Annotated in this window: 37 protein-coding genes; 14 read left to right on the top strand and 23 right to left on the bottom strand. The window is 59.4% G+C overall.

The genetic code is table 11. The features are described from left to right. Window positions 1-94: 94 nt before the first annotated feature. From KGB03_RS21985 to KGB03_RS21930, 12 genes are all read right to left on the bottom strand, one after another. Entirely contained in the window at window positions 95-1,372 is a 1,278-nt protein-coding gene (locus tag KGB03_RS21985; RefSeq protein ID WP_129441557.1) for a flavohemoglobin expression-modulating QEGLA motif protein, read from the bottom strand. 37 nt (window positions 1,373-1,409) lie between these two features. Continuing rightward, on the bottom strand, window positions 1,410-1,964 hold the full coding sequence (locus KGB03_RS21980) for a hypothetical protein (protein ID WP_223528922.1): 555 nt from the start codon (window positions 1,962-1,964) through the stop codon (window positions 1,410-1,412). Between the two features lie 160 nt (window positions 1,965-2,124). Continuing rightward, on the bottom strand, window positions 2,125-2,829 hold the full coding sequence (locus tag KGB03_RS21975) for a TetR/AcrR family transcriptional regulator (protein ID WP_218538019.1): 705 nt from the start codon (window positions 2,827-2,829) through the stop codon (window positions 2,125-2,127). A 114-nt stretch (window positions 2,830-2,943) separates the two neighbouring features. Continuing rightward, window positions 2,944-4,446 (bottom strand): lysine--tRNA ligase, encoded by a 1,503-nt coding sequence (lysS, locus tag KGB03_RS21970; RefSeq protein WP_074879805.1) that lies wholly within the window; start codon window positions 4,444-4,446, stop codon window positions 2,944-2,946. Between the two features lie 112 nt (window positions 4,447-4,558). Next, window positions 4,559-5,654 (bottom strand): peptide chain release factor 2 gene (gene prfB, locus KGB03_RS21965; protein WP_111451403.1). Its coding sequence is split into 2 segments (ribosomal slippage): window positions 4,559-5,581 and window positions 5,583-5,654, totalling 1,095 coding nucleotides; the frame shifts between segments, so codons are not numbered across the junction. Between the two features lie 312 nt (window positions 5,655-5,966). Further along, entirely contained in the window at window positions 5,967-6,968 is a 1,002-nt protein-coding gene (locus KGB03_RS21960; protein ID WP_223528920.1) for a PleD family two-component system response regulator, read from the bottom strand. A 47-nt stretch (window positions 6,969-7,015) separates the two neighbouring features. Continuing rightward, window positions 7,016-8,026 carry a chemotaxis response regulator protein-glutamate methylesterase gene (locus KGB03_RS21955; protein ID WP_223528918.1) on the bottom strand — a complete coding sequence of 337 codons (1,011 nt, stop codon included), beginning with the start codon at window positions 8,024-8,026 and terminating at the stop codon, window positions 7,016-7,018. Then, complete coding sequence (locus KGB03_RS21950) at window positions 8,023-10,308, bottom strand: hybrid sensor histidine kinase/response regulator (RefSeq protein ID WP_223528916.1); 2,286 nt, start codon at window positions 10,306-10,308, stop codon at window positions 8,023-8,025. Before KGB03_RS21950 ends, KGB03_RS21955 begins: the two co-directional genes overlap by 4 nt. After that, window positions 10,305-10,988 (bottom strand): chemotaxis protein CheW, encoded by a 684-nt coding sequence (locus KGB03_RS21945; protein WP_218537919.1) that lies wholly within the window; start codon window positions 10,986-10,988, stop codon window positions 10,305-10,307. The genes KGB03_RS21950 and KGB03_RS21945 overlap by 4 nt, the downstream gene beginning before the upstream one ends. Then, window positions 10,985-12,256: a CheR family methyltransferase gene (locus KGB03_RS21940; RefSeq protein ID WP_223528914.1), complete on the bottom strand. Its 1,272-nt coding sequence runs from the start codon at window positions 12,254-12,256 to the stop codon at window positions 10,985-10,987. Before KGB03_RS21940 ends, KGB03_RS21945 begins: the two co-directional genes overlap by 4 nt. Then, window positions 12,253-12,789 carry a chemotaxis protein CheW gene (locus tag KGB03_RS21935; RefSeq protein ID WP_218537921.1) on the bottom strand — a complete coding sequence of 179 codons (537 nt, stop codon included), beginning with the start codon at window positions 12,787-12,789 and terminating at the stop codon, window positions 12,253-12,255. The genes KGB03_RS21940 and KGB03_RS21935 overlap by 4 nt, the downstream gene beginning before the upstream one ends. Then, window positions 12,789-14,411: a methyl-accepting chemotaxis protein gene (locus KGB03_RS21930; protein ID WP_223528912.1), complete on the bottom strand. Its 1,623-nt coding sequence runs from the start codon at window positions 14,409-14,411 to the stop codon at window positions 12,789-12,791. The genes KGB03_RS21935 and KGB03_RS21930 overlap by 1 nt, the downstream gene beginning before the upstream one ends. Window positions 14,412-14,757: 346 nt before the next feature. Between KGB03_RS21930 and KGB03_RS21925 the strand changes: the two genes are divergently transcribed. Next, a complete protein-coding gene (locus KGB03_RS21925; protein WP_223528910.1) occupies window positions 14,758-15,174 on the top strand; it encodes a hypothetical protein in 417 nt (138 codons plus the stop codon). 117 nt (window positions 15,175-15,291) lie between these two features. Here the strand turns inward: KGB03_RS21925 and KGB03_RS21920 are convergent, their stop codons facing one another. Further along, window positions 15,292-16,023, bottom strand: coding sequence for a tellurite resistance TerB family protein (locus KGB03_RS21920; protein ID WP_223528908.1), 732 nt, complete (start codon window positions 16,021-16,023; stop codon window positions 15,292-15,294). Window positions 16,024-16,209: 186 nt separating this feature from the next. Here KGB03_RS21920 and KGB03_RS21915 point away from each other — a divergent pair, with 186 nt between their 5' ends. The 8 genes from KGB03_RS21915 (at window position 16,210) to KGB03_RS21880 (ending at window position 26,219) form a co-directional block, all read left to right on the top strand. Beyond that, window positions 16,210-17,124, top strand: a complete 915-nt coding sequence (locus KGB03_RS21915; protein WP_008151654.1) for a LysR family transcriptional regulator — start codon at window positions 16,210-16,212, stop codon at window positions 17,122-17,124. A gap of 100 nt (window positions 17,125-17,224) precedes the next feature. After that, entirely contained in the window at window positions 17,225-18,712 is a 1,488-nt protein-coding gene (locus KGB03_RS21910; RefSeq protein ID WP_223528906.1) for a gamma-aminobutyraldehyde dehydrogenase, read from the top strand. A gap of 82 nt (window positions 18,713-18,794) precedes the next feature. After that, entirely contained in the window at window positions 18,795-19,946 is a 1,152-nt protein-coding gene (ydcS, locus tag KGB03_RS21905) for a putative ABC transporter substrate-binding protein YdcS (protein WP_111451392.1), read from the top strand. A 161-nt stretch (window positions 19,947-20,107) separates the two neighbouring features. Continuing rightward, a complete protein-coding gene (locus tag KGB03_RS21900) occupies window positions 20,108-21,145 on the top strand; it encodes an ABC transporter ATP-binding protein (RefSeq protein WP_223528904.1) in 1,038 nt (345 codons plus the stop codon). 1 nt (window position 21,146) lies between these two features. Continuing rightward, entirely contained in the window at window positions 21,147-22,094 is a 948-nt protein-coding gene (locus KGB03_RS21895; RefSeq protein ID WP_134101844.1) for an ABC transporter permease, read from the top strand. Continuing rightward, window positions 22,084-22,926 (top strand): ABC transporter permease, encoded by an 843-nt coding sequence (locus KGB03_RS21890; RefSeq protein ID WP_111451389.1) that lies wholly within the window; start codon window positions 22,084-22,086, stop codon window positions 22,924-22,926. Before KGB03_RS21895 ends, KGB03_RS21890 begins: the two co-directional genes overlap by 11 nt. Window positions 22,927-23,083: 157 nt before the next feature. Beyond that, complete coding sequence (locus tag KGB03_RS21885) at window positions 23,084-24,508, top strand: gamma-aminobutyraldehyde dehydrogenase (RefSeq protein WP_223528902.1); 1,425 nt, start codon at window positions 23,084-23,086, stop codon at window positions 24,506-24,508. Between the two features lie 226 nt (window positions 24,509-24,734). Next, entirely contained in the window at window positions 24,735-26,219 is a 1,485-nt protein-coding gene (locus KGB03_RS21880) for an APC family permease (RefSeq protein WP_223528900.1), read from the top strand. Between the two features lie 77 nt (window positions 26,220-26,296). On the opposite strand, the gene KGB03_RS21875 is transcribed toward KGB03_RS21880, so the two are convergent. Next, window positions 26,297-27,550 carry an AAA family ATPase gene (locus KGB03_RS21875; protein ID WP_223528898.1) on the bottom strand — a complete coding sequence of 418 codons (1,254 nt, stop codon included), beginning with the start codon at window positions 27,548-27,550 and terminating at the stop codon, window positions 26,297-26,299. 439 nt (window positions 27,551-27,989) lie between these two features. On the opposite strand from KGB03_RS21875, the gene KGB03_RS21870 reads away from it, so the two are divergent. Both KGB03_RS21870 and KGB03_RS21865 read left to right on the top strand, forming a co-directional pair. Further along, entirely contained in the window at window positions 27,990-28,496 is a 507-nt protein-coding gene (locus KGB03_RS21870) for a Bro-N domain-containing protein (RefSeq protein ID WP_218537929.1), read from the top strand. A 53-nt stretch (window positions 28,497-28,549) separates the two neighbouring features. Then, window positions 28,550-28,795: a hypothetical protein gene (locus KGB03_RS21865; RefSeq protein ID WP_218537930.1), complete on the top strand. Its 246-nt coding sequence runs from the start codon at window positions 28,550-28,552 to the stop codon at window positions 28,793-28,795. Window positions 28,796-28,805: 10 nt separating this feature from the next. Here KGB03_RS21865 and KGB03_RS21860 read toward each other — a convergent pair whose 3' ends face one another. After that, entirely contained in the window at window positions 28,806-28,991 is a 186-nt protein-coding gene (locus tag KGB03_RS21860) for a hypothetical protein (RefSeq protein ID WP_111451415.1), read from the bottom strand. A gap of 391 nt (window positions 28,992-29,382) precedes the next feature. Between KGB03_RS21860 and KGB03_RS21855 the strand changes: the two genes are divergently transcribed. Then, window positions 29,383-31,008 (top strand): glucan biosynthesis protein D, encoded by a 1,626-nt coding sequence (locus tag KGB03_RS21855; RefSeq protein ID WP_223528896.1) that lies wholly within the window; start codon window positions 29,383-29,385, stop codon window positions 31,006-31,008. Window positions 31,009-31,217: 209 nt separating this feature from the next. Here the strand turns inward: KGB03_RS21855 and KGB03_RS21850 are convergent, their stop codons facing one another. The 3 genes from KGB03_RS21850 to KGB03_RS21840 all read right to left on the bottom strand — a co-directional run bounded on the left by KGB03_RS21850 (window position 31,218) and on the right by KGB03_RS21840 (window position 34,922). After that, a complete protein-coding gene (locus KGB03_RS21850; RefSeq protein WP_218537932.1) occupies window positions 31,218-32,324 on the bottom strand; it encodes an NADH:flavin oxidoreductase/NADH oxidase in 1,107 nt (368 codons plus the stop codon). Window positions 32,325-32,603: 279 nt separating this feature from the next. Next, entirely contained in the window at window positions 32,604-34,313 is a 1,710-nt protein-coding gene (gene recJ, locus KGB03_RS21845; protein ID WP_223528892.1) for a single-stranded-DNA-specific exonuclease RecJ, read from the bottom strand. Between the two features lie 66 nt (window positions 34,314-34,379). Beyond that, window positions 34,380-34,922: a YaeQ family protein gene (locus tag KGB03_RS21840; protein WP_008151638.1), complete on the bottom strand. Its 543-nt coding sequence runs from the start codon at window positions 34,920-34,922 to the stop codon at window positions 34,380-34,382. Window positions 34,923-35,069: 147 nt separating this feature from the next. Here KGB03_RS21840 and KGB03_RS21835 point away from each other — a divergent pair, with 147 nt between their 5' ends. Both KGB03_RS21835 and KGB03_RS21830 read left to right on the top strand, forming a co-directional pair. After that, entirely contained in the window at window positions 35,070-36,269 is a 1,200-nt protein-coding gene (locus tag KGB03_RS21835) for a CaiB/BaiF CoA transferase family protein (protein WP_218537934.1), read from the top strand. Further along, entirely contained in the window at window positions 36,223-37,191 is a 969-nt protein-coding gene (locus tag KGB03_RS21830; protein WP_218537935.1) for a TIGR02285 family protein, read from the top strand. The genes KGB03_RS21835 and KGB03_RS21830 overlap by 47 nt, the downstream gene beginning before the upstream one ends. A gap of 170 nt (window positions 37,192-37,361) precedes the next feature. On the opposite strand, the gene KGB03_RS21825 is transcribed toward KGB03_RS21830, so the two are convergent. The 5 genes from KGB03_RS21825 to dsbC form a co-directional block, all read right to left on the bottom strand. Next, entirely contained in the window at window positions 37,362-37,649 is a 288-nt protein-coding gene (locus KGB03_RS21825) for a DUF3509 domain-containing protein (protein WP_223528890.1), read from the bottom strand. A 162-nt stretch (window positions 37,650-37,811) separates the two neighbouring features. Then, window positions 37,812-39,170 carry a transporter substrate-binding domain-containing protein gene (locus KGB03_RS21820; RefSeq protein ID WP_223528887.1) on the bottom strand — a complete coding sequence of 453 codons (1,359 nt, stop codon included), beginning with the start codon at window positions 39,168-39,170 and terminating at the stop codon, window positions 37,812-37,814. A gap of 121 nt (window positions 39,171-39,291) precedes the next feature. Continuing rightward, complete coding sequence (thrC, locus tag KGB03_RS21815; RefSeq protein WP_076029878.1) at window positions 39,292-40,701, bottom strand: threonine synthase; 1,410 nt, start codon at window positions 40,699-40,701, stop codon at window positions 39,292-39,294. Window positions 40,702-40,767: 66 nt separating this feature from the next. After that, a complete protein-coding gene (locus KGB03_RS21810) occupies window positions 40,768-42,072 on the bottom strand; it encodes a homoserine dehydrogenase (RefSeq protein WP_074880855.1) in 1,305 nt (434 codons plus the stop codon). A 134-nt stretch (window positions 42,073-42,206) separates the two neighbouring features. Next, window positions 42,207-42,938, bottom strand: coding sequence for a bifunctional protein-disulfide isomerase/oxidoreductase DsbC (gene dsbC / locus KGB03_RS21805; protein ID WP_192406304.1), 732 nt, complete (start codon window positions 42,936-42,938; stop codon window positions 42,207-42,209). Window positions 42,939-43,162 lie beyond the last annotated feature (224 nt).

The following is a 43,162-nucleotide window of genomic DNA, read 5'->3' as shown; positions in this document are numbered from 1 at the left end:
GTGTGTCAGACAACAGAAATGTTGAATGTTAGACCGCATTCGCGAGCAAGTCGGATCGCCGCACCGCCGCTCCCACATTTGAACGGCGTACACGTTAGAGGATATTGGAGTAATCCGCTTCGATCCGGTCCAGGCTCAGGTGATTGAGGAAGTTGGAGAAGCACATCCACGCCGACAGCGCGTTCAGGTCACGGAACTGATCCGGCAAATACTTCGGTGGCACCACCAGTCCTTCGTCCACCAACTGACGCAAGGTGCGCATGTCTTCCAGCGTGGTCTTGCCGCAAAACAGCAGCGGTATCTGCTCAAGCTTGCCTTTACGCACGGCCAACTGAATGTAGTTGTAAACCATGATAAAGCCCTTGAGGTAGGACAAGTCTTTGGTAAATGGCAGACCTGTCGGCACCGAGCCACGGAAAACCCGACTGGCGTTGCCGTAGCTTTCGGCCATTTCAAACCCTTGCTCGCGGAAGAACTCGAAGATCTGCAGGAAGTCCGCGCCCTCTTCCACCATGTGAATGGCGCGGGTGCGGTTGGTCAGTTTGCGCAGGCGGCTCGGGTACGAGGCGAAGGTGATGATTTCCATCAGGATCGCCAGGCCTTCCTGAGTCACTGTCGACGACGGCGGGCCTTTGGAGAGGAAGGTGCAGATCGGCTGGTTCAGACCATTGAGCGTGGTCCCCACATGCACCAGCCCTTCGTGGACTTCCAGAGCGCGTACGTCACGGTCGTTGAACATCGCGTCGGCGCGGATCTTGATGTAGTCGGCGCCGGCCGCCGCATCGGCAACGATCCCGTCGGACTCGAATACGCGAATGGTTTCCTCGGCCTCGCCGAACACCTTGTTCAAGCGGGTTTGCAGCAGGTGGACGGCTTCCTTGGCGGTGAGGATTTTCGGTTCGTCCTTCAGGTCGCCACGGCCATCGATGTTGTTCAGGTAATCCGAGAGCATCAGGCCCAGGTCGGAAAGGGTCGGATCGCCGGCGTGGAACGCGTCGGAAGCGGCACCGTAAAGCTCCTGTGAAATCAGCCCGAAATCCTCGGTGCCGCGCGCTTCGAGCATGCGCACCACCATCCGGTATTCCTTGCACATGCGGCGCATGATCTGGCCGACCGGGTTGAACTGACCCAGCTGACGGGTGATGTCGCGCTCGATGTTCTGGAATTCCAGCTTCACCTTGCTGGAGTCGAACGCCAGCGGCCGGTTCAGGTAGTAATCGCGGTCCACCGCCGGCATTTCCTTGCCCTTGGCCTTGAGGAAACCCTTGCGGATGTTGTCGTCCCACTTCACCGCATCCAGGACGCGAATCGGCGTCTGCGCCAGCACAATGCGATCGGACAAAATGCGTATCGACTGCTGGTAATCGTCCACCCGAAACTCCTGTAGAAAAACCGTTTACGTGCTGGGTTTATTTGGCTTTGGCCAGGCGCTGATAGCGCACGGCCTCGACGAACACATCGGAATTGGCCGGGTCATCAAGGTAGGCGAAGACCTGGTCCAGATTGTTGTTGATCAACACGCCGTCACCGTCGTCGGTCTGGAAGCCTTCGCCGTTGAGGATTTTTTGCCTCAGGGCCTGGTTGATCTGCTCGAGGTCGAGGTTATAGACCACCAGTTCATGCTTATCGGTGAGCTCAAAACCCAAAAGCGTGAAATGCCCACCGAATTGCGCCGGCACCTTGGCCGACAGGTACCAGCGACTGCCATGGCGAGTCACCGTGAAGGGACAGGCTTCACGCTCCTTGGGTTTAGCCTTGAAGTAGCTGACGGCCTGATAGTGATTGTCGCCCAGGCGCGTCAGCTCCAGATTGAGCGGCTCGCCCCAGGCGTTGGTGCTGGTCCATTTGCCGAGCAACCCTTTAGGCGCGGGCTCGCTCGAGGGCAGCGGCTCCTTGAAGGTCACCAGACAGCCGCTGAGCAGCAGGAACGACAAGGCGATCACAACGACACGCCAGGCTTTCATTCAACACTCCCTTTGAACACACACGGACCTCAAGTGACCGCCGCCCCTTGTGGGAGCGAGCCTGCTCGCGATAGCGGTGTGTCAGCCAACATCAATGTTGAATGTAAAACCGCTATCGCGAGCAGGCTCACTCCCACAGGAGGTGTGGCGCCCACTGGGGTTATACCGATGCCAATACCAAATGCATGTAGCGAGTCAGGATGCCGAGCATTTCGGCTTCGGCGACAGGCTCGGCGTCGTTGAGCAGGCCCTGATATTCCATCCGTCCGATAATCGCCGTCAACACTTTGGCATCCTGTTGTGGCTCGCGGGAACCCAACACCTCGAAAAAATGGCAGGTGCCTTGCAGAAGAATTTGCTGATGCGAGCGCACCAACACCGCCAGGCGCGGGTTCAACAGGGCTTCCTGACGGAACGCCTGCTCGGCCATCAAGTGTTCGCGACGGTTGTGCAATTGCCGCTGCACATAATCGGCGGTCAGCCGCGCGATATCGTCCGCCAGCTGTGAACGGGACTCGGGGCTGCCATCGCCATAAGCAACCATCTCGCGCAGCAGGCCTTCGTTGCTGGTCCACAACTTGGCCATGAACGCCGCGCTGCGTTCCACGTATTGGGCAAAGGTATCGGTGAGCAGGTCATCGATGTCCTTGAAATAGTAAGTGGTGGCCGACAGCGGCACACCAGCCTCGGCGGCCACCGCGCGGTGACGCACGGCCCGCACGCCATCGCGCACGACAATGCGCATCGCCGCATCGAGAATGTCCTGTCGACGCTGCTCACTGCCCTGTCGGCTAGCCTTGCGACCCTGGTACTGAACACTTTCAGCGACCGCAGTGGCGACGTCCGCTGCACCCTCTTGAGCAATTGCACGGTTCACGACAGGTATTCCTCTCTAACTTCAAAAGTAACCAAATGATACGTTTGTACCAGACAGGCAATAAAAAGCCGCCTGTTTTAGGCGGCTTTTTTATCGAAACACTTACGCTTGCGGCCGCATGTGCGGGAACAGGATCACGTCGCGGATCGACGGGGAGTTGGTCAGCAGCATCACCAGACGGTCGATGCCGATACCTTCACCGGCCGTTGGCGGCATACCGTACTCCAGCGCGCGAACGAAGTCGGCGTCGTAGTGCATGGCCTCGTCGTCGCCGGCGTCCTTGTCAGCCACCTGCGCCATGAAGCGCTCGGCCTGGTCTTCCGCGTCGTTCAACTCGGAGTAGGCGTTGGCGATTTCGCGGCCACCGATGAACAGTTCGAAACGGTCGGTGACGTTCGGGTTGTCGTCGTTACGACGGGCCAGCGGCGACACTTCGAACGGGTATTGCGTGATGAAGTGCGGCTGCTCCAGCTTGTGCTCGACCAGCTCTTCGAAAATCATCACCTGCAATTTGCCCAGACCTTCGAAGCCCAGCACCTTGGCGCCGGCCTTCTTGGCGATGGCGCGGGCCTTCTCGATATCCGTCAGGTCGTCAGCGGTCAGCTCAGGGTTGTACTTGAGGATCGAGTCGAACACCGACAGACGCACGAACGGTTCGCCGAAGTGGAACACTTTGTCGCCGTAAGGCACGTCGGTGCTGCCCAGAACCAGCTGCGCCAGCTCGCGGAACAGTTCCTCGGTCAGGTCCATGTTGTCTTCGTAGTCGGCGTAAGCCTGGTAGAACTCCAACATGGTGAATTCAGGGTTGTGACGAGTCGAAACGCCTTCGTTACGGAAGTTGCGGTTGATCTCGAAGACCTTTTCAAAACCACCGACCACCAGACGCTTGAGGTACAGCTCAGGCGCGATACGCAGGAACATTTCCAGGTCCAGCGCGTTGTGGTGAGTCTCGAACGGCTTGGCTGCCGCGCCACCCGGAATGGTTTGCAGCATCGGGGTTTCCACTTCCAGGAAGTCACGCTGCATCAGGAAGCTGCGGATGTGCGCAATCACTTGCGAACGTACGCGGAAGGTCTGGCGCACCTCTTCGTTGACGATCAGGTCAACGTAACGCTGGCGATAGCGCTGTTCGGTGTCGGTCAGGCCGTGGTGTTTGTCCGGCAGCGGACGCAGGGACTTGGTCAGCAGGCGCACTTCAGTCATTTCGACGTACAGGTCGCCCTTGCCGGAACGCGCCAGGGTGCCAACGGCTGCGATGATGTCGCCCATGTCCCAGGTTTTCACCGAGGCCAGGGTTTCTTCGGACAGGGTTTTACGGTTGACGTAGACCTGAATGCGACCGGTCATGTCCTGGATCACCATGAACGAGCCACGGTTGAGCATGATGCGACCGGCAACCTTGACCGGAATCGCAGCCTCTGCCAGCTCTTCCTTGGTCTTGTCCGCGTACTGTTTCTGCAAGTCTTCGCAGTAGTTGTCGCGGCGGAAGTCGTTCGGGAAGGCATTGCCCTTGGCGCGCTCGGCAGCCAGCTTTTCCTTGCGCAGGGCGATCAGGGAGTTTTCTTCCTGTTGCAGGGCTTGCGGGTCGAGTTCTAGGTCGCTCATGTCTTTAAAAATTCCATCACAGGTTCGTTGCCCCCAGCCTTCGGCTGGGGATCGCGGGCAAGCCATGCTCCTACAGGGTCGCGGTGTATCAGCGACCACTGCAGTGCAGGCCTTACAGCCCTTGCTTCAGGCTGGCCACCAGGTATTCGTCGATGTCGCCGTCGAGCACCTTGTCGCAGTCGCTGCGTTCGATGTTAGTGCGCAAATCCTTGATTCGCGACGCATCGAGTACATACGAGCGGATCTGGTGACCCCAGCCGATGTCGGACTTGGTGTCTTCCAGGGCCTGGGACGCGGCGTTGCGTTTCTGCACTTCCTGCTCGTACAAGCGCGCCCGCAACATTTTCATCGCGGTGTCTTTGTTGGCGTGCTGGGAGCGTTCGTTCTGGCAGCTGACCACGGTGTTGGTCGGTACGTGAGTAATACGCACGGCCGAGTCGGTGGTGTTTACGTGCTGACCACCGGCACCGGAGGAGCGGTAGGTGTCGATGCGCAGGTCCGACGGGTTGATGTCGATTTCGATGTTGTCATCGATTTCCGGCGACACGAACACAGCCGAGAACGAGGTGTGACGACGGTTGCCGGAGTCGAACGGGCTCTTGCGCACCAGACGGTGCACGCCGATTTCGGTCCGCAACCAGCCAAAGGCGTATTCGCCCTTGATGTGCACGGTCGCGCCCTTGATCCCGGCGACTTCACCGGCGGACAGCTCCATGATGGTCGCGTCGAAACCGCGTTTGTCGGCCCAGCGCAGGTACATGCGCAGCAGGATGTTGGCCCAGTCTTGAGCCTCGGTGCCGCCGGAGCCGGCCTGGATGTCCAGGTAGGCATTGTTGGCGTCCATCTCACCGCTGAACATGCGACGGAATTCGAGTTTTTCCAGCGACTCGCGTAGGCGCTCGACTTCGGCAGCGACGTCGTCGACGGCGGCCTGGTCTTCTTCTTCGGCGGACATCAGCAGCAGGTCTTTGGCGTCGGCCAGGCCTGTGTGCATTTCGTCGAGGGTTTCGACGATCTGAGCCAGCAGGGACCGCTCGCGGCCCAGCTCCTGAGCGTACGTCGGGTTGTTCCAGACAGACGGATCTTCAAGCTCGCGATTGACTTCAGTCAGACGCTCATGCTTTTGATCGTAGTCAAAGATACCCCCGAATAGTTTCGGAGCGCTCGGACAGGTCCTTGATACTGTTAAGGATCGGGTTGATTTCCATGGCGGGCAGCACTCGTTGGCGAACTTTTGAAAGCCGGCGAGTATAACGTAAACAGGCTGTCACGGCAGCCCGCCTGGCGGCTTTAGCGGGTTCTTTATCGGGGTTGAGATCGCTCCCCCTCACCCTCACCCTATCCCCAAGGGGCGAGGGGACTGACCTAGGTGTCTTGCGAAATACTGCGACCTGAAAATTCCGAGTCGAACTCAGTTTCTAAAATCCCCCGATCGGCTCCCTTTCCCCCCTCTCCCCCGGGGGGAGAGGGTTGGGGTGAGGGGTGGACTCAAGCTACAACACAGATACCAACCAGCCCTTTCACTCAATCCCGACCTGATTACGCCCATTGTTCTTCGCCAGGTACAGCCCCTTGTCCGCCGCCGAGATCAACTGACGGCAATCGCCGCCCGGTTGCGGGGTCATGGTCGACAGACCGATGCTGATGGTCAGGCTCGAACCTTCGGCCGGGAAAATATGCGGAATCTTTAGCGAAGCCACCGTCTGGCGCAGTTTTTCCGCGACCAGTCGCGCGCCGCCCGGCGAAGTATTGGGCAGCACCAGGGCGAACTCTTCGCCGCCGTAACGGGCCGGCAGGTCCGAAGGTCGGGCGCTGGCATCACGAATCGCCGTGGCCACTTTGCGCAGGGCTTCATCGCCTTCAAGGTGGCCGAAGCTGTCGTTGTAGGACTTGAAGTAGTCGACATCGATCATCAGCAGCGACAGTTGGCTCTGGTCGCGCAGCGAACGGCGCCACTCAAGCTCCAGGTATTCGTCGAAATGCCGGCGGTTCGACAGCCCGGTCAGGCCGTCTGAGTTCATCAAGCGTTGCAGCACCAGGTTGGTGTCGAGCAACTGCTGCTGGCTGACCCGCAGCGCGCGATACGCGGCGTCACGCTGCAGCAACGTCATGTAGGAACGCGAGTGGTAGCGGATGCGCGCCACCAGTTCGATGTTGTCCGGCAACTTGACCAGGTAATCATTGGCCCCGGCCGCAAACGCCGCGCTCTTGATCAGCGGGTCTTCCTTGGTCGACAGGACAATGATCGGGATGTCCTTGGTCGCCGGATGGTTGCGGTACTCGCGCACCAGACTCAAGCCGTCAAGACCGGGCATCACCAGATCCTGGAGGATCACTGTCGGTTTGATGCGGATCGCATGGGCGATGGCCTGATGCGGGTCGGCGCAGAAGTGGAAGTCGATGTTATCTTCGTTCGACAACCCGCGGCGCACCGCCTCGCCGATCATTGCCTGATCGTCTACCAACAACACCATGGCGGCGTTTTCGTCGGTTTTGAAGTCGTCGAGCTGTAATTCAGTCATGGGCAGTCACCTGAGTACTACTTGGGCCAGATTGCTGTGAAAAGTGTTCATTTGGGGAAAATTTCCAGCAACCGTGGCGCTATCTTTTCCAGTGGGCGAATCTCCACAGCGGCGTCGATGGCCGCTGCCGCCTTCGGCATTCCGTACACCGCACTGCTGTTCTGATCCTGAGCGATGGTCAGGTAGCCCTGTTGGCGCATGAGTTTAAGCCCCTGTGCGCCATCGCGTCCCATGCCGGTGAGCAAAACACCCACGGCATCGCCGTTCCAGTAACTGGCCACGCTCTCGAAGAACACATCGATCGAGGGCCGGTAGATTTCGTTGACCGGTTCGGCGGTGTAGGCCAGCGTGCCGTTTTTCAACAAGCGAATATGGTGGTTGGTGCCCGCCAGCAACACCGAGCCGGCCTGCGGAGGCTCACCTTCCTGGGCCAGGCGCACATTCAAGCCGCTGGCGCTGCTGAGCCATTCGGCCATGCCGGCGGCAAACACCTGGTCCACGTGCTGCACCAGAACGATGGCGGCCGAAAAATCTCGCGGCAACCCCTTGAGCAATACTTCCAGCGCGGCCGGCCCACCGGCGGATGAGCCAATGGCGATCAGGCGCTGGCGCGAACCGGAACTGCGCAGCGGGCTCGGGGCGGCACGCTCGCGATTGCCACGCTCACCGATCAGCCAACCGATGTTCATGATCTTGCGCAGTAACGGGGCCGCGGCCTCTTGGGCATTGCCGGCACCGATGGCCGGCGTATCGACCACATCCAGCGCGCCGTGACCCATGGCCTCAAACACCCGATGCACGTTCTGCTGGCGGTCGACCGTAACGATGACAATCGCGCACGGCGTCTCGGCCATGATCCGCCGGGTCGCCTCGATGCCATCCATCACCGGCATGATCAAGTCCATCAGAATCAGATCCGGCGTATTTTCAGCGCAACGCTGCACCGCCTCGGCCCCATTACTGGCGACCCAGACCACCTCGTGCGCCGGCTCGAACGCCAAGGCGCGGCGTAGAGCCTCTACCGCCATGGGCATGTCATTGACGATCGCTATTTTCATACACGCGCTCCTCCAATGAGCTCAACCACCGCGTCAAGCAGGGCGTCGTCATGAAAACTGGCTTTGGCTAGATAATAGTCGGCTCCAGCGTCCAGTCCACGGCGACGGTCCTCTTCACGATCCTTGTAAGACACCACCATCACCGGCAGGGATTGCAGGCGATTGTCCCGACGCAATAAAGACACCAGTTCGATGCCATCCATGCGTGGCATATCGATGTCAGTGATCAGCAGGTCGAAATCCTCCGATCGCAAAGCGTTCCAGCCATCCATCCCGTCCACCGCCACCGCCACGTCGTAGCCGCGATTGAGTAGCAACTTGCGTTGCAGCTCACGTACGGTCAGCGAATCGTCGACCACCAGAATCCGTTTTCGAGCCGCTTCAACCGCCTGGTTGCCTTGGCGGGCAATGCGCTCAAGACGCCCGGTATTGAGCAGTTTGTCCACCGAACGCAGCATGTCCTCGACGTCGACGATCAGCACCACCGAACCATCGTCGAGCAAGGCCCCGGCGGAAATGTCCTGCACCTTGCCCAGACGCTCATCCAGCGGCAAAACGACCAACGTCCGCTCGCCGATAAAACGCTCGACCGCCACGCCGTAAATCGCCTCGCGCTCGCGAATCACCACCACTTTGAGGGTTTGCTGACTGTTCTGGCCCGCCGGACGCTGCAACAGCTGACTGGCCGCGACCAGCCCGACATGCCGGCCTTCGTGCCAGAAATGTTGCCGGCCTTCGACCTGGACAATGTCCGCCTGCTCCAGATCGCACATCCGTTCGATGTGGGCCAGCGGGAAGGCATACGCCTCGTCACCGACTTCCACCACCAGACTGCGCACCACCGACAAGGTCAGCGGCACTTCAAGATGGAAACGACTGCCCTCGCCCGCCGCCTGCTCCAGCACGACCGCGCCACGCAACTGACGAACCATGTGCTGGACCGCATCCAGTCCGACGCCGCGCCCGGAGACTTCGGTGACCGTGTCGCGCAGGCTGAAACCCGGTAGAAACAGGAAGGTCAGCAGCTCTTCTTCACTCAATTGCGCGGCGGTTTCGGCCGGGGACAATTGGCGCTCGATGATGCTGCGGCGGACCTTTTCCAGATCGACGCCATTGCCGTCATCACTCAGTTCCAGCAGCAACAATCCGGCCTGATGGGAAGCGCGCAAACGGATCAGGCCTTCAGCGGGTTTGCCCGCCAATAGCCGTTGCTCCGGGGATTCGATGCCGTGATCCACGGCATTGCGCAGCAGGTGGGTCAGCGGCGCTTCAAGCTTTTCCAACACGTCGCGGTCGACCTGGGTTTTCTCACCCTCGATCTCCAGCCGCACCTGTTTGCCGAGGCTGCGACCGAGGTCGCGGACCATGCGCCCTTGCCCGGCCAACACATCGGCAAACGGCCGCATGCGGCAGGCCAGCGCGGTGTCGTACAACACTTGCGCCCGCTGACTGGCCTGCCAGGCGAACTCATCCAGTTCGGCGTTCTTTTCCACCAGCAATTGCTGAGATTCAGCCAGTAGCCGACGAGCGTCTTCGAGGGCTTCCTGTGCTTCCAGACTCAAGGCATGTTCCTTGAGGTGGACGTTGAGGTTTTCCAGGGCCCGCAGGCCCTTGTTCTGCATACGCTTGAGGCGTTGCATGGTGGCCAGGTGCGGTTTGAGCCGCAGGGTTTCCACCAGGGATTTGCTCGACAGATCAAGCAGGCTGTTCAGGCGTTCGGCCGTGACCCGCAGCACCCGCTCGCCGTTTTCGGTGGTGCGTTTAGTCTTGGGCGTTGGCTCGGCGGGCGCTGCCGGGGGGGCGTCGGTGGCGGCCGGCATGGGCGGTTCAGCCTTGGGCGTCGGCGGTTCCAGCTGAAGTTCTGCCATCGGCGGCGCGATGGGGGTAGCCACCATGTGATCAAGCAGCCGTCCCATCAAGACGACGTAAGCTTCGATATCCGCAGGCGCCGGAGCGTTGTTCGGCGTCGCAATTCGCATCAGCAGATCGGTGCCTTGCAACAGTGCATCAATGTATTCGGGCCGAAGGTACAGGCGCCCTTCCTGGGCGCTGACCAGGTAATCTTCCATCACATGGGCGACGCTGACCCCGGCATCGACGCCGACAATCCGCGCCGCGCCCTTGAGCGAGTGGGCCGCGCGCATGCACGACTCGAGGTAATCGGCCTGGGTCGGATCGCGCTCGAGCGCCAGCAGGCCGGCGCTTAGCACCAAGGTCTGGGCCTCGGCTTCCAGACTGAACAGTTCCAGCAAAGAGGCGTCGCGCATTTGCTCGGGGGTCATGTGAGGCTCCGGGTCACGGCGGACAGCAGCTGTTCTTCATCCAGCCAACGCAGGCTGCGACCTTTGAATTGCAACACGCCACGGGTGTATTTGGCGCTGGCCTGCGTGCCGGAGCGGGACGCCGCCTCGAGGAGGTGTTCGTCGATGGCGTGAATCCCGTCCACTTCATCCACCGGCACCACCACCGGTCCGCCGTGGGCAGCGATGATCAGCATCCTCGGCATGACCCGTGCGCCGGTCGCCACGCTGCTGGCGCCGTCGAGCGCCAGTAATTCCACCAGCGACAGGCACGCCACCAACGCGCCGCGCACATTGGCCACGCCGAGCAAGGCCCGGGAGCGTTGGTGCGGCAGGGAATGAATCGCTTGCAGCGGCGCCACTTCCACCAGACTGCGAGTGGCCAGGGCCAGCCATTCTTCGCCCAGACGGAACATCAGCAGCGAACGGGTTTTCACCTCGCTCTCGACCGCCGTGGAGACTTGCCCGCGGTCTTCCTGTTGTAACGCGTAGCGGTCGAGCAAGCGCGTCGCCGCGGCCGAATACACCGCGCAATTGCGGCAGTGAATGTGATCGCTCAGTAGCGGGCAGGACTTGTCGCCGTGGATACCGATGCGGTTCCAGCAGTCATCGATGGCCTGGGCATCTTGATGGGTGAGGCTAAAAGTGTCGGCGGCGATCATCGGTTACGCTCACTGTCAGCGGCGCGCTCACTGCGGGCGGCGCGGTCCTGCAATCGTCTGGCTCCCGCCGTGTCGCCCAGGGATTGCAGCAACGCCGCCAGGTGCATCAACGCGTCGGGATGGTGCGGGTCGAGGTACAACGCCTTGCGATAAAAACCCTGAGCCTCAAGGACTCTGCCGGCGACATCGCTGAGCAAGCCCAGCCAGTAGAAGACTTGGGCCACGGGTTCATGACTGCGCAAATAGCTATCGCACGCGGCGCGGGCCTCGGCACTTTTGCCTTCGTTGGCCAGCGCGGCGATGTTCGCCAGCAGTGCGGCGGTGTCCGGGTTGGCGACTTTCGTCACGACAGGCAGCGGCGCCACCGTTGCGAAGGGTCGATTGCGAACGGGCGGCGGTGTCACGCTGCGCACCGCTTGGTGCACGGGCAGAGGCGTCGGAACGAACGTCGCAATGGGCGCAGGCTCTGGTGCGCTCTGACGACTGAACGCAAAGGACTGCGGGATGCCGATCGAACGCATGCCGAAACGGCCGAGCAAACTGCCCTCGGCCGGGCCGATAAACAGCACGCCATCCACATGGGTCAAACGCTTGAGCACTTCGAACACTTGCTGCTGGGTCGGCTGATCGAAATAGATCAGCAGGTTGCGGCAAAACACAAAGTCATACGGCGGCTCGTTGGCCAACAATGTCGGATCCAGCAGATTGCCGACCTGCAGACGCACTTGTTCGAGCACTCGCCCGCTGAGGCGATAGCCCTCGCCTTCGGCGGCGAAATGCCGGTCGCGAAAGGCGATGTCCTGACCCCGAAACGAATTCTTGCCGTACAGCGCGCGCCGGGCTTTTTCCACCGACAACGGACTGACGTCCATGCCTTCGACCTTGAACTGGTGCGGCTGTAACCCGGCATCGAGCAACGCCATGGCGATGGAATACGGTTCTTCACCGGTGGAACACGGCAGGCTGAGAATCCGCAGTGCGCGCATGTTGTTGATGTCGTTCAGGCGTTTGGTGGCCAATTTCGCCAACGTGGCGAAGGATTCCGGGTAACGGAAAAACCAGGTCTCGGGGACAATCACCGCTTCGATCAACGCCTGCTGCTCGTCCTGCGAACCCTGCAAGGTGTGCCAGTACTCATCGGCCGTCAGCGCGTTGGATGCCGTGCTGCGCTGGCGCACCGCACGCTCGATGATCGCCGGGCCCACCGAGGTCACGTCGAGACCGATGCGCTCTTTGAGGAAATCGAAAAACCGTTGATCACTGCTCATGGCCGCTCCTCAAGCAGTGCCAGGTCCAACGGCTGCGACGGAAACAGCAGCGCGCGAACCTGATCGTCGAGCAAGTCGGCAACCCGCACCCATTGCAGCAAACCCTGAGCATCTTCACGCACAGGCCCAAGGTACGGCGCCTGACGATTGTCCAGGCCATAGGGCTGAAAATCCGCCGGGTTGCAGCGCAAGGTATCGGTGGCCTGTTCCAGAATCAGCCCGAGCAATTGCGCCTCAGCGAACTCATCCGGACGGTAATTGACCAGTACCAGGCGGGTGCTGGTGCGGGTCTGCGCCGGCTGACCGAACGTCAGCGCACTGAGGTCGATCACCGGCACCACCGCGCCGCGGTAGGCGAACACTCCGGCCACCCAGTCCGGCGCGCGGGGAATCGGTTTCAACGGCAGGCGCGGCAGCACTTCCGCCACCTCGATGGCCTGCAGGGCATAGCGCTCGTTGCCGATGCGGAACACCAGAAACAATGAGTGCAGCGCCGGCTTCACGGCGGTGCGCTTGGCCGTGGGTTCGCTCATCAGACTTTGAATCGCGAAACGCCACCACGCAGCCCTACGGCCACCTGGCTCAATTCGTCGATGGCGAAACTGGCCTGGCGCAGGGACTCGACGGTCTGGCTGCTGGCATCGCCCAACTGCACCAGCGCGTGGTTAATCTGTTCGGCGCCGGTGGCCTGGGCCTGCATGCCTTCGTTGACCATCAACACCCGCGGCGCCAATGCCTGAACCTGATGGATGATCTGCGACAGCTGCTCGCCGACCTGCTGCACTTCGGACATACCACGGCGCACTTCTTCAGAGAACTTGTCCATGCCCATCACCCCGGCCGACACCGCCGACTGGATCTCGCGCACCATCTGCTCGATGTCGTACGTGGCAACAGCGGTCTGGTCCGCCAGACGCCGCACTTCGGTGGCGACCACGGCAAACCCGCGGCCGTATTCACCGGCCTTTTCGGCCTCAATCGCCGCGTTGAGCGACAGCAGATTGGTCTGGTCAGCGACCTTGACGATGGTCACGACCACCTGATTGATGTTGCCGGCCTTCTCATTGAGGATCGCCAGTTTGGCGTTGACCAGATCGGCCGCGCCCATCACCGAGTGCATGGTCTCTTCCATCCGCGCCAGGCCTTGCTGCCCTGAACCGGCGAGCACCGAGGCCTGATCGGCGGCAGTGGAGACTTCAGTCATCGTGCGCACCAGATCCCGCGAAGTGGCCGCAATCTCACGGGACGTCGCGCCAATTTCGGTGGTAGTGGCGGCGGTTTCGGTGGCGGTCGCTTGCTGTTGCTTGGAGGTGGCAGCGATCTCGGTCACCGAGGTGGTGACCTGCACCGAGGAGCGCTGGGCCTGGGACACCAGGGATGTCAGCTCGGTCATCATGTCGTTGAAGCCGGTTTCCACGGCGCCGAATTCGTCCTTGCGCGCCAGGTTCAGACGGTTGCTCAGATCACCGGTGCGCATGACTTCGAGAATTTCGACGATACGGTTCATCGGCGCCATGATTGCGCGCATTAACAAAAGGCCACAGAGGCCGGCGACGATGATCGCCACCAGCATCGAGACGCCCATGCTGATTTTGGCGGCCGTCACTGCATCAATGATGGCCTGCGTGGATTGCTCAGACTGGGCATGATTATTTTCAAGAAGGCTGTTCAACTGCTTACGCCCATTGATCCAGGCCGGCATAAGTTTTTGCTCCAGGGCAAGAATCGCCTGCTCGTACTCTTTGCGCTGATAGAGATCGAGAACGTTGGTCAATTCTTTGTTGTAGAGCTGATGACGCACTTCGAACTCGTCGAACAGGGCCCGATCGTCCTGCCTGAAAATGGTTTTTCGGTAGTTGGCTATTTGCTCGTTCAAGCGCTCTTCGAAGCTTTTGTACATGGTCTGGTCGGCGACGGTTATTTCGCGACGTCCTGAAAGGCCGACAATCTGTTGGGTGAGGTTAAAACTGTCGACCCACGCGCCACGGATCATCGAACTGAAATACACCCCGGGGACCGCATCGGTGCGGACTATTTCTACGCCGGTGTCGATCTTCGTCAGCCGAGAAAAAGACACCACGACCATCAGCAGCATGATCGCGATAATCACCGCAAAGCTCGCCAAGATGCGTTGGCGCAACGTCCAGTTCTTCACAGTCAGTCCTCGGGGGCGGTTGAAATGTTGCGGAGTATAGCTGAGGGTGTTTCATTTATAAGACGGTGGGATGAGTTCTGGGAGACTTTGCGCCAGATCGGGAGCCAGGTACCCGTGATGAATCGGAAGAAAACGGGCCATTGGACTCTGTAGCGCGGTTGAAAAAATGCCCTGGTCAGAGCGCCACCCGAAGCTCCATGAGCCGATTTTAGGTGACTCATCTTGGTTTTATATAAAAACCATTCAATCGATTCCAGGATACGATAAAAAACTGTCATTTATGTCAGTAGCACTTTAAGCCCGAACTTCCGGAAACTCGAGTTTCAAAACTTGAAAGGAATTCGTCATGCCTGCTCTTTCTTATGCCGATGTTGTAAAAGATCTAAAAGCCTCCACAGGCACAATAAATGTCATGCAAGACTCAAAAGAAATATTCAAAAGTGAAAGGGTCTACTACGGACTTCACGGGAGTACGAGATTCATCATCGGATACGAAGGCCAATACAGACAGGTAGCGCTTTGTGCCCCGAAGGATCTGGAAGATGGCCTCCATACCGTGGTCTATCCAGAGGACTTCGCCCAGCTTCCTTATTCCCTGAAATGGACCGTGGACGTAAATGGCGTCAATCGGGAAATTGAAAAAGGCACGCTAACTGTTACTTTCGGACTGGAAGGTGAATCCGCCGAAGGCAGTTACCACGTTACATTAAATGGAAGTAATGAAGAGGTCGGCGGAAACTTTAAAATGTCCAATCCTTGGTAACACTATCCCTCATCGGGGATGACAGCATTAGTTGCCTTCTTAAGCCCAATCTAAAACTAAACAACCCCCATCAGTGATACAGGAAAGCACTGATGGGATTTGTTGTAAGCGACCCGATCAGGCGACCGATAACGACGCCTGCCTGACTTGCTTCTCCAACTCAGCCTTCAACCCCGGCTCAAGCTTCAACTGACGCGCCAGTTCATCCAGGTAGGACTTCTCCATGAAGCTCTCCTCATCCACCAGCATCACGCTGGCGATGTACATCTCTGCGGCCATTTCCGGCGTACTCGCGGCGCGGGCGACGTCGGCCGGGTCCAGCGGTTTGTTCAGTTCGGCGTGCAGCCAGTGCTGCAACTCCTGATCGTTATCAAGCTTGGTGAATTCACCTTCAATCAGCGCACGTTCCCGCTCATCGACATGGCCATCAGCTTTAGCGGCTGCCACTAATGCTTTGAGAATCGCCTGACTGTGCTGTTCAACTTGCGCCACCGGTAAGCGGTCGATGGTTTGCGGTTCAGTCTTCGCCGCGGTGCCCTGCTGGGCCTGCCAGTTGCCATAGGCCTTGTAGGCAATCACGCCCAACGCAGCCAGGCCGCCATAAGTCAGGACCTTGCCGCCAACACTGCGCCCTTTCTTGCTGCCCAGCAGCAACCCCATGGCCCCCGCTGCCAACGCACCACCCCCCGCGCCCGCCAGCAAACTGCCGAGGCCGCCCGAACCGCCGCTGCCGCCGAGCAATCCGCCCAAACCACCGCCGGAGGTCTTGTTTTGTGAGCCGCCGGCCTTGTTCTGCAACATGTCCTGACCGGACTTGAGTAGCTGATCGAGCAATCCACGCGTGTTCATTTGCCGCCTCCAAAAAAGGGGTTAACCGGACCAATAAGGCCACCAGCCTAGATCGAAAGTGCCCGGCATTCGGGGGCGAGAGTGCTTCGAGATGTTGCGCAGCGCCGCTCAGCCGACCGCAACCCTTCAGAAAAATGGATATACACTCAAACAAATCTATAAAAACCGCCCACCGGTACTTTCTCCATGATGACCTTGCGTCAGATCCGTCATTTCATCGCCGTGGCCGAGACCGGCTCGATCTCCGCCGCCGCACAAACCGCGTTTATTTCCCAATCGACACTGACCCTGGCGATCCAGCAACTGGAGCAGGAAATCGGCGTCGGCCTGTTCAACCGCCACGCCAAGGGCATGACGCTGACCCACCAGGGCCACCAATTCCTACGCCAGGCGCACCTGATTCTGGCGACGGTGGACAACGCCAAACGCAGCCTGCAGCAGAGTACCGATCAAGTCGCCGGGCAGTTGATCATCGGTGTGACCAGCCTGGTGGCCGGTTATTACCTCGCAGACTTACTCACCCGTTTCCAGCGCGCCTACCCCAACGTCGAGATCCGGGTGATGGAGGACGAGCGCCCTTACATCGAGCATTTGCTGGTCAGCGGCGAGATCGATGTTGGCGTGCTGATCCTCTCCAACCTCGAAGACCGCCACGCCTTGCAGACCGAAGTGCTGACCCATTCGCCCCATCGTCTGTGGCTGCCAGCCCAGCATCCGCTGCTGGAACACGACAGCATCAACCTCGCCGATGTGGCCCGCGAACCGTTGATTCAGCTGAACGTCGATGAAATGGACCGCAACGCCCAGCGCATGTGGACAGCGGCCTCCCTACAACCGCGCATCACCTTGAGAACAGCGTCGACGGAAGCGGTGCGAAGCCTGGTGGCAGCGGGTTTGGGCGTGTCGATCCAGCCCGACATGACTTATCGCCCATGGTCACTGGAGGGCGACATCATCGAAGCGCGGCCGATTGCCGACCTGAGCCAGACCCTCGACGTCGGCCTGGCCTGGCGTCGGGGCACCGCGCGCCCAGCGCTGGTGGACCCATTTCTGACCGTCGCCCGCGAGCAGCCCCACGGCGGGCGCAAGCCATCTATTTAATCGAACGCCACCTTCAGTATTTAGTATTTGTCGACCTCGGGTGCGGCGCCTAGTCTTGGTACATCTATAAGACGGCCGCGCCCCAGTCACAGGGAGCAGCATGGCCACACAAGAAAAGAGAACCCGAAAAATGGCTGGCGCGCAGACCCCCTTGTTCACCGCGTTGTTGATCGATGGCGAATTGGTCGCGGGCCAGGGGTTTGTCGAACCGATCCTCAACCCGGCCACCGGGGAAGTGCTGACGCACATCGCCGAAGCCAGCACCGAGCAAGTCGAAGCCGCGATCCTCAGCGCCCACCGCGCCTTCGCCGGTTGGTCGCGGACCACGCCGCAACAACGCTCGAACCTGTTGCTGGACATCGCCAACGCCATCGAAAAACAAGCCGACCTCCTCGCCCGCCTCGAATCCCTGAACTGTGGCAAACCGTTGCACCTGGCGCGTCAGGATGACTTGAGCGCCACGGTCGATGTGTTCCGCTTCTTTGCCGGCGCCGTGCGTTGCCAGACTGGCCAGCTCAGCGGCGAATACCTGCCGGGCTATACCAGCATGGTTCGCCGCGATCCGATTGGTGTGGTGGCCTCGATTGCGCCGTGGAACTACCCGATCATGATGGCCGCGTGGAAAATCGCCCCGGCCCTGGCCGCCGGCAACACACTGGTGTTCAAGCCGTCCGAACACACGCCGCTGTCGATTCTGGCCCTGGCGCCCGCGCTGGCCGAGATTCTGCCGCGCGGTGTGATCAACATCATTTGCGGTGGCGGTGAAGGCGTCGGCAGCCACTTGGTCAGTCATCCTAAAGTGCGCATGGTGTCGTTGACTGGCGATATCGTCACCGGGCAAAAAATCCTGCAAGCCGCGGCGAAAACCCTGAAACGCACTCACCTCGAACTCGGCGGCAAGGCGCCGGTGATCGTCTGCAACGATGCGGACATTCAAGCCGTGGTCGAAGGCGTGCGCACTTATGGCTACTACAACGCCGGCCAGGATTGCACCGCGGCCTGCCGCATTTATGCACAGGCCGGGATTCATGACCGCTTGGTGGCCGAACTCGGCGCAGCGGTCAGCAGCCTGCGGTTTGCCGGCAAGCGCGACGCCGACAACGAGATCGGCCCGCTGATCAGCACCCGCCAGCGTGATCGCGTGGCCAGTTTCGTCGAGCGCGCCCTCGGCCAGCCGCACATCGAACGAGTGACCGGCGCGGCAGTGCATTCCGGTGCCGGCTTCTATTACCAGCCAACCTTGCTGGCCGGTTGCAAGCAGACTGATGAGATCGTCCAGCGCGAAGTGTTCGGGCCGGTGGTCACCGTGACCCGTTTCGATCAGCTCGAACAAGCCGTGGACTGGGCCAACGACTCGGAATACGGCCTCGCCTCCTCGGTCTGGACCCAGAACCTCGACAAGGCGATGCAGGTGGCAGCGCGCTTGCAGTACGGCTGCACCTGGATCAACAGCCATTTCATGCTGGTCAGCGAAATGCCCCACGGCGGCCTGAAGCGTTCGGGCTACGGCAAAGACTTATCCAGCGATTCGCTCCAGGACTACAGCGTGGTGCGGCACATCATGGCCCGTCACGGCCAGCATCTCTGACTACGCTTATAACAAGCCGCTAACGGCCTGCTTCACCACGTTCAAAACTGCCCCGACCATAATTAAAGAAGAGGGAAACCCCATGTTCGTGCACAAGACCGCACTGCTCAGTGCAATCACCACCGCGCTGCTGGCCAGTGCCAGTATCCAGGCCGCCGAACCGTTGAAAGCCGTCGGTGCCGGCGAAGGTCAACTGGATATTGTGGCCTGGCCTGGCTACATCGAACGTGGCGAAAGCGACAAGGCCTACGACTGGGTCACCGGCTTCGAAAAGGAAACCGGCTGCAAGATCAACGTCAAGACTGCCGCCACTTCCGATGAGATGGTCAGCCTGATGTCCAAGGGTGGTTACGACCTGGTGACGGCATCCGGCGACGCCTCCCTGCGGTTGATCGCCGGCAAGCGTGTGCAGCCGATCAACACGGCGTTGATCCCGAACTGGAAGAACATCGACCCTCGACTCAAGGATGGCCCGTGGTACGTCGTCAATAAACAAACCTACGGCACCCCGTACCAATGGGGCCCGAACGTATTGATGTACAACACCAATATCTTCAAAACGGCGCCGGACAGCTGGAGCGTGGTGTTCGAAGAGCAAACCCTGCCGGACGGCAAGTCCAACAAGGGCCGGGTCCAGGCCTACGACGGCCCGATCTACATCGCCGATGCGGCGCTTTATCTCAAATCGAAACAGCCGGAACTGGGCATCAAAGACCCGTACCAGCTCAACGAAGCGCAATACAAAGCGGCGCTGGATCTGCTTCGCAAACAACAGCCCTTGATCCACCGCTACTGGCATGACGCAACGGTCCAGATGAGCGACGTCAAAAACGAAGGCGTGGCGGCGTCCAGCACCTGGGGCTACATGGTCAACGGCCTGGTGGCGGACAAGCAGCCGGTTGCCTCGGTCATTCCAAAAGAAGGTGCAACGGGTTGGGCCGACACCACCATGTTGCACGCCGAAGCCAAGCACCCGAATTGCGCCTACAAGTGGATGGACTGGTCGCTGCAACCGAAAGTCCAGGGTGACCTGGCGGCCTGGTTCGGTTCGCTGCCGTCGGTTCCGGCGGGGTGCAAGGAGAGCGAATTGCTCGGCGCCGAGGGTTGCAAAACCAACGGTTACGATCAATTCGACAATTTGGCCTTCTGGAAAACCCCGCAGGCTGAAGGCGGCAAGTTCGTGCCGTACAGCCGCTGGACCCAGGATTACATCGCGATCATGGGCGGCCGTTAACCCCTGTTGAGACCGATCGTTCCCACGCTCCGCGTGGGAATGCATCACCGGACGCTCCGCGTCCATTCGCGCAAAGGTGACGCAGAGCGTCACGGGCTGCATTCCCACGCAGAGCGTGGGAACGATCATCACCAGCCTTCGATTTTTTGGAGCACCGCACCATGACGCTTGCAGTCCAGTTCACCAACGTTTCCCGTCAGTTCGGCGAAGTGAAGGCCGTTGACCGGGTTTCCATCGATATCCAGGACGGCGAGTTCTTTTCCATGCTGGGCCCTTCCGGTTCGGGCAAAACCACCTGTCTGCGCCTGATCGCCGGTTTCGAACAACCGAGTGCTGGCTCTATCCGTATTCACGGCTTAGAGGCCGCCGGGCTGCCGCCGTATCAGCGTGACGTGAACACCGTGTTCCAGGATTACGCGTTGTTTCCGCACATGAACGTACTCGACAACGTCGCCTACGGTTTGAAAGTCAAAGGCGTCGGCAAAACCGAACGCCAGAAACGCGCCGAAGAAGCCCTCGACATGGTCGCCCTCGGCGGCTACGGCGAGCGCAAACCGGTGCAACTGTCCGGCGGCCAACGCCAGCGTGTGGCCCTGGCCCGCGCCCTGGTCAATCGTCCGCGCGTGCTGCTGCTCGATGAACCCTTGGGCGCGCTCGATTTAAAACTGCGCGAGCAAATGCAGGGTGAACTGAAGAAGCTGCAACGCCAGCTCGGCATCACCTTCATCTTCGTCACCCACGACCAGACCGAAGCACTGTCGATGTCGGATCGCGTGGCGGTGTTCAACAAAGGGCGCATCGAGCAGGTCGATACCCCGCGCAACCTCTACATGAAACCGGCTACAACCTTTGTCGCCGAATTCGTCGGCACCTCCAACGTGATTCGCGGCGACCTGGCGAAACAATTGAGTGGCAATCCACAGCCGTTTTCGATTCGCCCGGAACACGTGCGTTTTGCTGAAGGACCATTGGCCAGTCATGAAATCGAAGTCAGCGGTTTGCTCCATGACATTCAGTACCAGGGCAGCGCCACGCGCTATGAACTGAAACTGGAAAACGGCCAGACCCTGAACATCAGCCAGGCCAACGTCCAGTGGCTGGACGTCAGCGCGCAACATCAGACCGGACAACGCATCAGCGCGCGCTGGGCACGGGAAGCGATGATCCCGCTGCACGACAACGTCGTCGGTGGAGTGTGAGATGAACAGCGTGGCGCTCCCTCAAACCCCGACCGGCGGCTCGCCGTTGCGCAGGTTTTCCAACCTGCTGTATCGCCGGCCGAATTTTTACCTGTCGCTGCTGCTGGTGCCGCCGCTGCTGTGGTTCGGCGCGATCTACCTCGGCTCGCTGCTGGTTCTGCTGTGGCAAGGCTTCTACACCTTCGATGACTTCACCATGGCGGTCACGCCCGACCTGACCCTGGCGAACTTCGCTGCCCTGTTCCAGCCGTCGAACTTCGACATCATCCTGCGCACCTTGAGCATGGCCGTCGTCGTGTCGATCGCCAGCGCCATCGTCGCGTTCCCGATTGCCTACTACATGGCGCGCTACACCACCGGCAAAACCAAGGCGTTTTTCTACATCGCGGTGATGATGCCGATGTGGGCCAGTTACATCGTCAAGGCGTATGCCTGGACCTTGCTGCTGGCCAAGGGCGGTGTGGCGCAGTGGTTCGTCCAGCACCTGGGGCTTGAGCCGGTTTTGCAATTCGTTTTGGGCATTCCGGGCGTCGGCGGCAGCACCTTGTCGACCTCGCACCTGGGCCGGTTCATGGTGTTCGTCTACATCTGGCTGCCGTTCATGATCCTGCCGATTCAGGCCTCGCTGGAACGTCTGCCGCCGTCCTTGCTGCAAGCCTCGGCCGACCTTGGCGCCAAGCCGCGCCAGACCTTTATGCAAGTGACTTTGCCGCTGTCGATTCCGGGCATCGCGGCCGGTTCGATCTTCACCTTTTCACTGACCCTGGGCGATTTCATCGTGCCGCAACTGGTGGGCCCGCCGGGCTACTTCGTCGGCAGCATGGTGTACGCCCAGCAAGGCGCGATCGGCAACATGCCGATGGCCGCGGCCTTCACGTTGGTGCCGATTGTGTTGATCGCCATTTACCTGACTATCGTGAAACGACTGGGGGCCTTCGATGCGCTCTGATGCAAAAAAACCAGCGCCGGAAACCCACGGGGAGAAAGCCTCACTTGGCTTGCGCATCGCGGCCTGGGGCGGGTTGCTGTTTCTGCACTTTCCGATCCTGATCATCTTCCTGTACGCCTTCAACACCGAAGACGCAGCGTTCAGCTTTCCGCCTAAAGGCTTCACGTTGAAGTGGATCGGCGTGGCGTTCTTGCGACCCGACGTGCTGGAAGCGATCAAGCTGTCGCTGCAAATTGCCTCCGTCGCGACGTTGATTGCGCTGGTCCTCGGCACGCTGGCATCGGCGGCGTTGTACCGCCGGGATTTCTTCGGCAAGCAAGGCATCTCGCTGATGCTGATCCTGCCGATTGCCTTGCCGGGGATCATCACCGGCATCGCGTTGCTGGCGACCTTCAAGACGCTGGGGATCGAGCCGGGAATGTTCACCATCATCGTCGGTCACGCGACCTTCTGTGTGGTGATCGTCTACAACAACGTCATCGCCCGCTTGCGTCGCACTTCTCACAGTTTGATCGAGGCCTCGATGGACCTCGGCGCCGACGGCTGGCAGACCTTTCGCTACATCGTCCTGCCGAACCTCGGCTCGGCCTTGCTGGCCGGCGGCATGTTGGCGTTCGCCCTGTCGTTCGACGAAATCATCGTCACCACCTTCACCGCTGGCCATGAACGCACCCTGCCGCTGTGGCTGCTTAACCAGCTCAGCCGCCCACGGGATGTGCCAGTGACCAACGTCGTCGCAATGCTGGTGATGATGGTGACCATGCTGCCGATCCTCGGCGCCTATTACCTGACCCGTGGCGGCGAAAGCGTTGCGGGCAGTGGCGGGAAATAACGGACAACGACTAACCCCTGTAGGAACCGGTTCAAATGTGGGAGCGGGCTTGCTCGCGAAAGCGGTGTATCAGGCAACATCAATGTTGAATGTGATGGCCCCTTCGCGAGCAAGCCCGCTCCCACAAGAAAACAACACTTTCGAAAAGGATAAAGCCATGCAAACCAAACTCTTGATCAATGGCCAACTGATCGACGGCGAAGGCCCCGCCCAACCAGTGTTCAACCCGGCCCTCGGTCGTGTGTTGGTGGAAATCAACGAAGCCAGTGAAGCCCAGGTCGATGCCGCCGTGCGTGCCGCCGACAGCGCCTTCGAAGGCTGGTCGCAAACCACGCCGAAAGAACGTTCGCTGCTGCTGCTCAAACTCGCCGACGCCATTGAAACCCACGGCGAAGAGCTGGCCAAACTGGAATCGGACAACTGCGGCAAGCCTTACAGTGCTGCACTGAACGACGAGATCCCGGCGATTGCCGACGTGTTCCGTTTCTTCGCCGGCGCCAGCCGTTGCATGAGCGGTTCGGCGGGCGGTGAATACCTGCACGGCCACACCTCGATGATCCGCCGCGACCCGGTTGGCGTGATCGCGTCCATCGCACCGTGGAACTACCCGCTGATGATGGTCGCCTGGAAAATCGCCCCGGCCCTCGCGGCGGGTAATACCGTGGTGCTCAAGCCGTCGGAACAAACCCCGCTGACCGCGCTGCGTCTGGCGGAACTGGCGTCGGAGATTTTCCCGGCCGGCGTGCTGAACCTGGTGTTCGGTCGTGGTCCTACGGTTGGTCATCCATTGGTCACACACCCGAAAGTGCGCATGGTCTCGCTGACCGGTTCGATCGCCACCGGTTCGAACATCATTTCCAGCACCGCCGACAGCGTCAAACGCATGCACATGGAACTGGGCGGCAAGGCTCCGGTGATCATCTTCGACGACGCCGACATCGATGCTGCCGTGGAAGGCATTCGCACCTTCGGTTTCTACAACGCCGGCCAGGACTGCACCGCCGCCTGCCGTATCTACGCGCAGGAAGGCATCTACGACAAATTCGTCGAAAAGCTCGGCGAAGCGGTCAGCAGCATCAAGTACGGCGTGCAGGATGATCCGTCGACCGAACTGGGCCCGCTGATCACCGCGCAACATCGCGACCGCGTGGCCGGGTTTGTCGAGCGTGCCTTGGCGCAGCCGCATATCCGATTGATCACTGGCGGCAAGGCTGTTGAAGGCAATGGCTTCTTCTTCGAACCGACGGTGTTGGCCGACGCGCAACAGGACGATGAAATCGTCCGTCGTGAAGTGTTCGGGCCGGTGGTGTCGGTGACCAAGTTCGCCGATGAAGCGCAGGTGCTGGGCTGGGCCAACGATTCGAACTACGGCCTGGCGTCGTCGGTGTGGACCTCGGACGTCGGTCGTGCGCATCGCTTGTCCGCACGCTTGCAGTACGGCTGCACCTGGGTGAATACACACTTCATGCTGGTCAGCGAAATGCCGCACGGCGGTCAGAAACTGTCCGGTTATGGCAAGGACATGTCCATGTACGGGCTGGAGGACTACACCGTCGTTCGGCATGTGATGTTCAAGCACTAAAAGCTTCGCGAGCAAGCCCGCTCCCACAGGGGAATGCATTCCAAATGTGGGAGCGGGCTTGCTCGCGAAGGCGTCACCGCTACGTCAAGGAAGAAACCGGCACCAAGCACCACCAGGCTCCACCCCAGACAACCAAAACAATAACCACCGATCCGGGCAGCGCCGTCATGGCCCTGTCACGGTTTCGGACATCCGAAATCTGCCGATTTTCCGGAGTTAACACACCATGAGTGCATCACCCGAACTCTCCGCAGCCGTTGCCGACAGCGATGCCGAGCAACTGCGCAAGCTGGGTTACACCTCAAACTTCAATCGCAGCATGAGCCTGTGGGAAAACTTCGCCCTGGGCTTCACTTATCTCTCTCCGGTCGTAGGGGTTTATACCCTGTTCGGCCTGTGCCTCGCCGCCGGTGGGCCTCCGATGTTCTGGGCGTATTTGCTGGTCGGCTGCGGCCAGTTGCTGGTGTGCCTGATCTTCGGTGAAGTGGTCTCGCAGTTCCCGATTTCCGGCGGCGTGTACCCGTGGGCTCGTCGCTTGGTGGGCAAGCGCTGGGCGTGGATGGTCGGCTGGATCTACTCCATCGCCCTGTGCGTCACCATCGCCGCCGTTGCAGTGGGCGCCGGTCCGTACCTGGCCGCCATGATGGGCTTTGAGCCGAACAACAACACCAACATCGTCATCGCACTGTTCCTGACGCTGTTCGCCACCCTGGTCAACCTCAGCGGTACCAAAGTGCTGGCGCGGATCGCCATGTTCGGTTTTCTCTGCGAGCTGGTCGGCGCAGTGATCGTCGGCGTTTACCTGCTGATCTTCGAGCGTCATCAATCGATCAGTGTGTTGTTCAACACCTTCGATATCAGCATCGACGGCTCGTATCTGCCAGCGTTCCTCACCGCCTCGCTGGCGGGGATGTTCCTGTACTACGGCTTCGAGGCCTGCGGCGACGTGGCCGAAGAAACCCCGAACCCGAGCAAGCAAATCCCGGTGGCCATGCGCATGACCATCTACATCGGCGGCATCGCGGCGATGTTCGCCTGCCTGGCGCTGATCCTCGCCGTGCCAGACATGCAAGCAGTGATCAATGGCACCGACAAGGACCCGGTCACCACCATCCTCAACAACGCCTTTGGCCCGGTCGGTTCGAAAGTGGTAATGGGCGTGGTGATGATTTCCTTCATCTCCTGCGTCATCAGCCTGCAAGCGGCGGCGAGTCGTCTGCTGTATTCCTACGCCCGGGATGAAATGGTCATCGGCAGCTCACTGCTGAAGAAAATTTCCCCTACGACTCAGGTGCCGGTTGCGGCACTGTTCGTGTCCGGCGTCCTGCCGGCGCTGATCATTGTGCTGGGCTTCTTCCTGCAGGATGCGGTGGCAACCATCGTCAGCTTCGCGGCCATCGGCATCTACCTGGCGTTCCAGATGATCGTGCTCGCAGCACTCTATGCGCGCATGAAAGGCTGGAAACCGAGCGGCAAATTCACCCTCGGCGCCTGGGGCTGGGCCGTGAACATCGGCGCGCTGGTCTATGGCGTCAGCGCGATCATCAACATGGCCTGGCCACGCACGCCGGATGCGGCGTGGTACATCAACTACGCGATGGTGTTGAGTACTGCGATCGTGATTGGGTTGGGGCTGGTTTACATGTGGCTGGCCAAGCCATATGACCATGGGACTGCGCCTGCGGGGGATGCTTGGAAGGTTAGTCGGTAGTAGTAATTGCCCAGCCCGCAGCGATGCGGGCTGGGTTCAAAGTGTTAGTACAAGCTCTTGTTTCGAACGCGCCATGATCAACCCCGCCTTATCAGTGGCAACCCGCGATAACGACCTTCAAAGTAGCGTTTCTCAACATCCTCCCCTTCCCGTCCTTCAAAGTCGTAAACAGAAAAAAGGCAGGTTGCACCGTTAGCGTCTCTTTCGGTGATCCAGAACTGATCGCGCCGAAGCGCTTTGGCGTTCATCAGATGAGTGTCGTGAGTGGTAAAGATCAGTTGAGTATCCAACCCACCGTCCAGGTGCTTCTCAATCAAGTCCGCGACTATTGAGGGATGAAGACTGCTGTCCAACTCATCGACAGAAAGTATCCCGCTACCATCGGCGTGATTGATCATGAACCAGGGCAGCCAGAATCCAATCAGGTTTTTCGTACCGTCGGACTCCTCGGAAAAATCAAACTCAGCGGTGCCTAAAAAGCTCGTATGTGTGAGGGTTACTTTGTCTTTTTGGGCTGCGGCGAAGAACTCTTTCAGTGTGAGTTTTTTGGTGTGTTGAACAGACTCTGCGTCTTCGGTGTTGAGCCGGATCGCTGACACCGGGATATCCACTTCCTTTAGAAAGTCTCGTAAATCATGTGTGTAATCCGAGGCCATCCGAAGAAATCTGATGGACGCTGCTGACAGCCCCATCATGTTGTTCTGCTCAATAACGAGTAGACCGGTTTGAAACCAGCTAAACGGCCCCCGCAACTGAGTCAACTCTTCACTACTGTTCGCAACCGCCTGCGAAATAAACAACATCTTGGGGCTCGTCAGACGCCGCCAGGCGTTGTGCACCTCTTTGCCACCCTCGAGGCTTGAGCCAAAAACATAATGCTCCCCCTCATCTACAAAGCGACGCGAATACAACAGCGTTTCCTTACCTTTGGGATAGGAATCCAATTGTTCCTCGACAATTCGCTGCACAGTCATGCGCAGAACAAACCGATATCGGACCCCGCGTTGAATGAAGTTGTACTCAAAAGAACTGGGTTCGTTTTGAAGTTGCGGGTCAAAACGAAATGGAGAGACAGGTAGCGGCTCATCATTTGATGTAGGTATCGAAGCGAGCAAACTCCCCATGACCCCCATTGCCCGGATAAGCGAAGACTTACCGGATGCGTTCGGTCCGTAAATCGCCGCCACTTTCAATAAATCAGGCAGCTTTTCTCCATTTACGATGGGTGTGAACACGTTGCGCTTTTTGCTCAAGCGCGGCGTCGCAGCCATGGACAGGGTTTGCTTGTCACGGAAGGAGCGATAATTGGAAACTGAAAATTCGATCAACATGTAGCAAACCTGCAGTTCGTTCCTGAATGCGGGAAAAACTATAGGAAAAACCACGGCTGTGACGCTGCTTGACTGCACTTCAGGCAAAAACAGGAAATTCCTACAGATCGAACCTTCCGGCGTAGACACCAATTCCTACATCACGCGTCGCCAGAGTAGACTTGGCGCCGCGAGCGCCTGAACGATAGGCTTTACCTCGTCGCTGCCAAATCAGCGACCCGGGGTCGAAGCCGGGAAATTTCAAAACGGTGCTTACGCGCCCCCCATAGAATTGAGGCAGTTTCATGTCTTCAGTTCTGATTTATGGCGGGCCGTGTGGCGCGGGCCTTCCGGCTTCCGTTTTGATTGGAAGTGTCCCGACTTCGAACGCCACTCGGTCCGCCACCCAACCTGTCGAAGGGTTGGTGGCGACTTTCCTACTCAAAACGGAAGTCACTTCATGTCAGCACACGCTCAAAACTCGCTTCTACCTTACTTCTCCCCAACCATCTTCACCCGCCACAACCGCTTCCTCCACGCCTTCATGCAGGACAACCAAGCCTGGTTCTGCGTCCAGGATCTCGGTCGCTTGATGGGCCGCCCGATGGACCAACGCCTCACCCTGAAACTCGATCCCGATCAGCGCCAATATGTCTGGATGCTGAAGAATGGCAAAACGGTCGAATCACTGATGGTCAGCGAATCAGGAATGTATGCCCTTCTGGTGCACCATTTCGTCCCGGAAAACCGAAACCTGCGCCAATGGCTGAGCAACGAAGTCATACCTTCGCTGCGTGAGTCGAAAGCTACATCTGTGGATAACATTCCAAGCCTGAGTTCGTTGCAGTGGGCCGGGATCTCGGTGCCGCTGCTGCATTGGCAGCATCAGGCCTGGATCAAATGGCGGGACATGCCTGATCTGATGCAGGCACAACGGCCGTTCACGATCATGGGCACTTGCAGTTGAAGGCGGGATGAATAAATGAAAAAGGGGCAGACTTCATAGTCTGCCCCTTTGGTTTGAATAGCCCCGTTCAATCTCCCGCAAGAGCAATCCGCACCCGTGAGCAACCGCGCATCACCAGCCAAAGCGTCACTGAAGTGATTCCAAGTGATAGCGCCTTTTCAGAAAAGTATCTGCGACAAACCATTGAGCAAAAAAATATCGCGGCTCGCCGCCAAGCAATCCAGGAAGGCATCATCGACGCCGATGCTGGCAAGCTGACCCGCCTGGCCACCGTAAAAGCCAAATGGCTTTCACGGTAACCATCCTCGGTCAAAACCGCGAAACACTCCTCATCGCCTCCACCAGATACCGCATCGCAATCTGGTCGCTTTCCGACAGCTCCCGATAGCGCTCCAACAACTTCATCTCGTCCGAGCTGACCCGACGCCTTCGGCGCGCACTGGTCAGGCAAGGAAGGATTCCCAGCAACTGGGTGATGCCTTGTACTTTCGTCATGGACGATGTCCTTCTATAAGCCCGAGAAAACTTCAAAAACCGCATCGCCCTCTCCTTTTTGTAGTCGCCGGCCTGAAGGGCAGAGGTCGGTCATGAACACAGAATAGGAACTATCGCGGCGGTGAAAAGCGATTTTTAGAGTAATTAGTCAAAAAAAGCAGAAATGCCCTATAAATCAGAAAGTACTGTCGGAAAACTTAACCGACATTTCTTGTTTCATTGCCACGAAGCCAAAGTGCTACCAATCATTTTTTCTCCGCAACCGAACGGTTTAAGCTATTTGTTATCTGTTTAATGTCCGTTGCGTTTGGCCGAAGGCATGTCCGAACCTTTATTTTTGATCCAGCACGTGCCAGGAACGGCGCGGGATTGTTCACGACAGGTTGAACTTATGCACCGCAGGAATTTGCTCAAAGCGTCCATGGCCATCGCTGCCTACACCGGATTATCAGCCACCGGTCTGCTGGCTTCGCGGGCCTGGGCCGGCACCGGCGCGGCGGATGGCGAGGCTCAGGCGTTCGACTTCGAAGCGCTGAAGATCCAGGCCAAGCAACTCGCCGGCAATCGCTATCAGGACACCAAGCAGGTGTTGCCGCCGACCCTGGCGACCATGACACCGCAGAACTTCAACGCGATCCGCTACGACGGCAACCACTCGCTGTGGAATGACCTCAATGGTCAGCTGGATGTGCAGTTTTTCCACGTGGGCATGGGTTTCAAGCAGCCGGTGCGCATGTACAGCGTCGACCCCAAGACGCGTCAGGCGCGGGAGGTGCATTTCCGCCCGTCCCTGTTCAACTATGAAAAAACCACGGTCGATACCAAACAGCTCACGGGCGACCTGGGGTTTTCCGGGTTCAAGCTGTTCAAGGCCCCGGAGCTGGACCAGCACGACGTGCTGTCCTTCCTCGGCGCCAGCTATTTCCGTGCGGTCGATGCCTCAGGCCAGTACGGTCTGTCGGCGCGCGGCCTGGCAATCGATACCTATGCCAAGAAGCGTGAAGAATTCCCGGATTTCACCAAGTTCTGGTTCGAGACCCCGGACAAGGACAGCACCCGTTTCGTGGTCTACGCCCTGCTGGATTCACCGAGCGCCACCGGTGCCTACCGTTTCGATATCGATTGTCAGGCCAGCCAGGTCGTCATGGGCATCGATGCCCACATCAATGCACGTACTGCCATCGAACAACTGGGCATCGCGCCGATGACCAGCATGTTCAGCTGCGGCACCCATGAACGGCGCATGTGCGACACGATTCACCCGCAAATCCACGATTCTGATCGCCTGGCCATGTGGCGCGGCAACGGCGAGTGGATCTGCCGCCCGCTGAACAACCCGGCCACCCTGCAATTCAACGCCTTCGCCGACACCGACCCGAAAGGTTTCGGTCTGGTGCAGACCGATCATGAGTTCGACAGCTATCAAGACACCGTCGACTGGTACAGCAAGCGTCCGAGCCTGTGGGTAGAACCTACGACTGCGTGGGGCGAAGGCTCTATCGATCTGTTGGAAATTCCTACGACGGGCGAAACCCTGGATAACATCGTCGCATTCTGGACCCCGAAAAAACCGGTCGCGGCCGGCGACTCACTGAACTACGGCTACAAGCTGTACTGGAGCGCACTGCCACCGGTCGGCACGCCGTTGGCGCGGGTCAACGCCACTCGTTCAGGCATGGGCGGCTTCATCGAAGGCTGGGCCCCAGGCGAGCATTACCCGGAAGTTTGGGCTCGACGGTTTGCCGTGGACTTCACCGGAGGCGGTCTGGATCGCTTGCCGGAAGGCGCGAGGATCGAGCCGGTGGTCACGTGCTCGAATGGGCAAGTGAAGGATTTCAACGTGCTGGTGCTGGATGACATCAAGGGTTACCGCATTACCTTTGACTGGTACCCGACCAATGACAGCGTGGCTCCGGTTGAGCTGCGACTGTTCATTCGCACCAATGACCGGACGTTGAGTGAGACCTGGTTGTACCAGTATTTCCCGCCGGCGCCTGAGAAGCGTAAGTACACCTGAGGGTAATTGGTTGTCTGGGCGGGCCTCTTCGCGGGCAAGCCCGCTCCCACAAGGATCGGCGGTGTCGCACAAAATGAGTGAACTCCACTACACCCCTGTGGGAGCGGGCTTGCCCGCGAAGACGGCCGAACAGGCAACAACCATTCCTGCACAGAAACGCAAAAGCCCCGATCACAACGACCGGGGCTTTTTGGTTTTTACAGCATCAATCAGTCACGCAAATCCGACTCATGAATCGGCTGTTCACGATGGGTGGCCCGCTGATACTGCGCTGGCCAGATGGCCTTGCGTCCCCCCAGGTCATCATCGGCATGCAGTGGCCAGTACGGATCACGCAACAGCTCACGGGCGAGAAAGATGATGTCAGCCTGGCAGGTACGCAGAATGTGCTCGGCCTGTGCCGGCTCGGTGATCATTCCTACCGTGCCGGTGGCAATACCTGACTCTTTGCGCACACGTTCAGCGAAGCGGGTCTGATACCCGGGACCTGTAGGAATCTCGGCGTTGGCCGCCGTACCGCCCGACGAGACGTCAATCAGGTCTACGCCCAACGCGTGGAGCCGTCGCGCCAGCTCCACGGTTTCATCCGGGTTCCAGCCGTCTTCCACCCAATCGGTGGCCGACACCCGCACGAACAGCGGTAGCTCTTCAGGCCACACCGCACGCACCGCTTCGGTGACTTGCAGCACCAGTCGGATGCGATTCTCGAACGAACCACCATATTGATCGCGCCGCTGATTGCTCAGGGGCGAAAGAAACTGATGCAACAGATAACCGTGGGCGGCGTGTATTTCCACCACTTTGAAACCGGCGGTCAGCGCTCGCTTGGCCGAAGCGACAAAGGCCTGAATGACCTCAGCGATCTCGCCATCATCGAGCTGCCTGGGATGGGTGTGCTGCGGGTCGAAAGCAATCGGTGAAGGGCCCACCGGCACCCAGCCACCGTCTTCGGGTTTGACGCTGCCATGTTTGCCGATCCACGGCCGATGGGTGCTGGCCTTGCGCCCGGCGTGAGCCAACTGAATGCCGGCCACAGCGCCTTGCGCCGCAATGAAGCGCGTGATGCGTTGCAACGGTTCGATCTGTTCATCGTTCCACAGGCCGAGGTCCTCGGCGGTGATGCGCCCATCGGCCGTGACCGCCGTGGCTTCGGTAAACACCAGGCCGGCGCCGCCGACAGCGCGGCTGCCGAGGTGGACCAGGTGCCAGTCATTGGCCAGCCCATCAACGCTGGAGTACTGGCACATCGGCGATACCGCAATGCGGTTGAGCAGGGTCAATTGGCGAAGGGTATAGGGTTCAAGCAGCAGACTCATGGGGCACCTCTCGAATCAGTGGGCAGGCTCCAGGGTTCTGTTTGAAAGTCGACGAGTGACAGGAAAAAGGTGCAGCACCCGCCCCCGCGGGCAAAAAATTCGACAAGACGTCACAAGGATAATCAAGCAGTGCTTAGAGACTAGTCGACATCGGAGGATGAGGGCGGGTTCCGGGGAAATTTGGCGTGAGGGAGATCGCCTTCGCGAGCAAGCCCGCTCCCACATGGGGTCTGTGCTGTTCACAAAACCTATGTGGGAGCGGGCTTGCTCGCGAAGAGTTCAACGCGGTTCGATGTGGGCAATCATCAACTGCACCGTCTCGTTGCCACGGAACTCGTTGAGGTCGAGTTTGTAGGCCAATTCCACCCACTTGATGGTTGGATTCGGCCAGATGTCGCGATCGATTCCGAAGGCAATGCCATCCAGTTTTACCGAGCCACATTCACTCTTCAGCACCACTTTGAGGTGCCGCTCGCCGACCACTCGCTGCTCGACCAGCTGGAACACGCCGTGGAACAACGGCTCCGGGAAGTGCTGCCCCCAGGGTCCGGCATGACGCAGGGCGCGAGCCAGTTCCAGGTGAAATTCCTCGACCGCCAGCGTGCCGTCCGACAGCAATCGCCCGGTCAGGTCTTCTTCGCGTAATTGCCTACGCACTTCCGCGTCAAAGGCTTCGGCGAACAATGGAAAATTCGCTTCTGGCAGTGTCAGGCCGGCGGCCATCGCATGGCCGCCGTATTTGCTGATCAGATTCGGATGCTGCGCCGCCACCACGCTCAACGCGTCACGAATATGAAAACCCTGAACCGAACGCCCCGAGCCCTTGAGCAAGCCATCGCCGGCATCGGCAAAGGCAATGGTCGGACGGAAATAGCGTTCTTTCATACGCGATGCGAGGATTCCGATGACACCTTGGTGCCACTCGGGATCGAACAGGCACAAGCCGAACGGCATCGACTCGACCGGCAAATCCTTCAGTTGAGCCAGCGCTTCACGCTGCATGCCCTGCTCAATGGATTTGCGGTCCTGGTTCATGCCGTCGAGTTGTGCGGCCATTTCACGCGCCAGAGCAGCGTCTTCGGTGAGCAGGCATTCGATGCCCAGGCTCATGTCATCCAGACGCCCCGCCGCATTCAGACGCGGGCCAACAATGAAACCCAGGTCGGTAGAGGTGATGCGCGTGTGGTCACGCTTGGCGACTTCGAGGATCGCCTTGATCCCCGGTCGCGCGCGCCCGGCGCGAATCCGCTCCAGGCCTTGGTGCACCAGAATCCGGTTGTTGGCATCCAGCGGTACCACGTCGGCGACGCTGCCCAGGGCCACAAGGTCCAGCAACTCGCCGATGTTCGGTTGTGGCTTGCTCTCGTACCAACCGAGGCTGCGCAAACGCGCACGCAAAGCCATCAGCACATAGAAAATCACCCCGACGCCGGCCAGCGCCTTGCTCGGAAACTCGCAACCCGGTTGGTTCGGATTGACGATGGCATCGGCCAACGGCAACTCGTCACCGGGCAAGTGGTGGTCGGTGACCAGCACCTGGAGCCCGGCCTTTTTCGCCGCCGCCACGCCTTCAACGCTGGAGATTCCGTTGTCCACAGTGATCAGCAACTGGGGTGTACGGGTCAGCGCCACTTCAACGATTTCCGGCGTCAGGCCGTAGCCATACTCGAACCGGTTCGGCACCAAGTAGTCGACGTGCGCCGCGCCCAGCAGGCGCAAGCCCAACATGCCCACGGTGCTGGCCGTCGCCCCATCGGCGTCGAAGTCACCGACGATCAGAATCCGCTGACGCTGTTCAAGGGCCGTCACCAGCAAATCCACCGCCGCATCGATGCCTTTGAGCTGCTGGTACGGAATCAACCGCGCCAGGCTCTTGTCCAGTTCAGCCTCGGACAGCACGCCCCGCGCCGCGTACAGCCGGGTCAGCAGCGGCGGCAGATCACCGAGGAATGGCAGGGTGTCGGGCAACAGGCGAGGTTCGATGCGCATGGGGTGACAGGTGCTTCTCTTGAATACGTAGGATAAAACCGGATAACGCGGACCAGCAGCGAGTAATCAGCCGCGTTCGCCGCTCAGCCACTGCAACTGGACTTCATGCTGACCACGGTCGTCGGTGACGAAAATCGTTCCTTCGCTGATCATCACGTCCCACTTGATAACCCGGGGCATGTCTTTGGCCAGGGTTTCCAGCACGTCCTGGGGAACAGCAGCGATGTGCACGTTTTTCAGGTTTTTGATCGCCGGGATCACTTTGGTCTCCCAGACGCGCAGGCTGCCGTAGGCCAGCAGGCTGGTGCGCTCGGTGCGACGCGAGCACCAGGTCAGGCGATCGGCGTCTGGCTGGCCGACTTCGATCCAGTGCAGGACACGGTCGTCCAGGCTCTTTTCCCACAGGGCAGGTTCGTCCACGTCTGACAGACCGCGACCGAACGACAACTGCTCGTTGTACCAAAAGGCGTAGGCCAGCAGCCGCACGGTCATACGCTCTTCGGTCTCCGAGGGGTGACGGGCGATGGTCTGCTTCACGCTCTCGTACACGCTGCGGTCGAGGTCGGTAAGGTTCAGTTCAAACTTGTAGGTCGTGGACGGCTGGGCCATGAACGGGCTTCTTGATACGGGGAAAGGCGGCAAGTCTAACCGATGCGGTAGGCAATCCACGAATTGAAGGCGATCAACCTTGGTCGTCTGACGTTCGGCTATGTTAAAACCCTGTCTTCGCTCAACCTTTGTCCTACAGGATCCAGCATGCCGCTCACCGGAAAACCGCTCTCAGGGCTGAAAGTCATTGAATTGGGTACGCTGATCGCCGGGCCGTTTGCCTCGCGCATTTGCGGCGAGTTCGGTGCCGAGGTGATCAAAATCGAGTCCCCCGATGGCGGCGATCCGTTGCGCAAATGGCGAAAACTGTATGAAGGCACCTCGCTGTGGTGGTTCGTCCAGGCGCGCAACAAGAAATCCCTGACCCTGAACCTCAAACACCCCGACGGCTTGGCGATCCTGAAAAAACTGCTCAGTGAGGCGGACATCCTGATCGAGAACTTTCGCCCTGGCGTGCTGGAAAAGCTCGGCCTGAGCTGGGAAGTCTTGCACGCACTGAACCCGAAACTGGTGATGGTGCGCCTCTCGGGTTTCGGTCAGACCGGGCCGATGAAGGATCAGCCAGGCTTTGGCGCCGTCGGTGAATCCATGGGCGGCTTGCGCTACATCACCGGGTTCGAAGACCGGCCACCGGTACGCACCGGGATTTCCATCGGTGACTCTATTGCTGCGTTGTGGGGTGTAATCGGCGCATTGATGGCCCTGCGTCATCGCGAGGTCAACGGTGGCCTTGGCCAAGTGGTGGATGTGGCGCTGTATGAAGCGATCTTCGCCATGATGGAAAGCATGGTCCCGGAATTCGACGTGTTCGGTTTCATCCGCGAACGCACCGGCAACATCATGCCGGGCATCACGCCCTCTTCGATCCACACCAGTGCCGACGGCAAACATGTGCAGATCGGCGCCAATGGCGATGCGATCTTCAAACGCTTCATGCTGATCATTGGACGCGAGGATCTGGCCAATGACCCTGTGTTGGCGAGCAACGACGGACGCGATAGCCGTCGCGACGAGATTTATGGGGTGATTGATCGCTGGGTCAACTCGCTGCCGCTGGACGCCATCATCGAGCAGTTGAATCAGGCCGACGTACCGGCCAGCCGGATCTTCAGTGCCGAGGACATGTTCAGTGATCCGCAGTACCTGGCCCGGGAAATGTTCCTGAAGGCCAAGTTGCCGGATGGCAAAGATTTCAAGATGCCGGGAATCGTGCCGAAACTCTCAGAGACACCCGGAACATCGGAATGGGTCGGGCCGCAGTTGGGCGAACACAATGCGCAGGTACTCAACGATCTTGGTTATGACAAGGAACAGATCGCAAAGCTGCGTGAAGACGGGGCCATCTAAGCTGAGGCGCCTGCTTGCGCGGCCCATCAACCACTGCCTGACGCGCGGCGGACGAGCATTGTGCGCGTTCGGGTTTTTTCTGTTGCTCGCCGGCCAGGCTCAGCCAACGTGGGCGCAGCCGAAGGAAACCCTGGTCTGGCTGTTGCGCGACCTTCCACCGCTGATGATTTTCGAAGGATCTAAAAAGGGCCAGGGCGTCATTGATCAACTGCTGCCGCTGCTGATCGCCCGCATGCCGCAATACGAACACACCCTGATGCGAGTCAATCGCGCTCGCGGCTTGCAAATGCTCCACGAGCCATCCCTCACGTGCGATGCGGCGCTGAACTGGAGCAAGGAGCGCGATGATTGGATCGCGTTTTCCATCCCGGTCTTTCGGGCCATGAGCAATGGCCTGGCCGTTCGACGCGTTGACCGGGAGATCCTGGCGCCCTTTATCAAGGACAGCGAAGTGGACCTGGCGGCCCTGCTGGCCAGTGGCCGGGAGAAACTGGGGATTATTGCCGAGCGCAACTACGGCGAATATCTCGACGCGCTGCTCAAACAAGCGCCAGCCAACTCACTGACCCTCCACTACGGTAACGATGCCTTGGGCAGCCTGTTGCAAATGCAACGCCTGGGGCGCTTGCGGATGCTGTTGGGGTACCGCTCGGAAATCCGCTACCAGGCCCAGCAGCAAGGGATCGCGGAAGATGAATTGCAGTTCTACCCGATTCGCGGCACGGGCAAATACCTGTCCGGTTACATCGGCTGTACCGACACTCCCCAGGGCCGGCAGGCGATCATCGAGATCAACCAACTGCTGCGCACCCTGCCCCACGATCACTTGAGCCAGGCATACGCCGCCTGGCTGGACCCCGAAAGTCGCAGCGACTACCTGGAAGCCAGCCGGGCATTTTTCCTGCAGCAGGCCGAGCAATGACAAATCGCAGGCAAAAAGAAACCCCGAGAAGTGGGGAGACGACTCGGGGTTAAACGTGGTCTACATAAAGACCAGTGGCAGCAAGCTACAAGCACCGGAGCACAATGCTTGATCCTGCTGTTACAAGGTCTGACTGACCTAAGCGCAGGAAGGTTCCCACAAAAAACAATTCAATTACGGTTGGCCAGGATCTTGTCCTGTGCAGCATTACGTAACGCCGCAATGACGCAGGGCTCCAGCCTGCCTTCGGCGATCAGCACGTCGCGATGCAATCCGTCGACGACATCCGTCAGCAGACGTTTGCTGGTCAGTTGGGCCTGATTGAACGCCCGCTCGACCACGATCGCGCCGGTCGCATTTTTCAGTGTCACCAGGCGTTCGCCATGGGTTCCCGACGGGGTCAACGTTACCTGATACGGGCTCAGAGCTTCACCGAGCAATAGACTGATACTTTCCATCTCGATCACCACTCAATAGTCCGAAAACAAAGTGCCTGGGGCGTACCTACAGTAAATGACCACTGGCTCGAGAAGAAAGTTCTGGATACCGACTGCTGGGAAACCTGCGCCTCGGGTCAATAGAGCATGCACGGCCAAGATGACAGATAAAAAACAGCCGCGTCATGCCTGTTGCTTGCGCTTGCCGATATCGGTCCATCCTCCCAGCAAGCCCCGCAATTGTCCGTCGGCACCGTAAAAAGGCACCGTCCACTGATAGATATGCCTGACGCCGTTGTTGAACATCAATTGACGCTCACTGAAGCGCGTCTTGCGCGTACCGAGCTGGGCCATGAACTCTGCATGCAGCAGTTCGGCAGTCTCTTTGGGCAACACGTCCAGTTCAATCAGCTGTCGTCCCTGAACCTGGTCGAAACGGGTCGACAAGCCCTCCTCATAACTTTTGTTGCACATGATCAAACGCCCTTCCAGATCACGAACAAACACCGCATCGGGCATGGCGTCCATCAGCGCATGCTGGAAGGCGAGCTGATCACTCAGACTTTTCTCGGCATCCACGCGTTGCTGGATCAATAGCGTGAGCCGTCGGTTCCAGAGCAGGGACAACAGGCCGAACAGGCTGGCGATAAACATTCCCCAGCAGCCCCACTCGGCGAGTCGGTGCCAGGTGCCAGGCACCTTGACGGGGGCAATCCCATTGAGCCATTTCAGGCGAATGGCGCGCAATTCGGCAGGATCAAGCGCCTCGAGCGCCTTGTTGAGGATGCTCGACAGCTGTGGCTGACCTTTGCGTACGGCCAGGTGGTCCGCCTCCCATTTGCCCTCCACCGTATACCCGACCTTGAGCTGCCCGGACGGATAGAGTTGCGCTCCGGTTTCGTTTTCGATGGTGGCATAGGCCTCACCGCTCTCGACCAGCGCCCGGGCCTCCGCGTAGGTTTTAACCGAGCGCAGCTCGATGTCAGGATAGTCGCGGAGAATCGTGGCCTCCAGCGCATGCCGGGTCGGCAACACCAGAACCCTTCCCGACAGCTGCTCCAGGGATTGCACCACTGGCGCCCCGGCCCGCCCGACGAACACCCAGCCAGCGCCACCGAACGCATGACTGAAATCCAGAAACGTCTTGCGTTCGTCATTCATCGCCAGCGTCGTGCTCATGTCCGCTGCGCCACTTTCCAGTCGCCCGAGCAACTGATCGGTGGAAAACGATTCTTCGTGAACAAACCGCAATCCCGTCATCGCGCTGATGCGGTTGAGCAGATCATTGTTCAAGCCGCTCCATTGGCCGTGCTTATCCTTGAACAGGTACAGCGGGTACTGCACCGAGGCGACGATGACTTTTGAATGCTCGGCAATCCATTTCAACTCCTGAGCATCCAGCTCGATCCTTGGGCCAGTAACCGATCCTTTGGAATCGGTTGCCGACAATTGCGACGCGCTCCCCCATTGAGCAAATCCCAGGGTACCGACTAAAAAAAACATCCAGCACGCGGCTGGTTTTAACCCTCTGAAAAACAGCATTGCCACTTCCTTCGCGATCAACTCGCCCGTCCTTCATGGGGCGAAAACCCGACAAGTGTGGCACGCAGAAATGAGAAAGCCCGTCAGGAGACGGGCTTCAAAATGTGACAGTTTTAATTGGTTACAGAGGCTTGCCGCGGTTGCCATGCTTGCTGACAAAGGCCTGCACGGCTTTCAGGTCATTTGGCAGCACGGTGCAGCGCTCATCTCTTTCAAACAAATCAGAAAGATGTGCAGGCAGTTCGAGCGCTTTTCCTACGCCAGCTTTTTCCACTGCGTCCGGGAATTTGACCGGATGCGCCGTACCGAGGATCACCATCGGGATATCCAGGCTGCGACGGCACTCGCGCGCCGCCTTCACGCCGATGGCGGTGTGCGGATCAAGCAGCTCGCCGGTTTGCTCGAAGACTTCGGCGATGGTTTCGCAGGTTTGAGCATCGTCCACAGCCAGCGAATCGAACAGCTTGCGGGCTTCGGTCCAGCGTTCCTGTTCGACGCTGAAACCGCCACCCTGCTTGAAGGTGTCCATCAGCCCGGCGATCGCTGCGCCGTTGCGACCGTGCAGGTCGAACAGCAGGCGTTCGAAGTTCGACGACACCATGATGTCCATCGACGGCGACAGCGTGGCGTGCAGGGTGTCCTTGACGTACTGATTGCCGCTCATGAAGCGGTGCAGGATGTCGTTGCGGTTGGTGGCGACGATCAACTGGTTGATCGGCAGGCCCATGTTGCGTGCCAGGTAACCGGCGAAGATATCGCCGAAGTTGCCGGTCGGCACCGAGAACGATACCGAGCGCGCCGGGCCGCCCAACTGCAGGGCTGCGTGGAAGTAGTAAACGATCTGGGCCATGATTCGCGCCCAGTTGATCGAGTTCACTGCCACCAGACGCGTGCCTTTGAGGAAGCTCTGGTCGGCGAAGCTGGCCTTGACCATTTCCTGGCAGTCATCGAAGTTGCCTTCGATCGCGATGTTGTGGATGTTCTCGCCGAAAATGGTGGTCATCTGACGACGCTGCACTTCGGACACACGGTTGTGCGGGTGCAGGATGAAGATGTCGACGTTTTCGCAGTGCTTGCAGCCTTCGATGGCGGCCGAACCGGTGTCGCCGGAGGTAGCGCCGACAATCACTACGCGCTCACCACGTTTTTCCAGCACGTAGTCGAGCAGACGACCCAGCAGCTGCAAGGCGAAGTCTTTGAACGCGAGGGTCGGGCCGTGGAACAGTTCCAGCACCCATTCGTTGCCGTTCAGCTGACGCAGTGGTGCCACGGCGTTGTGCGAGAACACGCCGTAGGTTTCTTCGAGGATCTTTTTGAAATCGGCATCAGGAATGCTGCCGGTCACGAATGGGCGCATCACCCGGAAGGCCAGCTCGTGATACGGCAGGCCGGCCCAGGAAGCGATTTCTTCCTGAGTGAAACGTGGCAGGTTTTCCGGGACGTACAGACCACCGTCCGTGGCCAGACCAGCCAGCAGGACGTCTTCGAAATTCAGGGCCGGTGCCTGGCCGCGGGTACTGATATAACGCATGACTGGCTCCAATAGACAGTGTTCGCAAACCCGGGCTCGCAAGCGAGCCCGGTGAACGATAACGGCTTAGTTCAGGTGCTCGACGCGGATCCGTACGACCGGACCGACTACCCCCGCCAAGGCTTCCAGGGCGGCGATCGCGTCGTTCATGTGCTGTTCCAGCACGCGATGAGTCAGCAGGATCATCGGCACCAGGCCGTCGTGTTCTTCGACTTCCTTCTGCATGATCGATTCGATGTTGATGCCGCGCTCCGACAGGATGCTCGCCACCTGCGCCAACACGCCCGGATGATCCTTGGCCTGAATACGCAGGTAATAGGAGCTCTCGCAGGCCTCGATCGGCAGGATCGGGTGGGCCGACAGCGAGTCCGGCTGGAACGCCAGGTGCGGTACGCGGTTTTCCGGGTCGGACGTCATGGCGCGAACCACGTCCACCAGGTCGGCGATCACCGACGAAGCGGTCGGCTCCATGCCAGCGCCAGCGCCGTAGAACAGGGTCGAACCGGCGGCATCACCGTTGACCATCACTGCGTTCATCACGCCGTTGACGTTGGCGATCAGGCGATCGGCCGGGATCAGCGTCGGGTGCACGCGCAGTTCGATGCCGGCCGCGGTGCTGCGCGCCACGCCCAGGTGCTTGATGCGATAGCCCAGCGCTTCGGCGTAGTTCACGTCAGCGGTGGTCAGCTTGGTGATGCCTTCGGTGTAGGCCTTGTCGAACTGCAACGGAATACCGAACGCGATGGACGCCAGGATCGTCAGCTTGTGGGCCGCGTCGATGCCTTCAACGTCGAAGGTCGGATCGGCCTCGGCGTAACCCAGGGCCTGTGCCTCGGCGAGTACGTCTTCGAAAGTCCGGCCCTTCTCACGCATTTCGGTGAGGATGAAGTTACCTGTGCCGTTGATGATGCCGGCGACCCAGTTGATGCGGTTGGCCGACAGGCCTTCACGGATCGCCTTGATCACCGGAATGCCACCGGCCACGGCGGCTTCGAACGCCACAATCACGCCCTTCTCGCGGGCCTTGGCGAAAATTTCATTACCGTGAACGGCGATCAACGCCTTGTTCGCGGTCACCACATGTTTTCCGTTCTCGATCGCTTTGAGTACCAGCTCGCGGGCAACGGTGTAGCCGCCCATCAGCTCTATGACGATGTCGATCTCAGGGTTCGTGGCCACTTCGAAGACATCGTTGGTAATCGCAATACCGGTCGTCTGGAACTGAGGCTTTGGCGTGCGCATGGCAATTTGTGCCACTTCGATTCCACGCCCGGCACGACGAGAAATTTCCTCGGCGTTACGCTGAAGTACGTTGAAGGTACCGCCACCGACGGTCCCTAACCCACAGATGCCTACTTTGACCGGTTTCACTGTGAACTCCCCATGAAACGGCCGACTCAAGGCCGGCCGTGAAAACAACCGCATACTCGCGGTTCTCTATTAATGGCCCGGCGAACGCTGCCGCCGAACCACGATCGTCAATGGCTGACCGTGACGATGCGAATTTACTTCGCGCCCAACGCCAGTTTGGCGACTTGTGGCGCAGGCTGGTAGCCCGGAATGACCTGACCGTCGGCCAAAACGATGGCCGGTGTACCGTTCACGCCGATCGACTGACCGAGGGCGAACTGCTTGGAAACCGGGTTATCGCACTTGGCGGCCTTGATTTCCTTGCCGTCGACCATCTTGTCCATGGCCGCTTTCTTGTCTTTCGAGCACCAGACCGCTTGCAGCTGCTCATCACCCGGTGAGCCCAGGCCCTGGCGCGGGAACGCGACATAACGCACTTCGATGCCGCGCTTGTTCAGCTCAGGCACTTCAGCGTGCAGCTTGTGGCAGTACGGGCAGGTGGTATCGGTAAACACGGTGATGTGCGATTTGGTTTCGCCGATCGCCGGGTAGACCACGGTTTCCGCGACTGGAATGGCGTTGATCAGTTTGGACACGCCCAGGCGTTCGGCCTTCTCGGTCAGGTTGATCGGTTTGCCGTCCTTGAGCTGGAACATGTAGCCCTGCACCACGTATTGGCCGTCGGCGCTGGCGTAGAGCACGCGGCTGCCTTGCAGCTTGACCTCGTACAGGCCCGGCAGCGGACTGGCGGTGATGCTTTCTACCGGCACCTCGAGCTGGAGGTTTTCCAGGCTTTTACGAATGGCTTTGTCGGCCGCATCATCGGCGACGGCAAAGGTACTGACCAGCGCAATGGCTGCGGCGGCGAAAATCTGGGTCAGACGCATAAGAACTCCTGAAGGCGGACAAATGGGACGATCAGAACGCCCGTGCCGAAACACCGGGTCATAAACGCCCACCGTGCAAACCGGCAAAGCCTACCACATAAGGCCCCTGTGGCCGAATGCGGGTGATGCGGGACATCGTGGTGACGCTGGCTCTTATGTGGGAGCGGGCTTGCTCGCGAATGCGGTGTGTCAGTCGACATCATCTTTGACTGACACACCGCATT

The sequence above is a fragment of the Pseudomonas sp. BF-B-26 genome (assembly GCF_019956495.1).
Classification (GTDB): Bacteria; Pseudomonadota; Gammaproteobacteria; order Pseudomonadales; family Pseudomonadaceae; genus Aquipseudomonas.
Note: the sequence above shows the minus strand (reverse complement) of the source record. Positions and strands in the feature narration are given on the sequence as shown.

What these genes read in the sequence shown, in the direction of transcription:
- KGB03_RS21980 (WP_223528922.1), bottom strand. Translation starts at nt 1,964, where the DNA reads ATGAAAGCCTGGCGTGTCGTTGTGATCGCCTTGTCGTTCCTGCTGCTC.
- lysS (WP_074879805.1), bottom strand. Translation starts at nt 4,446, where the DNA reads ATGAGCGACCTAGAACTCGACCCGCAAGCCCTGCAACAGGAAGAAAAC.
- KGB03_RS21960 (WP_223528920.1), bottom strand. Translation starts at nt 6,968, where the DNA reads ATGACTGAATTACAGCTCGACGACTTCAAAACCGACGAAAACGCCGCC.
- KGB03_RS21955 (WP_223528918.1), bottom strand. Translation starts at nt 8,026, where the DNA reads ATGAAAATAGCGATCGTCAATGACATGCCCATGGCGGTAGAGGCTCTA.
- KGB03_RS21950 (WP_223528916.1), bottom strand. Translation starts at nt 10,308, where the DNA reads ATGACCCCCGAGCAAATGCGCGACGCCTCTTTGCTGGAACTGTTCAGT.
- KGB03_RS21945 (WP_218537919.1), bottom strand. Translation starts at nt 10,988, where the DNA reads ATGATCGCCGCCGACACTTTTAGCCTCACCCATCAAGATGCCCAGGCC.
- KGB03_RS21940 (WP_223528914.1), bottom strand. Translation starts at nt 12,256, where the DNA reads ATGAGCAGTGATCAACGGTTTTTCGATTTCCTCAAAGAGCGCATCGGT.
- KGB03_RS21935 (WP_218537921.1), bottom strand. Translation starts at nt 12,789, where the DNA reads ATGAGCGAACCCACGGCCAAGCGCACCGCCGTGAAGCCGGCGCTGCAC.
- KGB03_RS21925 (WP_223528910.1), top strand. Translation starts at nt 14,758, where the DNA reads ATGCCTGCTCTTTCTTATGCCGATGTTGTAAAAGATCTAAAAGCCTCC.
- KGB03_RS21920 (WP_223528908.1), bottom strand. Translation starts at nt 16,023, where the DNA reads ATGAACACGCGTGGATTGCTCGATCAGCTACTCAAGTCCGGTCAGGAC.
- KGB03_RS21915 (WP_008151654.1), top strand. Translation starts at nt 16,210, where the DNA reads ATGATGACCTTGCGTCAGATCCGTCATTTCATCGCCGTGGCCGAGACC.
- KGB03_RS21910 (WP_223528906.1), top strand. Translation starts at nt 17,225, where the DNA reads ATGGCCACACAAGAAAAGAGAACCCGAAAAATGGCTGGCGCGCAGACC.
- ydcS (WP_111451392.1), top strand. Translation starts at nt 18,795, where the DNA reads ATGTTCGTGCACAAGACCGCACTGCTCAGTGCAATCACCACCGCGCTG.
- KGB03_RS21900 (WP_223528904.1), top strand. Translation starts at nt 20,108, where the DNA reads ATGACGCTTGCAGTCCAGTTCACCAACGTTTCCCGTCAGTTCGGCGAA.
- KGB03_RS21895 (WP_134101844.1), top strand. Translation starts at nt 21,147, where the DNA reads ATGAACAGCGTGGCGCTCCCTCAAACCCCGACCGGCGGCTCGCCGTTG.
- KGB03_RS21890 (WP_111451389.1), top strand. Translation starts at nt 22,084, where the DNA reads ATGCGCTCTGATGCAAAAAAACCAGCGCCGGAAACCCACGGGGAGAAA.
- KGB03_RS21885 (WP_223528902.1), top strand. Translation starts at nt 23,084, where the DNA reads ATGCAAACCAAACTCTTGATCAATGGCCAACTGATCGACGGCGAAGGC.
- KGB03_RS21880 (WP_223528900.1), top strand. Translation starts at nt 24,735, where the DNA reads ATGAGTGCATCACCCGAACTCTCCGCAGCCGTTGCCGACAGCGATGCC.
- KGB03_RS21875 (WP_223528898.1), bottom strand. Translation starts at nt 27,550, where the DNA reads ATGTTGATCGAATTTTCAGTTTCCAATTATCGCTCCTTCCGTGACAAG.
- KGB03_RS21870 (WP_218537929.1), top strand. Translation starts at nt 27,990, where the DNA reads ATGTCAGCACACGCTCAAAACTCGCTTCTACCTTACTTCTCCCCAACC.
- KGB03_RS21860 (WP_111451415.1), bottom strand. Translation starts at nt 28,991, where the DNA reads ATGACGAAAGTACAAGGCATCACCCAGTTGCTGGGAATCCTTCCTTGC.
- KGB03_RS21855 (WP_223528896.1), top strand. Translation starts at nt 29,383, where the DNA reads ATGCACCGCAGGAATTTGCTCAAAGCGTCCATGGCCATCGCTGCCTAC.
- KGB03_RS21850 (WP_218537932.1), bottom strand. Translation starts at nt 32,324, where the DNA reads ATGAGTCTGCTGCTTGAACCCTATACCCTTCGCCAATTGACCCTGCTC.
- recJ (WP_223528892.1), bottom strand. Translation starts at nt 34,313, where the DNA reads ATGCGCATCGAACCTCGCCTGTTGCCCGACACCCTGCCATTCCTCGGT.
- KGB03_RS21840 (WP_008151638.1), bottom strand. Translation starts at nt 34,922, where the DNA reads ATGGCCCAGCCGTCCACGACCTACAAGTTTGAACTGAACCTTACCGAC.
- KGB03_RS21835 (WP_218537934.1), top strand. Translation starts at nt 35,070, where the DNA reads ATGCCGCTCACCGGAAAACCGCTCTCAGGGCTGAAAGTCATTGAATTG.
- KGB03_RS21830 (WP_218537935.1), top strand. Translation starts at nt 36,223, where the DNA reads ATGACAAGGAACAGATCGCAAAGCTGCGTGAAGACGGGGCCATCTAAG.
- KGB03_RS21825 (WP_223528890.1), bottom strand. Translation starts at nt 37,649, where the DNA reads ATGGAAAGTATCAGTCTATTGCTCGGTGAAGCTCTGAGCCCGTATCAG.
- KGB03_RS21820 (WP_223528887.1), bottom strand. Translation starts at nt 39,170, where the DNA reads ATGCTGTTTTTCAGAGGGTTAAAACCAGCCGCGTGCTGGATGTTTTTT.
- thrC (WP_076029878.1), bottom strand. Translation starts at nt 40,701, where the DNA reads ATGCGTTATATCAGTACCCGCGGCCAGGCACCGGCCCTGAATTTCGAA.
- dsbC (WP_192406304.1), bottom strand. Translation starts at nt 42,938, where the DNA reads ATGCGTCTGACCCAGATTTTCGCCGCCGCAGCCATTGCGCTGGTCAGT.